This window comes from Chryseobacterium sp. 1B4, from assembly GCF_036631475.1.
In the GTDB taxonomy this organism is placed as follows: domain Bacteria; phylum Bacteroidota; class Bacteroidia; order Flavobacteriales; family Weeksellaceae; genus Chryseobacterium.
Genome location: NZ_JAPNUF010000008.1, coordinates 401,751 through 459,421 on the forward strand (window position 1 = coordinate 401,751; position 57,671 = coordinate 459,421).

The 57,671-nt window shown below is 37.7% G+C and carries 55 protein-coding genes and 9 pseudogenes (1 of these 64 only partly in view); 32 read left to right on the forward strand and 32 right to left on the reverse strand.

Going from position 1 to position 57,671, the window contains the following annotated elements; translation table 11 throughout:
• Positions 1-75: the final stretch of a hypothetical protein gene (locus OWR28_RS18145; RefSeq protein WP_332387892.1), read on the forward strand. It extends 93 nt beyond the left edge of the window; 75 of the gene's 168 nt are visible here — the last part of the coding sequence; its start codon lies beyond the left edge, outside the window; it ends in the stop codon at positions 73-75.
• Positions 72-956, forward strand: coding sequence for a thioredoxin fold domain-containing protein (locus tag OWR28_RS18150; protein WP_494168486.1), 885 nt, complete (start codon positions 72-74; stop codon positions 954-956). The genes OWR28_RS18145 and OWR28_RS18150 overlap by 4 nt, the downstream gene beginning before the upstream one ends.
• 300 nt (positions 957-1,256) lie before the next feature.
• Here the strand turns inward: OWR28_RS18150 and OWR28_RS18155 are convergent, their stop codons facing one another.
• Entirely contained in the window at positions 1,257-2,279 is a 1,023-nt protein-coding gene (locus OWR28_RS18155; RefSeq protein WP_332387894.1) for a beta-ketoacyl-ACP synthase III, read from the reverse strand.
• A gap of 73 nt (positions 2,280-2,352) precedes the next feature.
• Here OWR28_RS18155 and OWR28_RS18160 point away from each other — a divergent pair, with 73 nt between their 5' ends.
• From OWR28_RS18160 to OWR28_RS18170, 3 genes are all read left to right on the forward strand, one after another.
• Complete coding sequence (locus tag OWR28_RS18160) at positions 2,353-3,252, forward strand: magnesium transporter CorA family protein (RefSeq protein WP_332387896.1); 900 nt, start codon at positions 2,353-2,355, stop codon at positions 3,250-3,252.
• Between the two features lie 95 nt (positions 3,253-3,347).
• Entirely contained in the window at positions 3,348-3,761 is a 414-nt protein-coding gene (locus OWR28_RS18165; protein WP_332387897.1) for a patatin-like phospholipase family protein, read from the forward strand.
• Positions 3,762-3,852: 91 nt separating this feature from the next.
• On the forward strand, positions 3,853-4,932 hold the full coding sequence (locus tag OWR28_RS18170) for a hypothetical protein (RefSeq protein ID WP_332387899.1): 1,080 nt from the start codon (positions 3,853-3,855) through the stop codon (positions 4,930-4,932).
• Positions 4,933-5,023: 91 nt separating this feature from the next.
• Here OWR28_RS18170 and OWR28_RS18175 read toward each other — a convergent pair whose 3' ends face one another.
• Entirely contained in the window at positions 5,024-5,554 is a 531-nt protein-coding gene (locus OWR28_RS18175) for an NAD(P)H-dependent oxidoreductase (RefSeq protein WP_332387901.1), read from the reverse strand.
• A gap of 91 nt (positions 5,555-5,645) precedes the next feature.
• Between OWR28_RS18175 and OWR28_RS18180 the strand changes: the two are divergent.
• From OWR28_RS18180 to OWR28_RS18190, 3 genes and pseudogenes are all read left to right on the forward strand, one after another.
• Positions 5,646-6,010: pseudogene (locus OWR28_RS18180) on the forward strand (winged helix-turn-helix transcriptional regulator).
• 76 nt (positions 6,011-6,086) lie between these two features.
• Positions 6,087-6,335 carry a hypothetical protein gene (locus OWR28_RS18185; protein WP_332387902.1) on the forward strand — a complete coding sequence of 83 codons (249 nt, stop codon included), beginning with the start codon at positions 6,087-6,089 and terminating at the stop codon, positions 6,333-6,335.
• Positions 6,336-6,412: 77 nt separating this feature from the next.
• Complete coding sequence (locus OWR28_RS18190) at positions 6,413-6,595, forward strand: hypothetical protein (protein WP_332387903.1); 183 nt, start codon at positions 6,413-6,415, stop codon at positions 6,593-6,595.
• A gap of 158 nt (positions 6,596-6,753) precedes the next feature.
• Here the strand turns inward: OWR28_RS18190 and OWR28_RS18195 are convergent.
• Positions 6,754-7,313, reverse strand: a pseudogene (locus OWR28_RS18195) (DNA-3-methyladenine glycosylase I).
• Between the two features lie 169 nt (positions 7,314-7,482).
• Here OWR28_RS18195 and OWR28_RS18200 point away from each other — a divergent pair.
• From OWR28_RS18200 to OWR28_RS18215, 4 genes and pseudogenes are all read left to right on the forward strand, one after another.
• Positions 7,483-8,244: an alpha/beta fold hydrolase gene (locus tag OWR28_RS18200; protein WP_332387904.1), complete on the forward strand. Its 762-nt coding sequence runs from the start codon at positions 7,483-7,485 to the stop codon at positions 8,242-8,244.
• A complete protein-coding gene (locus OWR28_RS18205) occupies positions 8,234-8,395 on the forward strand; it encodes a hypothetical protein (RefSeq protein ID WP_332387906.1) in 162 nt (53 codons plus the stop codon). The genes OWR28_RS18200 and OWR28_RS18205 overlap by 11 nt, the downstream gene beginning before the upstream one ends.
• 38 nt (positions 8,396-8,433) lie before the next feature.
• Positions 8,434-8,790 (forward strand): hypothetical protein, encoded by a 357-nt coding sequence (locus OWR28_RS18210; RefSeq protein ID WP_332387907.1) that lies wholly within the window; start codon positions 8,434-8,436, stop codon positions 8,788-8,790.
• 53 nt (positions 8,791-8,843) lie between these two features.
• Positions 8,844-9,854: pseudogene (locus OWR28_RS18215) on the forward strand (TQO small subunit DoxD).
• A gap of 137 nt (positions 9,855-9,991) precedes the next feature.
• Here the strand turns inward: OWR28_RS18215 and OWR28_RS18220 are convergent.
• The 7 genes and pseudogenes from OWR28_RS18220 to OWR28_RS18250 form a co-directional block, all read right to left on the reverse strand.
• Positions 9,992-10,588 (reverse strand): hypothetical protein, encoded by a 597-nt coding sequence (locus OWR28_RS18220; protein ID WP_332387908.1) that lies wholly within the window; start codon positions 10,586-10,588, stop codon positions 9,992-9,994.
• A gap of 202 nt (positions 10,589-10,790) precedes the next feature.
• A complete protein-coding gene (locus OWR28_RS18225; RefSeq protein WP_332387909.1) occupies positions 10,791-12,368 on the reverse strand; it encodes a DHA2 family efflux MFS transporter permease subunit in 1,578 nt (525 codons plus the stop codon).
• 93 nt (positions 12,369-12,461) lie between these two features.
• Positions 12,462-13,313, reverse strand: coding sequence for an HlyD family secretion protein (locus tag OWR28_RS18230; RefSeq protein ID WP_332388064.1), 852 nt, complete (start codon positions 13,311-13,313; stop codon positions 12,462-12,464).
• A 266-nt stretch (positions 13,314-13,579) separates the two neighbouring features.
• Positions 13,580-13,708 carry a hypothetical protein gene (locus OWR28_RS18235; protein WP_332387910.1) on the reverse strand — a complete coding sequence of 43 codons (129 nt, stop codon included), beginning with the start codon at positions 13,706-13,708 and terminating at the stop codon, positions 13,580-13,582.
• Positions 13,709-13,730: 22 nt separating this feature from the next.
• The gene (locus tag OWR28_RS18240) at positions 13,731-14,891 is read right to left on the reverse strand and encodes a TolC family protein (RefSeq protein WP_332387911.1); all 1,161 of its coding nucleotides are present in this window, start codon (positions 14,889-14,891) and stop codon (positions 13,731-13,733) included.
• On the reverse strand, positions 14,875-15,471 hold the full coding sequence (locus tag OWR28_RS18245) for a TetR/AcrR family transcriptional regulator (protein WP_332387912.1): 597 nt from the start codon (positions 15,469-15,471) through the stop codon (positions 14,875-14,877). The genes OWR28_RS18240 and OWR28_RS18245 overlap by 17 nt, the downstream gene beginning before the upstream one ends.
• Positions 15,472-15,827: 356 nt before the next feature.
• Positions 15,828-16,944, reverse strand: a pseudogene (locus OWR28_RS18250) (DNA polymerase III subunit).
• Between the two features lie 246 nt (positions 16,945-17,190).
• Here OWR28_RS18250 and bamG point away from each other — a divergent pair.
• The 5 genes and pseudogenes from bamG (at position 17,191) to OWR28_RS18275 (ending at position 20,152) form a co-directional block, all read left to right on the forward strand.
• Positions 17,191-18,507, forward strand: a complete 1,317-nt coding sequence (gene bamG, locus OWR28_RS18255) for a BamG family beta-barrel-assembly machinery protein (protein ID WP_332387913.1) — start codon at positions 17,191-17,193, stop codon at positions 18,505-18,507.
• A gap of 1 nt (position 18,508) precedes the next feature.
• Positions 18,509-19,098: pseudogene (gene lptC, locus OWR28_RS18260) on the forward strand (LPS export ABC transporter periplasmic protein LptC).
• Positions 19,099-19,109: 11 nt separating this feature from the next.
• Positions 19,110-19,238, forward strand: a complete 129-nt coding sequence (locus OWR28_RS18265) for an anhydro-N-acetylmuramic acid kinase (protein WP_332387915.1) — start codon at positions 19,110-19,112, stop codon at positions 19,236-19,238.
• A complete protein-coding gene (locus tag OWR28_RS18270; RefSeq protein WP_332387916.1) occupies positions 19,180-19,905 on the forward strand; it encodes an anhydro-N-acetylmuramic acid kinase in 726 nt (241 codons plus the stop codon). The genes OWR28_RS18265 and OWR28_RS18270 overlap by 59 nt, the downstream gene beginning before the upstream one ends.
• Entirely contained in the window at positions 19,859-20,152 is a 294-nt protein-coding gene (locus OWR28_RS18275) for an anhydro-N-acetylmuramic acid kinase (RefSeq protein WP_332387917.1), read from the forward strand. Before OWR28_RS18270 ends, OWR28_RS18275 begins: the two co-directional genes overlap by 47 nt.
• A gap of 42 nt (positions 20,153-20,194) precedes the next feature.
• Here the strand turns inward: OWR28_RS18275 and OWR28_RS18280 are convergent, their stop codons facing one another.
• The gene (locus OWR28_RS18280; protein WP_002977623.1) at positions 20,195-20,584 is read right to left on the reverse strand and encodes a hypothetical protein; all 390 of its coding nucleotides are present in this window, start codon (positions 20,582-20,584) and stop codon (positions 20,195-20,197) included.
• A gap of 139 nt (positions 20,585-20,723) precedes the next feature.
• On the opposite strand from OWR28_RS18280, the gene OWR28_RS18285 reads away from it, so the two are divergent.
• Positions 20,724-21,230, forward strand: a complete 507-nt coding sequence (locus OWR28_RS18285; protein WP_332387918.1) for an NUDIX domain-containing protein — start codon at positions 20,724-20,726, stop codon at positions 21,228-21,230.
• 162 nt (positions 21,231-21,392) lie between these two features.
• On the opposite strand, the pseudogene OWR28_RS18290 reads toward OWR28_RS18285, so the two are convergent.
• Together OWR28_RS18290 and gldJ are read right to left on the reverse strand one after the other, a co-directional pair.
• Positions 21,393-22,663: pseudogene (locus OWR28_RS18290) on the reverse strand (UDP-N-acetylmuramoyl-tripeptide--D-alanyl-D-alanine ligase).
• A 152-nt stretch (positions 22,664-22,815) separates the two neighbouring features.
• Positions 22,816-24,417, reverse strand: a complete 1,602-nt coding sequence (gene gldJ, locus OWR28_RS18295; protein WP_332387919.1) for a gliding motility lipoprotein GldJ — start codon at positions 24,415-24,417, stop codon at positions 22,816-22,818.
• Positions 24,418-24,581: 164 nt separating this feature from the next.
• Here gldJ and porU (OWR28_RS18300) point away from each other — a divergent pair, with 164 nt between their 5' ends.
• From porU (OWR28_RS18300) to porV, 3 genes are read left to right on the forward strand one after another with little or no spacing between them, the layout of a single operon-like run.
• Positions 24,582-26,720 (forward strand): type IX secretion system sortase PorU, encoded by a 2,139-nt coding sequence (porU, locus tag OWR28_RS18300; protein ID WP_332387920.1) that lies wholly within the window; start codon positions 24,582-24,584, stop codon positions 26,718-26,720.
• The gene (gene porU / locus OWR28_RS18305) at positions 26,702-28,480 is read left to right on the forward strand and encodes a type IX secretion system sortase PorU (RefSeq protein ID WP_332387921.1); all 1,779 of its coding nucleotides are present in this window, start codon (positions 26,702-26,704) and stop codon (positions 28,478-28,480) included. The genes porU (OWR28_RS18300) and porU (OWR28_RS18305) overlap by 19 nt, the downstream gene beginning before the upstream one ends.
• A 59-nt stretch (positions 28,481-28,539) precedes the next feature.
• Positions 28,540-29,703 carry a type IX secretion system outer membrane channel protein PorV gene (gene porV / locus OWR28_RS18310; RefSeq protein ID WP_002977617.1) on the forward strand — a complete coding sequence of 388 codons (1,164 nt, stop codon included), beginning with the start codon at positions 28,540-28,542 and terminating at the stop codon, positions 29,701-29,703.
• 117 nt (positions 29,704-29,820) lie between these two features.
• On the opposite strand, the gene blaCHM is transcribed toward porV, so the two are convergent.
• Positions 29,821-30,582, reverse strand: a complete 762-nt coding sequence (blaCHM, locus tag OWR28_RS18315; RefSeq protein ID WP_332387922.1) for a CHM family subclass B1 metallo-beta-lactamase — start codon at positions 30,580-30,582, stop codon at positions 29,821-29,823.
• Positions 30,583-30,810: 228 nt separating this feature from the next.
• Here blaCHM and OWR28_RS27115 point away from each other — a divergent pair.
• Positions 30,811-33,079 (forward strand): annotated as a pseudogene (locus tag OWR28_RS27115) (FUSC family protein).
• Here OWR28_RS27115 and OWR28_RS18335 read toward each other — a convergent pair.
• The 3 genes from OWR28_RS18335 to OWR28_RS18345 all read right to left on the reverse strand — a co-directional run bounded on the left by OWR28_RS18335 (position 33,060) and on the right by OWR28_RS18345 (position 34,819).
• Entirely contained in the window at positions 33,060-33,674 is a 615-nt protein-coding gene (locus OWR28_RS18335; RefSeq protein ID WP_332387927.1) for a 4'-phosphopantetheinyl transferase superfamily protein, read from the reverse strand. The pseudogene OWR28_RS27115 and the gene OWR28_RS18335 overlap by 20 nt on opposite strands.
• 160 nt (positions 33,675-33,834) lie before the next feature.
• The gene (locus OWR28_RS18340) at positions 33,835-34,461 is read right to left on the reverse strand and encodes a hypothetical protein (RefSeq protein WP_332387928.1); all 627 of its coding nucleotides are present in this window, start codon (positions 34,459-34,461) and stop codon (positions 33,835-33,837) included.
• A 1-nt stretch (position 34,462) separates the two neighbouring features.
• The gene (locus OWR28_RS18345) at positions 34,463-34,819 is read right to left on the reverse strand and encodes a PadR family transcriptional regulator (protein ID WP_332387929.1); all 357 of its coding nucleotides are present in this window, start codon (positions 34,817-34,819) and stop codon (positions 34,463-34,465) included.
• Positions 34,820-35,075: 256 nt separating this feature from the next.
• Here OWR28_RS18345 and ahcY point away from each other — a divergent pair, with 256 nt between their 5' ends.
• From ahcY to OWR28_RS18365, 4 genes are all read left to right on the forward strand, one after another.
• Entirely contained in the window at positions 35,076-36,389 is a 1,314-nt protein-coding gene (gene ahcY, locus OWR28_RS18350; RefSeq protein WP_332387930.1) for an adenosylhomocysteinase, read from the forward strand.
• A 101-nt stretch (positions 36,390-36,490) separates the two neighbouring features.
• Positions 36,491-37,300, forward strand: coding sequence for a hypothetical protein (locus OWR28_RS18355; RefSeq protein WP_332387931.1), 810 nt, complete (start codon positions 36,491-36,493; stop codon positions 37,298-37,300).
• 352 nt (positions 37,301-37,652) lie between these two features.
• Positions 37,653-38,045, forward strand: coding sequence for an inner membrane protein YiaA (gene yiaA, locus OWR28_RS18360; RefSeq protein WP_332387932.1), 393 nt, complete (start codon positions 37,653-37,655; stop codon positions 38,043-38,045).
• A 367-nt stretch (positions 38,046-38,412) separates the two neighbouring features.
• Positions 38,413-40,038: a BspA family leucine-rich repeat surface protein gene (locus OWR28_RS18365; RefSeq protein WP_332387933.1), complete on the forward strand. Its 1,626-nt coding sequence runs from the start codon at positions 38,413-38,415 to the stop codon at positions 40,036-40,038.
• Between the two features lie 50 nt (positions 40,039-40,088).
• Here the strand turns inward: OWR28_RS18365 and purE are convergent, their stop codons facing one another.
• Complete coding sequence (gene purE / locus OWR28_RS18370; protein WP_332387934.1) at positions 40,089-40,592, reverse strand: 5-(carboxyamino)imidazole ribonucleotide mutase; 504 nt, start codon at positions 40,590-40,592, stop codon at positions 40,089-40,091.
• Positions 40,593-40,820: 228 nt separating this feature from the next.
• Between purE and OWR28_RS18375 the strand changes: the two genes are divergently transcribed.
• The 3 genes from OWR28_RS18375 to OWR28_RS18385 all read left to right on the forward strand — a co-directional run bounded on the left by OWR28_RS18375 (position 40,821) and on the right by OWR28_RS18385 (position 44,561).
• A complete protein-coding gene (locus OWR28_RS18375) occupies positions 40,821-41,729 on the forward strand; it encodes a DMT family transporter (protein WP_332387935.1) in 909 nt (302 codons plus the stop codon).
• Positions 41,730-41,912: 183 nt separating this feature from the next.
• A complete protein-coding gene (locus OWR28_RS18380) occupies positions 41,913-42,431 on the forward strand; it encodes a hypothetical protein (RefSeq protein ID WP_332387936.1) in 519 nt (172 codons plus the stop codon).
• A 6-nt stretch (positions 42,432-42,437) separates the two neighbouring features.
• On the forward strand, positions 42,438-44,561 hold the full coding sequence (locus tag OWR28_RS18385; RefSeq protein WP_332387937.1) for a cation:proton antiporter: 2,124 nt from the start codon (positions 42,438-42,440) through the stop codon (positions 44,559-44,561).
• A 295-nt stretch (positions 44,562-44,856) separates the two neighbouring features.
• Here OWR28_RS18385 and OWR28_RS18390 read toward each other — a convergent pair whose 3' ends face one another.
• Genes OWR28_RS18390 through OWR28_RS18400 form a run of 3 tightly spaced genes read right to left on the reverse strand, consistent with a single transcriptional unit; the run spans position 44,857 to position 46,544 of the window.
• Positions 44,857-45,969 (reverse strand): 5-(carboxyamino)imidazole ribonucleotide synthase, encoded by a 1,113-nt coding sequence (locus tag OWR28_RS18390; protein ID WP_332387938.1) that lies wholly within the window; start codon positions 45,967-45,969, stop codon positions 44,857-44,859.
• 24 nt (positions 45,970-45,993) lie between these two features.
• Positions 45,994-46,248: a hypothetical protein gene (locus OWR28_RS18395; RefSeq protein ID WP_332387939.1), complete on the reverse strand. Its 255-nt coding sequence runs from the start codon at positions 46,246-46,248 to the stop codon at positions 45,994-45,996.
• 47 nt (positions 46,249-46,295) lie between these two features.
• Positions 46,296-46,544, reverse strand: a complete 249-nt coding sequence (locus OWR28_RS18400) for a DUF1543 domain-containing protein (protein ID WP_332387940.1) — start codon at positions 46,542-46,544, stop codon at positions 46,296-46,298.
• A 97-nt stretch (positions 46,545-46,641) separates the two neighbouring features.
• Here OWR28_RS18400 and OWR28_RS18405 point away from each other — a divergent pair, with 97 nt between their 5' ends.
• Both OWR28_RS18405 and OWR28_RS18410 read left to right on the forward strand, forming a co-directional pair.
• On the forward strand, positions 46,642-47,472 hold the full coding sequence (locus tag OWR28_RS18405) for a sulfite exporter TauE/SafE family protein (RefSeq protein WP_131435226.1): 831 nt from the start codon (positions 46,642-46,644) through the stop codon (positions 47,470-47,472).
• Positions 47,472-47,855 (forward strand): DUF1634 domain-containing protein, encoded by a 384-nt coding sequence (locus OWR28_RS18410; RefSeq protein WP_002977601.1) that lies wholly within the window; start codon positions 47,472-47,474, stop codon positions 47,853-47,855. The genes OWR28_RS18405 and OWR28_RS18410 overlap by 1 nt, the downstream gene beginning before the upstream one ends.
• Before the next feature lie 2 nt (positions 47,856-47,857).
• On the opposite strand, the gene gloA2 is transcribed toward OWR28_RS18410, so the two are convergent.
• Together gloA2 and OWR28_RS18420 are read right to left on the reverse strand one after the other, a co-directional pair.
• On the reverse strand, positions 47,858-48,235 hold the full coding sequence (gene gloA2 / locus OWR28_RS18415) for an SMU1112c/YaeR family gloxylase I-like metalloprotein (RefSeq protein ID WP_332387942.1): 378 nt from the start codon (positions 48,233-48,235) through the stop codon (positions 47,858-47,860).
• A gap of 35 nt (positions 48,236-48,270) precedes the next feature.
• The gene (locus tag OWR28_RS18420; protein WP_332387944.1) at positions 48,271-48,612 is read right to left on the reverse strand and encodes a hypothetical protein; all 342 of its coding nucleotides are present in this window, start codon (positions 48,610-48,612) and stop codon (positions 48,271-48,273) included.
• 220 nt (positions 48,613-48,832) lie between these two features.
• Here OWR28_RS18420 and OWR28_RS18425 point away from each other — a divergent pair, with 220 nt between their 5' ends.
• The gene (locus OWR28_RS18425; protein WP_332387946.1) at positions 48,833-49,900 is read left to right on the forward strand and encodes an endonuclease/exonuclease/phosphatase family protein; all 1,068 of its coding nucleotides are present in this window, start codon (positions 48,833-48,835) and stop codon (positions 49,898-49,900) included.
• Between the two features lie 29 nt (positions 49,901-49,929).
• Here OWR28_RS18425 and OWR28_RS18430 read toward each other — a convergent pair whose 3' ends face one another.
• The 9 genes and pseudogenes from OWR28_RS18430 to OWR28_RS18470 all read right to left on the reverse strand — a co-directional run bounded on the left by OWR28_RS18430 (position 49,930) and on the right by OWR28_RS18470 (position 57,631).
• A complete protein-coding gene (locus OWR28_RS18430) occupies positions 49,930-50,085 on the reverse strand; it encodes a hypothetical protein (RefSeq protein ID WP_332387947.1) in 156 nt (51 codons plus the stop codon).
• A 1-nt stretch (position 50,086) separates the two neighbouring features.
• Positions 50,087-51,145, reverse strand: a complete 1,059-nt coding sequence (locus OWR28_RS18435) for a diphosphomevalonate decarboxylase (protein ID WP_332387949.1) — start codon at positions 51,143-51,145, stop codon at positions 50,087-50,089.
• A gap of 21 nt (positions 51,146-51,166) precedes the next feature.
• A pseudogene (locus OWR28_RS18440) lies at positions 51,167-52,934 on the reverse strand (AMP-dependent synthetase/ligase).
• Positions 52,931-53,942: pseudogene (locus tag OWR28_RS18445) on the reverse strand (NAD-dependent epimerase/dehydratase family protein). Before OWR28_RS18445 ends, OWR28_RS18440 begins: the two co-directional pseudogenes overlap by 4 nt.
• Before the next feature lie 258 nt (positions 53,943-54,200).
• On the reverse strand, positions 54,201-55,205 hold the full coding sequence (locus OWR28_RS18450) for an MvdD family ATP-grasp ribosomal peptide maturase (protein WP_332387950.1): 1,005 nt from the start codon (positions 55,203-55,205) through the stop codon (positions 54,201-54,203).
• Positions 55,198-56,154 (reverse strand): MvdC family ATP-grasp ribosomal peptide maturase, encoded by a 957-nt coding sequence (locus OWR28_RS18455; RefSeq protein ID WP_332387951.1) that lies wholly within the window; start codon positions 56,152-56,154, stop codon positions 55,198-55,200. The genes OWR28_RS18450 and OWR28_RS18455 overlap by 8 nt, the downstream gene beginning before the upstream one ends.
• A 72-nt stretch (positions 56,155-56,226) precedes the next feature.
• Complete coding sequence (locus OWR28_RS18460) at positions 56,227-56,451, reverse strand: microviridin/marinostatin family tricyclic proteinase inhibitor (RefSeq protein ID WP_332387952.1); 225 nt, start codon at positions 56,449-56,451, stop codon at positions 56,227-56,229.
• Between the two features lie 51 nt (positions 56,452-56,502).
• Positions 56,503-56,769 carry a microviridin/marinostatin family tricyclic proteinase inhibitor gene (locus tag OWR28_RS18465; protein ID WP_332387953.1) on the reverse strand — a complete coding sequence of 89 codons (267 nt, stop codon included), beginning with the start codon at positions 56,767-56,769 and terminating at the stop codon, positions 56,503-56,505.
• 82 nt (positions 56,770-56,851) lie between these two features.
• Complete coding sequence (locus OWR28_RS18470) at positions 56,852-57,631, reverse strand: alpha/beta fold hydrolase (RefSeq protein ID WP_332387954.1); 780 nt, start codon at positions 57,629-57,631, stop codon at positions 56,852-56,854.
• Positions 57,632-57,671: the final 40 nt, after the last annotated feature.

Genomic DNA, 57,671 nt, shown 5'->3' on the forward strand with positions numbered 1-57,671 from the left:
CTTGCCAAAGCGAAAAAGGAAAAAAACTGGTCTTTATTGATGCATATGCCTCATGGTGCGGGCCATGTAAACTGATGGTTAAAAATATTTTCCCGCTTCAGTCTGTGGGTGATTATTATAATTCTCATTTTATCAATGCTAAAATTGATATGGAAAAAGGGGAAGGAATCGAACTTGCCAAAAAATACAACGTAAAAGCATTCCCGACTTACCTTTTTATTGACGGAAACGGTGAAGCTGTACACAGAACTTTGGGATATGTAGAAGAAAAAGACTTTATCCAGTTTGCAAAAGATGCTGAAGATCCTAACAAAAGACTGACTTCTCTGAAGCAGCAATTTGAAAACGGAGAAAAAGATCCTGAATTTTTAAAGAATCTTGCAGGGCTTACCATGTATAATGATGCTGAGTTCGCCGGTAAAGTGATGAACCGTTATTTTCAGCAGAAAACCAGTTTAGATCAGCAGGATATTCAGATGCTTCTTTCCGGAGTTCAGACTACAGACAGTCCTTTGTACAAAATTTTCCAGGATAAAAAAGCCGATATCGTTAAATTCTTCCCGGAAGATAAGTATGAAAAGTTTGATAAAAATATCAAGCTGAATACGATTTCTAAAAAAGCGTACAATGCAGATGCCAAAACATGGAATGACAGCTATTTTATGTCAGAAGCCCAGAAATTCCTGAGCAAAGAAGAGGCTGACAAAATCTTAAAAAGAATGAAAGCCAACAGAGCTTTAAAGAATAAAAATATTCCTGAATATGAAAAATTAATCCTTGACCTTTACAAAGATTATTCTGTAGCAGGTTCCGAAGAGCTGAATTCCCTTGCATGGAACTTCTTTGAAAATGTAAGCAATAAGGAGTCCCTTGAAAAAGCAATTGCATGGGCGCAGGAATCTGTAAAAAGATCAGAACTTTGCCAATACAGATACTTTAGCCAACCTTTACAATAAGGTGGGTGATAAGAAAAATGCAAAAATATGGGCTGAAAAGTCTATTGAACTTGCCAAAAGCACCGGACAGGATTCTTCTGACACGGAAAAATTACTGAAAAGTCTTTAATTATGTAAAGTCTAAAATAAAAAAACGCAGAACTCCGTTCTGCGTTTTTTATGATGTATAAACCACCCCGTCAAAAATTCTTTGAATTTCCGTCACCCCTCCAAAGGATGGGATTTTCACGTCTTCAGTTGTGGTATAAGTGAAAGTTTCCCTTCTGTTTTTTATGAGATACTAAGCAATAATTGCTTCTATTAGTATTCAAACAGGACACTTCCCCACGTAAATCCGCTTCCGAAAGCAGAAAGAAGGACAAGGTTTCCTCTTTTGATTTTTCCCTGCTCAATCGCTTCGCTTAAAGCAATCGGAATAGAAGCCGCTGTCGTGTTTCCGTATCTCTGGATATTGTTGAACACTTTATCGTCTGGTAATCCGAATTTTTCCTGTACAAACTGGGCAATTCTCAGGTTCGCCTGGTGAGGGATAAACATATCGAGGTCTTCAATGGTTTTTCCTGCTTTGTTCAATGCTTCCATCATTGTTTCAGGGAATCTTGTTACGGCATGCTTGAACACGAAGTTACCGTTCATAATCGGGTATACTTCTTTATTTGTTACATTTTCAGGGTCTTTTCTCATCCTGTCACTCCATCCGAACTTTGAACCCGGGAACTGAGTACAAAGATCATCTGCATATTTTCCTTCAGAATGCATATTCATGGCTAAAATATCACCTGCATTTTCATCTTCTGTAGCTGAAAGAACAATAGCTCCTGCCCCATCTCCAAAAATGACAGAAACTCCTCTTCCTTCATCAGAAAAATCCAGTCCGAAAGAGTGAACCTCAGCTCCTACCACAAGAATATTTTTATAAGTCCCTGATTTGATAAATGCATTGGCAACACTCATTGAATATACAAATCCTGAACATTGATTTCTTACGTCCAAAGCTCCTATCGTATCACATCCCAGCATGTCCTGAAGCAATACACCACATCCTGGAAAATAATAATCCGGAGAAAGCGTGGCAAAGATAATATAATCGATATCTTTTGAGGTAAGACCCGCATTCTGGATGGCTTTTTCTGCCGCTTTAAACCCCAGATAAGCGCTGGTTTCCTGAGAGTCGTATCTGTTTTTTCTGTGTCTCCTTTCCTTGATGCCTGTCCTTTCCGTAATCCATTCATCATTGGTAGTCATCAGTTTTGCTAAATCATCATTTGTTACAACGTTATCTGGAACATAAAATCCCACACCTTTTATTGTACTTTTAATCATATAGTTTTTTAATTTTGGCAAAGATAAAACTTATTTAACACATAGTTTTTCAAAATATTAGTATTTTTACTTTATGCCAATTGACACGATATACAGAACCTCCCAGTGCGAATGGGTAGATGTAGAGGCTCCTACTGTAGAAGACCTGAAATTTCTTCATGAAAGATATGAAATCAACAATCTTCTTCTTGAAGATACAATGGATCCTAACCACCTCCCGAAATATGAAGAAGACGGGAACGTAAAATTCTTCCTACTTCGTGAAAGTACGGAGCTGGAAAGAAAAAATCTGAATACCATCAGCGATATCAGCACCAAGATTGGAATTTTTCTGGTTGAAAATACCATTATTACCATCCACAGGATGAAGACCAGAAGTATCACCGAGACCAAGAAAAAGGTTTCTTTAATCCAGGAAGATGTCACTCCCCAGCAAATCACCCTGATGATTGCTATCCTGATTATGAAAAGTTTTGATGATGAATCTTTAAGCCTATTTGAAACGATGGATAATATTGAGAATGAGATTTTCCTTAAAAACACCAATCATACCAGCCAGATCCGCCGTCTTTATAAACTGAAACGCAAATCAGGATTGAATTCACGGGTACTGGTCATCTCTACGGATGCTATTGATAAATTTAAACTCTTGAATTTACAGGACTCCGAATTTGTTGATTTAAAGGACAAGCATAAAGATGTTGTGGCGGATTTTGATCACCTGAATATCCAGATTACCAACCTTATTTCCATGTTCCTGGCACTTTCGGATCAGAAGGCCAACCAGGTGATGAAGGTTTTAGCCATTTATTCTGTTTACTTCTTACCAATCACCTTTATTGCCGGGGTTTACGGGATGAATTTCGATAATATGCCTGAACTTCATCATAAGTATGGCTATTTTATAACTTTGGGAGCAATGGCTGCGGTTGTGATCAGTACATTTATTTATGTAAGGCGAAAGCAATGGTGATTAGTTTTATATGGGCACAAAGGTGTACTCCTATAAAATATGATCCGTTGATTACTTGTTGTCTCTAACCATCATACCAACAAAACAAAAATACCATGACCGCTGAAAACCTCAACAAAATCCTGGAAGATCCGTCCCTTTCGCAGGCATCCAAAGAAAAGCTGATGGCTTTACATCAGAATATCTCCGGCAAAGAATTTTCTGACCTTCTGGATCAATCAGGTAATCAGTATGTGGAATTTGTTCAGGAAGGTGGTGGTGTCTGGGGAAGTGCATTGGTAGGTTATCTTTACGGGCTGGAGATATTCGGCATCCGTTTTCTGAAAGTAGCAGGAACAAGTGCCGGCGCCATTAATACGATGCTTATTGCAGCCTGTAAGACCAAAGAGGAATCTAAAAGTGAGCTGATCAAGGATATCCTTTTCAGCTGGGATTTTTCAGATTTCATGGATGGGAAGACGTACGTAAAAACCACCCTTCATGCGATGCTGAACAACAAAGATTTTTAAAATCAATGCTGTTATTGCCGCTATCCTTTTTATTATTCTGATCAGCATTCCTTTTCTGGCACCTTCAACAACGATTCTGAATGCGAAACTGATGTTCCTGATTCCGCTGATACCAGCCGTCATTTTATTTTTCTGTATCAGGAAGCTTTACAACAATTTCAGAAAAGAAAACAGCGGACTGAATCCCGGAAATACTTTTCAGAACACAATGCAGTATGCGCTGGATCAGTTCGGGATCAAAACGGTTGCTCATCTCAATAAAAAATTTATTCAGAAAGAAAGAGAACTCAACCTCAATTACCGGTATGGAAACGGACAGGAATATTATCAGATGGCTTTACAAAGCATCGAAAAGATTAAAACCAAAAATCAGGAACATATTGACCAGACACGATACCGGATTTTCTACGAGAGCTCTGTGAATAATGATTATTATAAAAATAACCCGTTTTACCTTCTCAAATCCGAATATGTTGTCATCACCACCGATATCAATGCAAAAATTAAGGTAGAACTTCCCACGATGGCTAATCTTTACTGGTCTGAAGAGGAACTGAAGCACATCAGTCCGGCAGAATTTGTACGGGCTTCTATGGCTGTTCCTTTTTTCTTTGAGCCTTTTCAGAAACCAATCAATAAAAATGATGATTCTGTAAAATATGCCTGGAGATACTGGATGAATACCAAGCCTGAAGATATCAACCCTGCAGGAGTTTTTATTGATGGGGGCAGTATTTCCAACTTCCCTATTGATCTGTTTCATGCGGATGAAGTTTTTTATCCGAGAATGCCCCTTTTTGGAGTGCAGCTCACAAGTGATTCTGCTATCCTTTCGGAAAAAGGGAAAACCAGTGAAGAAATCCTTAAAACACCATTCAGCTACGCCGGAAATATCATCAGCACCTTGAAAGGATTTAATGATAAAACATTTCTTACCAAACACACCTTTTATAAACTGTACAGCATACAGACCGTTAACTGTGGGACCAGCAGCTGGCTGAATTTCTTTATGAAAAGAGAGGAAAAGGAAGAACTGTTCAACAGAGGATTTCAGGCTGCCCTCGATTTTCTCAACAGCTTTGATTGGGAAAAGTACAAATATGAAAGAATGATGCTCACCATGAAGGATAAAAAAATACTGAAAGAAGAGGATACTCCTACGGTAGGATAAGGGTTTTAAGTATTATTCTCTGTATTTTTTGAATACATACAAAAGTAAGCTGAACTCATTTTAATTCAAGTTCAGCTTACTTTCCATATTATTATAAATTATCCAGAAATTCCAGATACATCGGAACACTTCTGTTGATCCATTCATCGGAAGAATTTCTTTCAATTCCATAATAAACGAATGGTTCTCTGTAATCTGCCTTTATATAATCAAAAGTCAGTTCATAAGGCCGGAAAAGCTCTTTCATCGTATATTTATATTCTCCGGATGCGCTGTACCCTTCTTCATCTATTCCTGCGGTAACAGCCAGTGACATTTTCTTTCCGGCCAGCCTGAAACCGCTGTTGCTTCCATAGGCCCAGCCATACAAAACCACTTCATCCAGCCATTGTTTTAAAAGCGGCGGGCTGCTGAACCAGTAAAAAGGGAACTGAAATACGATTTTATCATAAGATTCCATCAGCTTCTGTTCCTGAGCTACATCAATTTTCCCGTCAGGATAAACCTCATACAGCTGATGAACCGTATATTTTTCAGGGTATTTCTTCAATTCATCAATCCATTTTTTATTGATCACTGATTTTTCAATATCAGGATGCGTCACAATTACTAAGGTCTTCATTATGTTTAAATTTCTGTTGCAAAATTACAACACGTTCCTTACATTTCGTACATTAGCAACCTATTGTATGGTACTATAAAAAATGTAAGTAATGACTAAAATAAAGGAAACCTCAACCAATTATGCCAATAAAAAAGCGCTTGCTGATGAGTGCCCGGAAATTTATGCTTCCAATATTATCGGAGGACAATGGGCTTTGGCAATCTGCTGTTATCTGATCAATGGGAAAATGAGATTCGGGGAACTTAGAAAAAGCTCCGGAACATTACCGAGCGGATGCTTACGCTTCAGCTCCGCAGACTGGAAGAGGATAAAATCATTACAAGAACAGTGTATGCCGAAGTTCCGCCACGGGTAGAATATGAGCTTACAGAAATCGGTTATAAACTGAAGCCCATCATTCTTGAGTTTGAGAAATGGGGTAACGAACATAAACAGATTATGGAAAACAAATAAAAAGGTTTTGGTTAAAGGATTTTCATCGTATTATTTTTCGTAAATTTAATTCACATTAAATTTCAAAATTATATTTATGAAAAACATTGCTTTTTTTCTCTCTTTTACAGCATTCACTTTTTTAGGAAACCTTCTGAATGCACAAAAAATTTCTGATGGCCAAACAATTGAAATCAATGGTATGGCTGTTACCTTTAATATTCTCAATAAAGAAAGTGTAGAATCCGGTGGAAAATCCTATGACCGCTATAAAGTTTCAGCATCGGTTAAAAATACTTCGGATACGGCATATAACATAAGATTATCTGCTTTCCCCAAATTGTAAGCAACCTTGGCCTTGTAGAACTGGACTGCATTAATGCAACCGGAGCCAGGCTGACTTCTAAAAAAATAGAATTAAAAATGAAGGCTCAAATGATTAATGTTACCTATTCTGCTTATGATAAATCCGGGAAATTCATTACAAGTACTATTCCTGTAACGGGAAGTTATTATTTTGATCCTGGCGATACCATCAGCGATAATGCTATTTTCATTGTGCCGCAAGGTGAAAAACCGGATGTTTCGGTAAGAGGGATGAAATAAATTTCATCACTTTAAATAATCTCCTTTATTTTGAGTCTTTCTGTCAGAATAAAGAATTGAGATTCCTACAGAATGACATCGTTTGTGCATAATGTCAAACAGTTCTATTTGTCATTCCGTAGGAGTCCGGGCCTGTTAATTGAAGAATAATCCGTATTCTACTTTCCCTCAGTCTTCTTCCACAAAGGTTTTTGCGCCAATACTTTTGAGTGAACGGGACAGCTTTCATGATGCGCTCCTTTCAGATATCCGGTGCTCATCAGAAATTCATTTACAATTTCCCCGCCTGTAAACTTAAATGTTTTTTGAACAGTTTCATCCATTCCTGCAATGTTCTGGGATGATGATGCTCCAGCCATTTTTCGAAAGAACCGAATTCCTTTTGTAATTCAATGATTGTTTTTGCATTTTCAATCGCAGCATTTACTTTTAGCTTATTCCTGATAATTCCCGGATCGCTCAGCAGTCTTTCCCGGTCTTCTTCCGTATAAGCCGCTATTTTCTGAATATCAAAATTGTCATAGGCTTTTCTGAAGCTTTCTTCTTTTTTCAGAACAGTTTCCCAGCTTAATCCAGCCTGATTGATTTCAAGGATCAGTCTTCCGAACAATTCATTATCATTATGAATAGGAAACCCGTAATAGTTGTCATGATAATTCTTGTGCAGCTCTTTTCTGCTTTCGGGCTGCATCCCTTCTATTGCCAAACAATAACTCATTTCAATATATTTTCTATTTTGTAAAATTTTCAGACTGTAAAGATAAAGCGGGATTGTGACAACTGTCCGTCAGTAGTGTTTTACTTTTTAAATTTAACAGTTATTAAAACAGTTTTATAAATTTCCGTCCGGAGAAATTTAGTAGTTTAGAAGAGTCAAAATATCCAATATGAAAGTACTGTTTTCCCTTCTTTTTATGATAGGCTCAATGTTCTTTAAAGCACAGAATTTATATTCTAAGGCTTATGGGGAACCTAAAAACCCTCCTGTCATTTTTATCCATGGCGGACCGGGTGGAAATGCCACTTTATTTGAAGGTACTACAGCGCAAAAACTTGCCGACAAAGGATTTTATGTCATTGTCTATGACAGGCGTGGTGAAGGACGTTCAAAAGATAAAAGTGCAACCATGACATTTAAAGAAAGTTTTGAGGATTTAAAAGGTATTTATTCCGCATACAATATCACAAAAGCCAATATTATTGCCCACAGTTTCGGCGGTATTATCGGAACCTTGTTTACGGCACAATTTCCTGAAAAGGTAAAGTCGCTGACCCTTGCAGGAGCTTTATTTACCCAGCAGGAAACCTATGACCATATTCTTAAAAAGGCAAAAGAACATTTCAAAAATGATTCCGTGCAGCTAAAAGAGATTTCAGCAATAGAAAATCTGGATAAAAATTCCGCAGTTTACAGAAAAAGATGCTATGAAATGGCTGGAAAACTTGGCTTTTTTGACATGCCCAACCCTACTCCTGAAAGTGAAATGCTGAGAAAGGAATACCAGGCAGGAGAATTTTATAAAAACAATATAAGAAACCCCAACTCTCCTCTGACATTTTATCAGAATGAACCTTTGAATAATCTTGATAATACCACAGTTTTAAAAAATATCCAAAAAAAGGAATTCCTCTTTTGCAGTGTATGGTAAGAATGACGGTATATTTTCAGAAAAACAACTTGATGATCTTAAAAATATTGTCGGAAAGAAAAACTTTAAACTGATTGATAACTGCTCCCATTATTTATTTGTAGATCAGCAGGATCATTTTCTGGAATTTATTAAGCTTACATTGAAATAAAGTGTAGTTTTGTAATCATGCACCATTCAGGATTCCATATGAAAACTTACAAAGCTGTCGTTACGATGCTTATATTGGTGTTTTCATTGTCTCCGTGCTCTGTTAAAAGGAATGTTCTTGATATTTTTGATATTGAATTTATCAGTGGGTTGAATAAGGTAAAAACCACCTCCTCTTTTTCTTTCAGCTGCGATGTGGCATCTGCTTCTTCAGGCATATCAGTTTCAAAAATCAAAATTCAAAACCAGTATAATAAATTCTTATCTGGCTTTACTCCTGCTGCAGTCAGTTCCGTTGAAGAGAAGATCTTTCTCAATAACTATTCCGGGCATTCAACAGGAAACAGCCCTCCGAAATATATTCTGTTTAAAAGACTGAAACTTAATCTGATTTAAAACCTTTTAAGTCAATTTAAAAATCAGTTTTTTATAATACAATATTAATTTCAATGAAACATACCGTAAACAGCCAGTCTTCGGACCTGGCCGGCTTATATACTTTATCCTCCGCATGGTTATCGGATGGACTTATTTTTCAGCGTTCTGGCGCAGACTTATCCTGGAAAACAAACTTATTCCTGATGACAAGGGATATATCGGGGAAAAATTCAATCATTTTTTACCTAATGCACTTGGAATAAAACCTGTTATTGAGTACCTGGTTACCCATCCCGACGCATTACAGCGCTCTATGATGATCTTCACCATCATTGAAGCTATTGCCGGATTATTCATTATCCTCGGATTATTTACCCGCCTGATGAGTATCGGTATCTTCAGCCTTGCTTTTGGAATTTTACTGGGTTCCGGCTGGCTGGGAACGACCTGTCTTGATGAATGGCAGATAGGTGTTCTGGGAATCGCAGGAGGATTTGTTCTTTTTCTCGGGAAGCGGTGCTTATTCACTGGATTATTATTTTATGAAGAATAATAAAAATTTCACTCAAAAGAAATGGTTTCAATGGCTGGGATCCGGAAGTTTCCCCCTTTCAAAACCTAAAGTTTTCGTATTGGCAGGATCGTTAATCATATTCGGGCTAACCCTTTTTACCAATCAGTATTTCCATGGTGGTGTATGGGGAACCCTCCATAATAAATCAGTAAAGCCCAAACTGGAAATTTCAAATATCTCCCATAATCAATCACACCTGAAATTTGAGGTATACAGAACTGAAGGTGCCGATGTATACGGCTCTTTCTTGATAGGCATCCATATTCTGGACAAAAACGGAAATATTCTAAAGGAGCTTGATCACAGAGAACTCGGCGGAATTCCTGAAGAGAATATTCAAAATCATTATGTTGCCAAAGTGAAACCGGGGAAATACAGTCTTGTAGTTCCATTGGGGGCAAAGGCCGATGTGGCTCTGAATATTGATGATGTTCTTCAGAAAAATGAAATTCATTCCTTAAAATTGATTGATATCAGCGGGATTGAATGGACAGGAAGGATCGATTAGGAGTTCGGGGCACGGGATGCGGGTACAGTTTTAGGTTTTGGCTGAAGCTGATTCTCGATTTATAATAGTAAAAGCGGACTAAAGTCCGCTTCTGTTATATTCCATGAATGCATTGTTAATTTCCCGGCATTCTCATTCTATTTTTCAGAAACAATGACATGGTAACTGCACCTGCTGTCCGTATCCAGTCTGAGTACTTTTATTTCAAGTAAAACATCCAGTCCCATAGTGTCGCAAATGCCCTGTATAAAAGGTTTGATGACTGGCCATTTCAACAGACCTGCAATTTGCAGGCTATGGGTGATTTTGTGGTAACGGTCTACTCCTTTAATGAGCAATTCGCATTTGTAGTCATTTAATTCTTTAAATTCAAAATTATATTCAGGACTGGATGTAAAAACTGCTCCCATCAATATTTTTGCAACAGCTGGAATTCCGGGCTGCAGATTGGGTTTTGCTTCAAGATTCTTCAGGGTCATTCTTGATCCCAGATCGTACATAAAAGTGCTGGAAAGCTGTTCAATAGCTTCAGCCCCATAAAGTTTTCCAATCTGTTTGAGCATTCCTCCGTAAAAAGCCCCTGTAATATCAGAGAGGCGCTGGGTAAGCTCTGTAAAAGTTCCGGGAAAGAAATCTGCAATAAGCTGAGCCTGATTCATTTCAGGGAGATAGACATCATTTTTTCTGAAATCTGATAATGCCAGGTAAGTCTCCGGCAGCTGGATTTGATTCATATAATAAGTTATTAGTATTCTGGGGATGCCATTTTAAGTTGTAAAACGATGTAAAGCTAGAAAAAATAAATAAACTCTCCAATAAGTGATATTATTTTTTATTTAACAAAATAAAAACAGAAAGTTATTGTTTCCTACTATTTTACGCGAAAAAATAACATAAAAAAACCTTCGGAAATTCCGAAGGTTTTGATTTAAAAATTTAGTGCATGGCTTCACTCAAATCTATTTTTTCTTTGCTCTTTCTTTCTTTTATGAACAAGATAAACGGAATACATATCAGGAATATGACCCCGAGATAAAGAAATACGTCCATATAGGAAAGAACGGTTGCCTGTTTGGTTACGGAAAGATCCAGCATTTTGTAAGCAGCATTCATTGCGGCATCAGGAGTCATTCCTTTTGCAATAAAGTTTGCTTTCAGGACAGCCAGCCTTTGTTGAACATCAAAACTGTTTTCGTCCAGATGGGAAATTAAGCTATTCCTGTATTTCTGGCCTGCATTGGCAATAAAGGTTGTAATTGCTGCAATCCCGAAAGATCCTCCCAGCTGTCTCATCATCCCTGTAAAAGCTGCACCCTGACCAATCTCCTGGCCTTTCAGTGTACTTAATGACAGTGATGTAATAGGAATGAACAGCAGTCCCAGACCTGCTCCCCTCACAATCAGCATCCAGAAGAAAGCATCTTTACTGGTGTCTGGTGTCAGGATTTTATATCCCCAGAAACTGTAGATAAAGAAGATGAACAATCCCAGGGAAACTAAAATCTGCTGTTTTGCTCCTTTTGTCAGTAATCTTCCGATGATAGGCATCATGAAAGCAGTCGTTAAGGCCGCCGGAATCATTAAGGCTCCTGACTGAAGCGCCGTCCAGCCCAGGATACTCTGAGTATAAAGCGGAACGATGAATGTAGACCCATACAGCCCAAATCCTAATACAAACGACATCACCGTTCCGATTCTTAAGTTTCCATTTTTCAATACCCGGAGCTCTACAATCGGATATTTGAAGGTAAGTTCCCTCCAGAGGAATAATATAAATCCTAATATTGCAGCTACTGTAAAGGCTACGATCATTCCGCTTTCAAACCAATCTTCTTCATGCCCTCTTTCCAGAATGAACTGTAATGAACCAACCGTTACGGCCAGTAAACCAATACCGATCCAGTCGACATCTGAAACTTTACGCTTTTCAGCATATTTCGGACTTCTCACGAACTGCAGTGTCATTAAAGTGGCTGCAATCCCGATTGGTATATTGATATAAAATATATACGGCCAGCTGTAATTATCAACGATGTATCCTCCAAGCGGCGGACCTAATGTAGGACCGATAATTACTCCCAGACCATAAATAGCCTGAGCCATACTTCTCTTTTCAATCGGATAAGATTCCGTAATGATCGTCTGTGAGGTTACCAGTAAGGCTCCTCCTCCGATACCCTGCATCAATCTGAAGAAAACAAGTTCCCAGATATTGGTGGCATTTCCACATAAAAATGAAAATACCGTAAATATGATGATGGATGCCGCAAAGTAATTTCTACGTCCGAACTGCTGTGAAAGCCAGCTTGTCATGGGAACAATAATAACGTTCCCGATAGCATAAGCCGTAATCACCCAACCCACTTCTGAAAGCGTAGCTCCAAGATTCCCCTTCATTTCATTCAAGGCAACATTAACAATCGTGGAGTCTACAATTTCAAGAAGGGCACAAAGGATGGCAGTAATCGTAATGATCACTCTCCGCGCTCCATATTCTACTAATGAATCTTGCATAATTTTTATTCGAATAATTGTATTAATGTAAAATGTAGGATGTATTAATGATTTTCAATTCATCATGAATACATTTTACGTCAGTACATAATACTATTTCAAAGCCACTTCTGCTTTCACGTTCATTCCTGTTCTTAATCTTTTTGCAATATTCTTGTCAAGATTCACAAAATCAATTTTTACAGGAAGTCTCTGAACTACTTTTACGAAGTTACCACTTGCATTATCCGGAGGAAGAATAGAGAAAGTAGCTCCTGTAGCCGGAGAGAATGAGCTTACCACCCCTTCAAATTCCTGGTCAGGAAAAGCATCAATCTCAATTTTTACTTTCTGACCTTCTACCATTTTGTCTACCTGTGTTTCCTTAAAGTTGGCCACTACCCATTTCTGGTCGTTTTTCACCAAAGCAAACAACTGTGACCCTGCCTGCAGATACTGTCCTGCCTGTGTAGGTACTTTTCCTACATATCCGTCTTCAGGTGCCAGGATTACCGTATATGACAAGTTCAGTCTTGCATTTTCCACATCTACTTCTCTCTGTTTAGCCACTGATCCTGCAACACTGATCTGTTGAGAGCTTGCCGCCGTCTGAGAAGAAGCAATATGAGTTTGCTGAGCGATTTGATTTCTCTGATCAACCAATACCTGTAGCTGTTTATCTGCAGATTGTTTTGCAGCCAGTGCCTGCTCATACTGCTGTTCTGTAATAGAATGGTCTTTTACAAGATTGGCATATCTTTTCAGGTCCTGTGATGTTTTCCATACATTTACTTTTGCAGCTTCTATCTGAGCGTTAGCAGTGATTACTGCCGCTTCTGAAGAACCAATATTTTTCGAAGTTGCTGTTGTAGCTGCTTCTGCATTGGAAATATTACTTTTAGCTGTAGATAATGCTGCCTGAGCCTGTTCAAGAGCCATTTTCTGATCTCTGTTATCCAAAATCACCAACGTATCTCCTTTTTTACAAACTGGTTGTCTTTTACTTTTACTTCCGCTACATAGCCGGAGATTTTAGAAATTACCGGTGCCATATTGGAAGCAATCTGGGCATCGTCAGTTTCTTCATGATACTGTCCGTAAGTATAAGCTCTGTAACCGTAGATTCCTCCTCCGATTACTACTGCCGCTAAAATGATAGGAAAAACTAAACTTTTTTTCTTTTAGGTTCAGCTGCCTGTGTATTATTATTTTCCATTTTGGTTTCGATCTGATTATTTAATTGTTAAAGTTCCTGTTGTCTGTAATAGTTTTCTGTATGCCAGTGCAGCATCTGCCTTAGCATTGATTACGCCAACGTTGGCAGCAATCTGAGCGGCGTCTGCATCCAGCAATTCAGTCATGGTTGCAAGACCGTTGTCGTATTTATTTTTGTAATTCTGTAATTTTCATTGGCCTGCTCAGCAGATTTTTCGAAAACAGCAATTCTCTTTTGGAATAGTCTGTGTTCTGGTATTCTCTGTTGACGTCAAGCTTAATGTTATCGTTCAGTAATTCATCGGTAGCGGCAAGCTGTTTTTCTCTGGCCTGTGACTGTCTTAAAGAAGAATTTTCTTTCCAAAGGTTGGATAAGTTGTAGGATACTCCGATTCCTACGTTGATTGCATTATATACGGTAAGAAACTTAGGAATATCAGCAGCTACATAACCTCCGGTGAATGCTATAGAAGGAAGATTTTCTGCTTTTGCAGCCCTGGTCCCAAATTCTGCTGCTTTTCTCTGTTGTGCCAAAGCCTGCAAATCCTTACGGTTTTCTCTGGCTTCATTAACATAAAAATCAACAGGCTTCACATCCGATCCTTCTTCAATATAATTTTCATCCACTTCAAGTATTGTTGTTTCAGGAAGACCTAGCAGAAGATCCATATTGATATTGGCAATATTGTAATTATTTTTTGCCTCCAATAGCTGAAGCTCAATATTTGAAGTCTGAAGGTTGGCTTTTAATCTGTCATTTCTCGCGATCAAACCGTTATTTTCCATTTTCAGGAACGTTTCATCTCTTTTCTGGGAAGCAGCAAGATTTTCTTCAAAAACCTTAATAGACTGGTTTGCCTTAAATAAGTTGTTATAAGCCTGAGCTACATTATAAGCAATAGCAATCTTATCATTCTCAGTGCTCAGCTTGGAAGCTTCCACCAGATATTTAGCCGACTGAATACCATATTTGATTCTTCCACCACTGTAGATCGGAACGCTCAGATTGGCAGTTCCGTAAAGCACCTGATGTACTTCCGGACCTCCTGCACCTGAAACACCGGGAAGCTTGATATCAATATTCGGTTTTATCGGAAGATACATATAGCTTCCTGACACTTTCAGCTCCGGTAGCTGTCTGTTTTTAGCTTCCAGAAGATCAGCTGTAGCCTCTTCAATTTTGGCTGCATCAATCTTAAGATTCTTGCTGTTCTGGATTCCCAGCTGCACGGCTTCGTCAAGAGAAAGTGTTTTTTTCTCCTGAGCATTTGCATGGGCTATTCCTACGAATAGTGATAATGCAATCACTGAGTTATTTATTCTCTTCATAACCTAAAAGGTCTTTTAGTAAATATTTAATATGTTTATTAAGTTCTGTATAGTATTTTTCGTCAAAACCTTCCTCATCTTCTGTTTCATTCAGGAATTCTTTATACATTTCTTTTGCATTGAATGCATAAAATAAAGTTCCGCTTACGGTGGAATGAAGCAGATAAATAGGTGGTTTTTTGGTGAAAATCCCATTTTTAAGACCGCTTTCCAATATCTGTGAATACATGGAAAGGAATCCCATTTTGGTCTGCTTCAAAAATTCTACAATCTGTGGATTTTTGGTATGCAGCTGCTCTCTCTGCATAATCCTGTAAAAGCATTTTTGAGTCCGGATTTTGTTGGAAAACTGATCTATTACTCTTTCAATTTTCTGCCATTCGTTGATATCAGTTCTTCCCAAAAGATCTTTCGAAAAAAACTGACCTTCATTCATTCTGTATTCTACTAATTTCTCATAAAGTTTTTCCTTAGAGCCAAAATAATATGAGATCATAGAGATATTTACATTAGCAGCCTTAGCAATTTCCGGTAGAGGTTCCTTCGAACCCTTTTTCAGCAAAGAGCTCCTCGGCGGCAAATAATATATTCTCTTCTTTTGAAATCATGTTGGTATTCATTTTTCAGGGCGCAAATTTACATAAGTTTTTATTCAAATCAAACGATTGATTGATTTTTTAATATAGATTTAATTTATTGCAAAGAAAAGACTGTTTCTATAATAGATGTTAAAACCGAAGAAAAGGCTGTTTTTGATGGAAAGCAACTTAAAAAGAGTTCATATTTATTTAATACTAATGAAAAATTCTCATGACAGTATTTGAATTTTCTGAATACTTTTACATTAAATAATAGATAAAAAAAGAAGAAAACTACAAGCAATATGATAACCGGTTGTAGTTGAAAACAAAAACTCCGGCTGACACCGGAGTTTATTTATGAGCTTTTATGTATATATCTTGATAATTTTATTCCCAGATCCGTCCAGACAATTTTAGGGTTCCCGTTCCTTGTCAGATGCAGGTCGGCTGCATTGATTTCTTCCAGGATGCTTTCAATATTGGCACCACTTATAAATTTTGAAAATCCTGCCCAATTGAAACCATTTGCATTGATCTTTTTATACACAAGATCTTCGGACTGGTAATTCTGAAGCAATGCCAGCCTGAATATTTCAGAACAATAATTCAGGAAGTTTTTCTGTTTTTCCCTGTTCCATCCGGCAATTTCTCTTGCCCAGAAAATAATGCTCCTGAGATATTCGGGTTTCTTTTTTACCATAAATGCATCTCTTACCCATTGCACAAAGAGCTTTTCAAACTCATTGGATTTGTCACCCGAATTCAGCAATTTTATGGCCCCGTTGAGATCTCCCTGCGCTTCATGAACAATCTCTCTTATTTTTTCTTCTGAAACCGAAAAGTTCTGTCTGAGATACATTTCAATATCTTCATCATGAATTCTCGGGATCTCTACAATCTGTGTTCTGGAAAGGATGGTAGGAAGGATGTCATTGGTACTTTCAGCAGTAAGAAGGATCACAGTTTTTGCCGGCGGCTCTTCCAAGAATTTTAAAAATTTATTTGAAGCGGCAACATTCATCTTATCTGCTCGCCAGACAATAAGAATTTTGGTTCCTCCTTCAAAACTTTTCAGAGAAAATTTCTGGTTCTGATCATCTATTTCATCTGCAGAAATAAATAACTGCTTATTTTCTGACTCCAAAAAGCAGTCCAGTCATCATAACTTGCATATGGGGAAGCCAGGATCATTTCCCTGAATTCATCAAATTTATTCTTACTTAAAGAGTTTTTATTATCCGTAAAAACCGGAAAGCTGAAGTGCAGATCCAGATGATTGAGATGCTCTACCTTTGCAGCAGCATGTTCATTTTCCTTGCTGAAGATTTCCCTTGCATAAGCCAGCACCATCGGAAGCGTTCCGTATCCCTCCTTTCCTACAAAAGTTGGGCATGGCTCACTCTGTTTTCAGCAATGCTTTCTCTAAGAAGTTTTTTCAGATTCGTCTGTCCGGCGATATTCTCCCAATTCATGTTTCAAAGATAAAAAATCTTATTTCAATTCATAAAATTAAGTCTGCTTAAAATATAAAATACAGAATAAGCCTGATAAAGTAAGCCGTTCTTGCCGGGTAATCTTTTTTATAAAGAATTGTTATTTATATCTGTGAAAATTTGCATTTTTCTTCTGAAGAAAGGCCCTTAACAAACTTTAACCACATATAATTTTTACAATTCATTAATATTTAAGATATTTGCGCATTGTTTTAAAAATAAAGAATGAAAAAAATCTTTGTAGTATCATTCATATCAGTTGGATATTTTCTGAATGCACAGAGTCTAAGCAACTCTCCTTATGCAGCTTATGGAATTGGAGATGTGAAATATGATAATACGATCGAAACTACTTCTATGGGAGGTATATCTACTGCTTTTATAAGTGATTTTACCAGTAGTTTCAATTTTGCCAACCCGGCAAATAACGCCAATTTTGAACTTACAAGTATCAGACTGGAAGCTACCAACGAAAACAATTATTTCAAATCGAACTATAACGATATGAAATCTACAAAGCATTCTACGTATCTTTCCAATATTTCGATTGCTTTTCCATTATCTTCAAAAGTGAAAATGGGAATTTCTTACCAGCCATACAGTTCCAAAAGCTACGACATCGTAACGGAGCAGTTTGCTAGTGATAACACGACTCCTCTTTACAAAAACAGCTTCAAAGGCAGCGGAACATTGAATACTGCACAGCTTGCTGTTTCTTATAAGATCAATCAGGAATTATCCGTAGGAGCAAAAGCTAATCTTTATTTCGGAGATCTTAATGACCTTAACGAATTCCGTGCCTACAACAGTAACCTTGGTACATATGTAGGGGAGTATGTTAATGGTTATGAGACTAAAAACAGAATCAGAAACTTTAATTTTACGCTTGGTACAAGCTACCAGACTTTAAATACACGTACTGACAAGAAGTTTACCGTAGGAGCCACTGCTACTTTTGGGAATACAAGTAATATGACGACACAGTACATCAACAGTACCTACAGATATTCTGATGCTCAGGAAACTACAAAGATGACCGGTTCAGAAACAATTATCGAACAAAAAGAAACAAAATCCAAAAATCTTCTTCCGTTACAGGCTTCCCTTGGAGTTGGGTATGGAAGTGAGAACCATTGGTTTGTATCTGGTCAGATAGATTATAAAAAGGGAGAAGATATCAATTATTTCGGTAAAACTTTTGATTTCCAGGATACTTACAGAATTTCTGCAGGAGGATGGTATCTTCCTAACTATAATAACTTCAGAAGCTACTTCTCAAGGGTGATCTACAGATATGGAGCATTCTACGAAAGAGGAAGCCTTAAGCTGGAAGGAAACAGCATTAACAAGTTCGGTATTTCTGCCGGTGTGATGCTACCATTCAAAAACAGCAGTATCACAAGAATGAGCGGTCTTGAAATCGGGCTGGAAGTTGGTAAGAGAGGAACTCTTCAAAACAACCTGATCAACCAGAATTTCATCAACCTGAGAATCGGCTTTAATTTTGCTGACAAATGGTTCAGAAAGACTCTTTATAACTAAAATGAATTTTTCAGAAAAAATATCATATAAAAATATAGCATGCCTTTTTAGTTGTGCTATATTTTTTATACTGACATCCTGTGAAGAGGACCTTACCAAAGCTAATGGCAGCCAAAGCAAGAATTTCCCTTCACAAATTATCAATAATGCCAATATTATACAGCGCGACTCCGGTTTTGTTACTTTAAAAGCCAAAGCACCCATTATTGAAAAGTATGAGCTGATCGACAGCCCGTATGTAGTAGCCAGAAAAGGAATTGATATTGAGTTTTTCGATAAAAAGAAACCTAAAGTTCCGGGAAGAATTACAGCGAAGTACGCCCGTATTTTTGAATACAAAAAATTCTATGAAGCCAAAGGCGATGTAAGAATAAGAACCAACGAAGGACAGAGATTTGCCATGCAGAGTATTTACTGGGATCAGAAAAAAACAGAATTTATACCAGAGACACAGTATATGTTACCATGGAGGACGGCTCTACATTGGTAGGAGCCAATGGAATGACTGCCAAAGATGATTTTTCCGAGTACACGTTCTATAACAATTCAGGAGATTTCAGTTCGAAAAGAATTTCTGAAAGTAAAAAATAAACCTGAAAATAATGAAAGCGCTGGCTATTGGGCTGATGTCCGGGACAAGTCTGGACGGTTTGGATATCTGTCTTGCTGAATTTGAAAAAAGACCAATGGACCTTTCAAATCCTGAAAGCCGAAACATTCCCTTATTCTGAAGATTGGGAGAACAAACTTAGAAATTCAATTCATCTTGCTGCTGAAGACCTTCTGGAACTGCATTCAGCATATGGCTTTTACCTTGGACAAAAGGTTAAAGAATTTATCCATCAGCATCAGCTTGAAAATATCGATCTTATCGCATCTCATGGGCACACTGTTTTTCATCAGCCACAGAAAAGATTTACCCTTCAGATTGGCGACGGCAGAGCTATAAAACTGCAAACCGGATTACCCGTTATCTATGATTTCAGAAGTCAGGATGTCCTGATGAAAGGAAACGGAGCACCTCTGGTTCCTATAGGTGATGAATTACTTTTCTCAGGATACAGCGCCTGTCTGAATCTTGGCGGATTTTCCAATATTTCCCTGCGGTCAGAAGGAAAGAGAATTGCTTTTGATATCGCTCCGGTGAATATTGTTTTAAATCATTTGGCTCAGAAGCTCCATAAGAGTTTTGATGAAAACGGAACATTGGCGGAAAAAGGCACAATAAATGAAGATCTGCTTACTCAGCTTAACGCATTAGATTTCTACCAGCATTCTCACCCGAAATCATTAGGAGTTGAATGGTGCAGCCAGCATATATTTCCGGCTCTTGAACATATTGAAATCACAGATGCGCTGGCTACTTTTACAGAACACAATTGCTCAGCAGATCTCTAACGTCATCAATGCAAACAATATAAAAGATATTCTGATCACAGGAGGAGGAGCATACAACACGTTTCTGATTGAAAAAATAAGAGCCAAAACAAAAGCCGAAGTAATCATCCCTGAAAAAGAGATTATCGACTATAAGGAAGCTCTGATATTTGCCTTGATGGGAGTTTTAAAAATGAATAATGAAATCAACGTTTTGTCTTCCGCAACGGGAAGCAGTGCTGACCATTGTTCAGGAGTTATAGCATAGAAATACATAAAACAAAAAACCTCCAACGTTGGAGGTTTTTTATTATTTATAAGCTTCGATTTTATCAGTAAGTGTATTGATAAAGTTTTGTAACGGCTTTTCTACCATCATTTTGATGAATGGATTAAATTTCCCTTCGAATAACATCTGAACCTCTGTCTGGTTATCGCTGATCGGGTTCAATGTTGCTGTTAATGAGAAATCAAGGCTGGAGCTTGCGGATCTTAAAACAGCTTTATGGTCATCCACTTCGTCAATTTTTAACGCAATCTCCGGCATTCCCTGTAATCCGAATTTAAATCCGTTATCTCTTGTTTCAAATTTCTGAAGACCATCCGGCATAAAATCTTTATAATTTTCAGGAGATTTCAGCAACTCGGTAAGTTCTTTAGATGATTTATTGACAATAATCTTTCGTCCTTCTAAATTCATTTTTTATTTTTGTATTAAATTCTTAACTATTACAAATGTATAAAGTTTTTGTCAACGAAAAAAAATTATTGATATCTAAGCATCCTGAAGAACTTGAAAAAAACTTAGGTATGAAAATTATACAACTTTAGAGATCGCATTGGATCTTCTGGAGAATACTTCTGCGCAGGAACTGAATGTGTATGGGGAGAATTTGGACGAAATCTGGCTGGAATTCCAGAAGCTTTTCAGAATTATAGAGGCTGCAGGAGGTCTTGTTAATAATCCTGAGGGTAAGATTCTTTTCATCAGAAGACTGGGAAAATGGGATCTTCCCAAAGGGAAGATGGAAAAGGGTGAATCCAGGGAAGAATCGGCCGTTCGGGAAATAGAAGAAGAAACAGGTCTGAGTGATGTAGAGGTTGTAAAATTCATCAATACGACTTATCACATCTATGTGGAAAGAAACGGTGAAAAAATCCTGAAGTGTACCCACTGGTTTGAAATGAACTTCGACGGAGAAGATACTTCCAAACCACAGATAGAAGAAGGCATTACTGAAGTAGCCTGGAAAACGACATCAGAAATTGAGAATGAAGTTTTTCCAAGTACTTTTAAAAATATTAAACTGATTGTAAAAGAATTCTGGGACTTGAAGAAATCTTAAAAGCCAGAAGCTGAAAGAAGGAGGCTGAAAGTTATGATCCGGCCACTTACTTTTCTGGATGATATTTATTGAACAATGAAATTTATAAAGTTGAATAATAAAAGAGAACACTCTCCGATTGTCTTCAGGAACTTCCCTCTTCCAGCTTCCAGCTTCTTTACTCTAAATAAAGTCGATCAGCTTCTCCAGTGCAATTCCTCTGGAACCTTTCAACAGTATATTTTCAGTTTGAATTTTATTCGGTTTCAAATATTCTATTAGTTCCGTTGTGTTTTCAAAAGCAAGATCTGAAGAATTGACAGCCTTGAAATGTTTTCCGACAGTAATAATCTCATCGAAATGAAGATCCTGAGCCAGTTTTAAGATATTCTGATGTTCTTTCTCGCTCTCATCACCCAATTCCAGCATATCTCCGATAATAATGGTTTTACTGCCTTCAAAACTGATAAAGTTATTTAAAGAGGCGGTCATAGAACTCGGATTGGCATTATATGTATCCAGAACCAGAGTTCTCCCTCTTTTTTCACAACCTGAGATCTCATATTGGTAGGTGTATAAAGCTCCAGCGCATGTTTTATTTTTTCAAAACCAATTCCAAAATGAAGCCCTAAGCTTGCCGCTGCACAAAGATTGGTAAAATTATATTCTCCTGTCAGTTTTGAAACGGCTTTTACTCCCTGATAAGTCAATCCTACAAAATGTTCCTCTGAGAATGATTCAAAATTGTAATTGGAAGTTTCTTTTCCAAAAGTAATTTTAGAAGGATAATTTTCAGTTTTCTCCAGCTGGATTGGATCGTTTTCATTCACAACAATCGTTCTGTTGTTATTTTTAAGATAATCATACAGTTCAGACTTACCTTTTATCACCCCTTCAAAGCCCCCGAATCCCTCCAGATGCGCTTTTCCAAAATTAGTAATGTATCCGAAATCAGGTTGTGAGATGGTACACAGAAATTCAATTTCTTTCTGGTGGTTGGCTCCCATTTCAATTACAGCTATCTCATGCTCAGGCTTTACAGAAAGAATGGTGAGCGGAACTCCGATATGGTTATTCAGATTTCCTGATGTATACTGCACATTAAATTTTTCTGAAAGAACAGCATGAATCAGCTCTTTTGTGGTCGTCTTTCCATTGCTTCCCGTAAGACCAATAAAAGGAATGGAAAGCTTTCTTCTGTGATAAATTGCCAGCTGCTGTAAAAACTCAAGCGTTGATGGAACATAGAAAATATTTTTATCTCTGTTTTCAAATTCCGGAAGTTCAACAATTACGGCCAAAGCTCCGTCATCGATGGCTTTTTCCGCCAGGGCCGCTGCATTGAAATTCTCACCGGAAAAGGCAAAGAAAATATCATTCTCTGCTATTTTTCTGCTGTCAATGGTTACTTTTGCTGCCTGCAGAAATAAAGGATAAAACTGTTCTATATTCATGTGGAAATATATATATATTTTTTGAAGTCAGATAGAATCGCAAATCTATACAAGTGTTTCAGACTTTTTAGCCAAAGCGATTTCATGATTCAAAAATAAAAAAACCTTCCGGAAATCCGGAAGGTTTTTTTAAAGTATTTTTTTGATAAATATTATCTTCTAGTTCTACTCTTATCGTTAGTTCTGGCATCCTGTGCAACACGGAAACCTATCCAACCATAAGCTTTGTTTTGATTTTTATATCTTCTTTGTCCCGGATCCAGCCAGTAAGCTGTGTCCTGCCAGGAACCTCCTTTTACCACTCTAACATCGTTAGAAATACCTGAAGTTCTTTCTTTAGTGTCCTTCTGCAGCTTCACTCTACCGTTTGCATCTACAACGAAGCTTTTCTTAGGAGAGTTGTACATGTCATATGAATCAGTAGAATCAGATGCTCTGTAATATTCTAAAGAAGATTGTCTGTCCCCATCTCTGTAGTTTCTGTAGTCAGCGATAGTTTGTCTTTCGAATTGTCCCGGAAGTCCTCTGTAAACTAATCTTCCGTCAGCTAATGTATCATATTTGATACTACCTTCGTCGATCATTTTATAAGTTCCGTCTCCGTTTCTTACGATGGCCTGAGGCATGTTTCCTCTGTAGTAATTGAAGTCGTTATAATCTTCGTCAATGATAGGTCTGTAAACGTCAGCTGTCCATTCAGACACGTTACCGTACATCCCGTAAATTCCTAAGTCGTTAGATGGGTATTGTCTTACGTCAGAAGTCTGAGCTGATCCGTCGTTTTTCCATCCTGCGATACCGGAATAGTCACCTTTACCCATTTTGAAGTTTTCAAGGAACATTCCTCTGTCTCTTCCTTTAGTACCTCTTAATCTTTCGATTTCAGGCTTTTTACCAAGGTATTGGTTATATTCTCTGTTTTTAGCCATACCAAGGGCAGCATATTCCCATTCTACTTCGGTAGGAAGTCTGAACTTCTGTACCATTGCAGCATTAGGAGCTCTGTTAGCAGCAAGCAATCTTTGGTTTGTGGTTTTCATACCGGTTTTCTGCTGCATTCTTTTCTCATTGATGTACCCCTGCATTTCAGGATCATTCGATTTGAATTTATCCATATTGAATGCGGTTCCACCCTGGTTGTTAGATTCGTTGATATATAAATCTTTAGCAATAATACCAGCCTGCATCAAAGCTTTTTCGTTCGCTCTGTCTGACAGCCATTCACAGTATCTGTTTGCCTGAGTCCAGGAAACTCCTACTACCGGGTAGTAATCGAATTCCGGAGAACGCAGATACGTTTCATTATAATCGTTTCTAGCTAATTTGTTGTCCCATAATAAGGTATCCGGCAAAGCACCGTTATAGATCTCCTTAAAACTCGGGTCACTTGGTGGGAATACATACTTCAACCATGTAAGGTATTCGCGGTATTCGTAGTTAGTAATTTCTGTTTCTCCGATGAAGAATGAACTTACCTGCATTCTGCGAGGTGTGTTATTCCAATCGTGCATAACATCATCTTTCACTAATCCCATTGTAAAAGTTCCACCTTCTACATATACCATCCCAGGCCAACCCTTCTGCTTCTGTTGCTTTCCTGCAAAAAACCAACCCTGTTTTTCGTTTGGTTTCCAACCTGTTTTGCTGACAAATTTTTTGGTACCGCCACCTTTGCTGGTTCCTGATCCGCCACAGCTGGTTAATGCAAGTGTAGAACTTAATGCTATTAATGAAAACAACTTTAGTTTTTTCATAGTCGATATAAATATTTTCAAAGTACAAAGAAAAAATAAATTATTCAATAAATCAAGTAAACATTTGATTTTTTTGAAAAACGTTAACAAATTAATTTTATTGTATCACAATTTAATTCTAAAATTTTCATTTATTTTGTAATTTAGCAATTTCAATAGTAAACATGAAACGAAAAATCACGCTTTTATCTTTAATCGCTTTTGCATCAACACTTTACGCCCAAAGAAATACCATTGAATGGAATGGCTCTAAAATCCAGGATTTTGGTGACACAAAATTAATTCTTCCTAATTTTAAAAATGAAGGTTTTTCTTTCAGCCAAAATAATGTTTTTATAGTAACCAAGCAAAAAATCGGAGAAAAGCAGTTAAAAATCTCAGACCTTGTCTGGGAGAACGTTTCTAACCAGGATTTATTTGAGCTGGATAAAGGCAGGCTTCCTGATCACGATGTGGCAGACGTTTCTTACTATTCATTAGATGGAGACAGCTATGCCAGTATCAGCATTGCTTTATTTAAAAATGTAAAAGGCCGTGTTCAGAGATTATCTTCGTTCAATGTTTCAGAAGCTTCTGCATTTGTTAATACCACGGGCACCGTTAATAAAATAGGGACTACAGCCAATCCGCTATCCAGCGGCAATTTTTATAAAATAAAAGTAGACAAGTCCGGGATATTCAAAATCACATCACAGTTTTTGAAAGACAACGGAATTAATCCTGCTTCTGTAAACCCAAAGAATTTCAGAATTTACGGAAACGGCGGCGTAATGCTTCCTGAGTACAACCAGGATCCTAGATACGGGGCATTACAGGAAAATGCCATTCAGGTGGTAGGTGAAGATGACGGTGTATGGAATGACAATGATTATGCTCTTTTCTATGCGCAGGGCCCGGACGGATATAATCTTTATGACACTTCCAACGGAAACGGTTTTAAAAGACACGAAACCCGTATCAATCCAAGCAACAACGTTAAAAATATATATGAGGATTTCTCGTATTACTATATTAACTTTGACAAAGGTGCGGGAAAGAGAGTTCCGACTGTTGACGGAAATCTCCCTGCACAGCTGATCACAAGGTATGACAGTTACCAGGTGATCAACAAAGATCAGAAAAATCTGTTAAAGGTAGGAAGAACCTGGGTGGAAGATACTCCTTTCACCAATGAAAAAACAGTAACGCTTACTACCAATTCACCAATACAGGCTAATGATGTGATACGATACAGAACTCAGGTAGTGGCATATAATTCCCAGCAGAATACCATTGATTTTAAGATCAACAATTTAAATCCCCAGCCGATACAGACGATTCCTTCGGATACTTCGAGTTACCAGTATACCTTCTACCCTGTCACCTATTCCGGAACATTAACGAATCTTACCGGAAACCAGTTTACATTGGTGTATAACCCTGATATTTCCAAGAATCCCAACGGAACCTTTTATTTTGATTATGTAGAAGTTCAGTATAAAGAAAACCTTGCTTTCAATGGTTCACAGATGAACTTCAGAGATTATTCCATTGTAAGCGGAAGTAATACTAACTATGGTTTCAGCATCAGCAATGCGGCTGCTATAGAGCAGGTGTGGGATGTAACGGATATTACCAATGCCAACAGAAGGGTGAATAAGGCCGGAGCAGGTTCTTTCAACTTTGCCTATACTGCTTCTGATCAGAATTTCAATAATGAATTTGTGGCTTTCCGTGCTGATGCGGCTTTCAGTCCGCAGTTCGTAGGAAGAATTTCCAACCAGAATCTTTCTGCTATACAAAACGTAGATTATCTTATCCTTACCGTTCCGGAAATGATGGGCCAGGCACAAAGACTTGCCAGCTACCATCAGACCAATCATAACTATAAGGTAGAAATTGTTGACATCAACAAGATCTATGAGGAATATGGCAGCGGAAGCAGAGATCTTACTGCAATAAGAGATTTCGTTACCAAACTTAACACTCCTCTGGGCAGACTTCAGTATGTATTCATTCTCGGGGATGCTTCATACGATTATAAAAACAGAGTTCCAAACAATACAAATGTTGTTGCCAGCTACCAGAGTGAACAGTCTTCAGATTATGTATCATCATTTGTGACGGATGATTATATCGTAATGACCAAGCCACAAAATACATTATTAATTGAAAACAACCTGCCGGATCTTCCGGTTGGCAGAATTCCGGCAGCCAATGCAAGTGAAGCCGGAGATATGATGAATAAAACACTGGCTTATTACAATTCCCTTCAGGGACAGTCAACTCCTTTCGGGACTGGCGTATGCGGCTTGATTTTGTAGTGGATGACAACAATGAAGGGGGAAGCCCTTTCCACAATGTTATGGACAGCTCATTATCCAGTATATTTGAACAGCCGGGTCAGTCGGAACTTAAAGAATATAATGTTAAAAAAATATATATGGATGCTTTTACCGGTCAGAGTACTTCCGGCGGGCGAAGATATCCACAGGTCAATCAGGCGATCTCCAATGCTATCGGAAACAGTCTGTATCTGTTCTATTTCGGGCATGGAGGAATCAACGGATGGGCACAGGAAAGAGTCCTTACAAGTTCTGAGGTTCAGAATGCCAATAATTTCTCTAATGTATACAGCAGATTTCCTTTTGTTTCTACCATCACCTGTGAATTTACATTATGGGATGAGCCTGCCACCAACTCTGTGGGAGAACAGTTTATTAAAATGAAGCAGGGAGGAGCCTCTACAATGATTACTTCCAGCCGTGCTATCGGAGTAGATTATGGACGTGATTTTACCAATACGTTTACCCAGAATATTTTTAAACTGACCAATGACGATTTTAATTCGTTGGGAAATGCCCATTTACTTGCTAAAAAGCAAAAGGGGCCCAACAGTAACCATTTAAAAGTAAACTTCCTGGGGGATCCTGCTATGAAATTAAGCAGACCGCAAAGACTTCTGGTGATTGACAATATTGAAACTCCGGTTCCCGGACTCATCAGAGGTCTGGATTTCGTAAAAATAAAAGGACACGTCAATAATCCAAACGGAACATTGAACAATACTTTTAACGGAAAGGTAAGCATCAATATTTTTGATAAAAGGTTAAACAAAAAAACCTTAAATAACAGTGGCGTTTTATCCCCGGTTTTAGAGTATACCGAAGAAGGAAGTGCGATTGTAAAGTCTGCCGGAACTGCTGTAAATGGTGTATTTACTGCTGAGTTCTATGTACCTAAAGACATCAACTATGCTGTAGGTCAGGGAAGAATATTAGCCTATGCAGATAACAAGTCAACGGATGTTTTCAACAACCAGGCAGTACAGGTGGGTGATATCAATCCAAACGGAATCAATGACAACCAACCTCCGAAAGTAAAGCTGTATATGAACAACACCAACTTTGCAGACGGAGGAATTACCAACCAGAATCCTATGCTTCTTGCCTGTCTTACCGATGACACGGGGATTAACTCAACAGGATCCGGAGTAGGACACGATATTACAGTATATCTTGACGGGCAGATTATCAATACGGTTGTGTTGAATGATTTTTATGCTCCGGGAGAAGGAAACGGCTGTTTAAATCCAAGTCTTGCCGAGTACCAGAAAGGAAATGTGACCTACCCTTTCAGAAATCTGGCAGTCGGACAACATCAATTAACATTTAAAGTTTGGGATATAAACAATAATTCCACAACTGCTACGTTAAATTTTGAAGTTAAAGATGAATCTGACCAGCACCTGACGATCAACCGTCCGCTGAACTGGCCAAATCCATTTACAAACAAAACCTATATTCAGTTTGAGCACAATTGTGATGACATTCTGGATGTGAACGTACAGATTTATACAATAACCGGAAGACTGGTAAGAACTTTATCACAGCCGGTGGTTGCAGAACCGTTCCTGCAGGGCTTTAGAACCCCTCGTCAGGCAATAGAATGGGATGGAAGAGATGATTTTGGTTCTACAGTAGCAAAAGGTACGTATATTTTTAAGATATTTGCAAAAAGTCAAAATCAAGAAAAATGCAAAGGAAGTGCTACAGCTGTAGAAAAAATGGTACTTTTGAAATAATAAAATAAAACATAGACAATAATATTAATAAAAAACTGATAATATATAAAAGACAACATATGAATTTAACTACTAAACTGCTTTTAGGATTTGGTTTGAGTGCTGGTTTTTTAGGCTATTCGCAAGATTTAGGTAAAGTAAACCCAGTTCTTACCGGAGCTCCTTTCCTAAGAATCGCACCTGATGCAAGATCAGGAGGTATGGGAGATCAAGGGGTGGTAACCTCTCCGGATGCATTTTCACAATTCTGGAATGCGGCTAAATACCCTTTCAGCAGGTCAAGTTCTTCCGTAGGTCTTAACTATACGCCTTATATGGGAAAACTTACCAATGATGTATTCTTATTATATGCTTCGTTCCATAAGTTTCTTGGGCAGGAAGAAAGATCTACAATTTCCGCGAGTATCTATTATTTCAATATGGGACAGGTAGACCTGACTCAGCTGGTAGGTACAGAAATCGCATCAATGGGTACATCAAAACCAAATGAATTCTCAATTGACGTTGCCTACGCTTTGAAACTTTCTGATTCATTCTCAGGAGCTGTTACCGGTAGATTCATCCGTTCAGACTTAGCCGGAGGATTCAACACAGATACGACCCTTAAAGCGGCTAACAGTTTCGCAGTAGACGTTTCAGCATACTATAACTCTCCAAGATTCTCCAGTATTGGCGGCTATGATGGTAAAATAAATGCAGGTTTAGCTGTTCAGAACTTAGGTCCTAAACTGGATTATACAGGAAATGAAGAATCAAGATCTTATCTTCCTACCATGGCAAGATTAGGGGTTGGATATGACATGTATCTGGATGATATGAACAGAATTGGAATTTCTGTGGAAGGTTCAAAACTTTTGGTTCCCGGATCTGAATATGCCGGAATAGACCCGAATACCAGACAGCCTATTTATCAGATCCCGAATGTAGGACCAATGGCCGGTATCGGAAAATCTTTCAAAAATAAAAACAGTATCATGTACAGTGGTGCTTTAGAATATTCTTATGACAACGCATTTTCTGTAAGAGGAGGTTACTTCCATGAAAGCGAAGAGCAGGGGGCAAGACAGTTTGCAACAGCAGGTGTCGGGTTAAAATACCGTTCTTTCGGACTTGACCTTTCTTACCTGATCAATATGTCCAAAATCAACAGTGCATTGGATAACACGCTTCGTTTCGGGCTTACCTGGAACATCGGAGACGAAACATCCAACGTAGACCGTTAAAAAAGCAACAGCTATATAAAAAAGCCTCATACTATATTAGTTATGAGGCTTTTTTATAGGCAATGGTGAATCGTCAATCCTCTTCGCTTGTCAATTTACTTTTTACTCTGTAAAAATTCACTTTTGACCTTTAAATAATGTAACCGTATAATCAAGAAGTTTTCCATCTCCATAATCGCCATGACCGGGAACTACAATTTTGACATCCGGATATTCTTTTTTGACTTTTTCAACGGTATCTGACCATGCTGAAACATTGGCATCTCCCAAATATCCTTTACTTGCTTCCAGCTCTTTCAGTAAACAGCCTCCAAACAAAATATTTTCACTCGGAAAATATCCTGTAACATTATCCTTTGTATGCCCCTCTCCAAAAAATTTTGCAATCACATCTTTATCTCCTACCTTCAAAACAACAGCATCATCAAAACTGTTTTCAGGAATAACAAAATTATTTTCTTTGGCTAATTCTATCGTTTTAATATATGAATAAGACGGAATATTCTTTTTATGAAACGCCATCAGCCCTCCTAAACTATCATCATGAAAATGAGTAGGAATAACGGCATTAATTTTTGCACCTAATTTTTCATTAATCCATTGTATCAGCTCTTCTGAACTTTTATCATTAGTGGGAGTATCAAAAACAACAGCTTCGTGATGATCTTTCACAATCAATCCATTACAGGGTACATTCCCAAAGTCATTGGTCTGTTTAAAAGAAATATGGATAAAAGAATTTTCTGAAACCTGGGTAATAATCAGCGTTTTGGATTTATAAACTTCCTTTGCTTTGAAACTTTCTCTGTTCTGTGAACCACAACTCAGAAGGAAAAAAGAAAAGAATATGATGAGAATAGTTTTAAACGTATTTTTCATGAAACCATTATGTAAGAGTTGAGATAAGCTAAGGTAAGAATTCATGGAACAAGATTTGTTAGCTGTTGTGTTAAAAATGACCAGCATTGATCTATGAATTATCAATCTGCTTCATTTACCGGTTTATTTTAAATAACAAGACAGCACTTTAAAAAAATATAATATTTAAGTTGAGAAAAGTCTCTTTTTTATGGCGATTTTCTTAAATTCAATAGCTATTTTTGTAGTATGAACTATTCGGCGGAACTCAAAAAATTCGTAACCAGTCAGTATGTATATTCTGCAATCAGAATTACATTAGCTACTGTTCTGCCCTGTCTAGTCCTCGCTCACTTCGGAATCTTAAAAGAATATTTCCTTTTCCCCCTGGGAACCAGCTTTGTAGCGCTCACGGATCAGCCCGGACCTTTTATCCGGAGAAGAAATGCCCTTACTTTTGCGATCTGCTGTTTTGTGTTTGTTGCACTCATTGCAAGTCTTGTAATGAATATCAAAATACTGGTCCTCCTGGAAGTCATTGTTTTCGGGATGTTTTTCTCCCTGATCGGGGTTTATGGCCAGAGGCTGGCTGCAGTAGGTTCATTATCTCTTGTGGTGCTTGCGATCTTTATTGACGGACATCTTACAGGAAGTAATATCTTCAAAAGCCTGCTGATATTTGCTTCAGGATGTACATGGTTTTTACTCATCTTCCTTATCGTAACTACAATCCGTCCCTATAAGCTGGCAAGTCAGATGATTGGGGAAAATTATCTTCAGCTCGCCGAATTTTAAAGATTAAAGCCAATTATTATCAGAAGAATCCGGACTTTAATAAACTGACTACTCAGGTTATCGCCAAGCAGATTGAAATAAAAAATCTGCAGGAAGATACCAGGGAAACAGTGTTTAAAACAAGAACCATTGTCAATGAATCTACGACTACCAGCCGTTTATTGATGCTGATGTTCCTGAACTCCATGGACCTCCATGAAAAGCTGATGACCTCTGAAAGTGATTATCAAAAGCTGCAGCAGAGTTTTGAAGACAGCATGATTCTGGTGAATATTCATGATTACCTTAATCTTTTGGCGGAAGAGATCACCAATATCGGAATTGCCCTTCAAAGCGGCACAAGAGCCAAAGCGATGTTCAATCTGGAACTGGAATTAAAGAATTTAAATTATAATTATTTCGAACTCAGAAACAAACAGCTTTCTCCTGACAATCTCGAAAATTTCATGATCCTGCGCCAGATCCTGATGCGTATTTATGAGATCACTAAAGAAATCAACGAGATCTATAAGGTATTTTCACAGGATATAAAGCTGGCAAAAAGTTTATCTACAGGATTAGACTTAAGGAAATTTATGCCTAATGAGCCGAAGCTTAATGCTAAGGTATTAAGAAATAATATTTCCCTATCGTCCTCCCATTTCCGCCATGCGATCAGAATTACGACTGCATTGCTGTTAGGATATCTTTTCTCTATGTTTGATTTTCTGGGACTGGGACATACTTACTGGATATTAATTACGATTACAGCCATTTTAAAACCAGCCTATTCTATTACTAAACAAAGAAATCTCCTTCGTTTGTACGGAACTATTGCAGGGGCAACTATTGCTTATGCTATTTTGTATTTCATTCATATTAACGGGATTTTATTTGCCATTCTGCTTATCAGTATGATCATGTGTTTCAGTTTTCTGAAAGGAAGGTATTTCTGGGCGGTATTATTTATGACAATCTACGTTTTCCTCAGTTTTAATTTTTTAAATCCGGGGAAAGTCAATATCATTTTTAAAGACAGAATCGTAGATACAGCCATTGCCGGAATTATTGCTTTTGCAGTATCCTATATTGTGTTGCCCGTCTGGGAACATACCCAGAATCTGGATCTGATGAAAAAGTCTGCAGCAGACAACCTTATCTATTTCCAGAGTGTAATTTCCAAATTTTTACAGGGAAATTTTGACCTTGAAGATTATAAAGTAAAACGAAAAAATGCAATTATCTCTTTGGCTAACCTTTCTGATAATTTCCAGAGAATGATTTCTGACCCTAAAAATCAACAGAAAAACTGGAAGTTGTCCATCAGTTTGTGGCTACCTCCCATCTGATTACGGCCTACACAGCTTCTCTGTCCCAATATGCAAAAAGTAATGAGCAGTATCCGGAAATAGATGCCGAAAGCTGGAGCAGAAAAATTGAAGCAGAAATGCGGCAGACCTCTACCCTTCTCAACGGAAATGACATCAATGAAACATTAAAAATGGAAAGCCGCCTGGAGCCGGAAGATTCTTCCATTGAAGACATGTTGCTGAAAAGAAAAACAGAGATAGAAGAAAATGACATCGTGGACAGAAGAGATACCGACAAGGTTTCCCATCTGACCGAGCTTAAAAACATCCAGGATATTCTGGAGCTGATCTATGATGTGGCGAAAGAGCAGAGAAAAGTAATCGAAAAATACAGAAACGAAACAGATCCTACTCCTACTCCTCCACAATCGTAAAGCAGTAATCGTCAAAAAACTCTACCCTGGCCTTGAACTCATCTGAAAACTGATCGTCATAAACACGGCAGCTTATTTTGTGAAGATGCTTCAGCCCGAAGGGTTTCACTTCATAATTTTTCTTTAAAGACCAGTATTTTGAGTGATGGATTTTGTACATGCTTTCCTTCACGCTCCATATGATTGTATAAAAAGTATCCGCTTTGTCTTCAGGAATGAACCCCCGTTCATTTTCATACGTGAATTTGTCAATTACCCTTAAAATCTTGGGATTAAACTTTTCAATATCAATTCCTATTTTATTTTTAGAAACCGCTATTGCAGCAAACGGGAAAGAATGGGTAATGGAAATTTCCGCATCGTAAGGAGAAAGAAAAGGCTCTCTTTCTTTATATAAAATCTTGGAACCGGGCTTCAGGCCTTTCAGGAGCTTCCGCACCATCAGAACTTCCAGTAATTTTTTAGGATGATAATCTTTTACCTTTTCCGCATTTTCAGGTTCCAGAAGTTCATTGATGTCAAGTTCTTCACTTTCATCATATTTCCAAACCAGAATCGTGGCATTATCATCTGAAAAATCTCTGTAGAGGGGCATTCTTTTATTATTGGACAAAAATAGTGAAAAGAAACGATTTGGAAAAAGATGGGAAGCCCGGATAAATTTTCAATGGCTATAACCAGGCATTTTGCTTTTATCAGTACATAACTTTTCTGAAGAATGATACACCCTTTCAGGAAGTATCATTCTTTTTATTTTAGGCAAATCTAAAGTTTTCAACAGTATTTTTTGTTCTCAATGACCTTTTTAATTTCAATAAAAGTGTTATCAAAAAATAAAATAGGACTCCCATCAATATTGTAACTGGAATAAACCCATTTCCAAGTATTTCAAAGTTCTGCAATTTCTCATTTTCCATAAATCCTCCATATTGAAAGATTTCGCCTTTTTTATAATAAAAACCAACATTGTCAGGAAAGAAGAGCTTTCCAAAGATCAGAACCACAAATGAAAAAAGAAATAAATACAGAATGAAAAATATAAAATAGATTATTCCATGTGAAAAATTTAAAATCAATGCCTGAAAAATGTGAACAGGATTGAAGGTTTTCGTGGCCTGAATCAGTTTTTTATCTGCAAATAACGGTTTCAAAATTTCACCTGGAATACCAATCTCGTCAAGTGTATCAATGAGTTTTTTTAATTCATTGCTTTCATCACTCTTTTTAGACATACTTTCATAAATATGGCTATTAAACTCCATCAGGATATCCGTATGATCTTCGCGGCTAAGTTTCTTTGTCGCTGATTGTATTTGCTTTAAATAGTTCTCATAGATGTCTTGAGCATCAGCATTTTTGAATTGTATTTTTTCGAATTTCATTTTATATTAATTTATTCAGTACATTTTGTAAATCGCTCCATTGATTTTTCATTTCTTCAAGGGTTTTATTTCCGGTTTCAGACAGGTAATAATACTTTCTGGGAATTCCGGTTTCCTGCTCAACCCATTTCGATTCTAAAAGGTGATCAGTTTTTAATCTGTTCATGAGTGGATAAAGTGTTCCTTCCGCAATTTCAATATTCGTTAAAGTCTTTATTTTTTCAATGAGTTCGTACCCATAAAGTTCATTTTCTTTCAGCACAAGGAGAACAACAAATGATAAAGTTCCCTTTTTTACCTGTGATTGCCACTTATCAATAAAATCCTTATTCATATGGCAAACATAAACAAAATACATAGTATAACAAAGTATATAGTTAAAAAAAACACATAGAATATAAATTAATTTCATAAATTAAATCCTATATTCCTATTATACAGCATTATATATACTCAAAATTACCATTTTATTGTTATTTATTTCAAAAAAAACAATAACTATTCATACTATATCTCATCATTAGAGTGAACTTAGTCTACCGTTTTTATATCTTAATTATAAATCGTAATTTTGCCTTTCGTTATCAATTGAATTTAAAAACTATTCATTACATATGAGTACTACAACACAATACCTTCCTTATAAAGTTAAGGATATCTCCCTTGCAGAATGGGGTAGAAAAGAAATTACCCTTGCAGAAGCAGAAATGCCAGGTCTGATGGCTATCCGTGAAGAATACGGGCCATCTCAGCCACTGAAAGGAGCAAGAATCGCAGGATGTCTTCACATGACGATCCAGACGGCTGTGCTTATCGAGACTCTGGTAGCCTTAGGAGCTGAAGTTACCTGGTCATCTTGTAATATTTTCTCTACACAGGATCACGCTGCTGCTGCAATTGCTGCTGCAGGAATTCCGGTGTATGCGTGGAAAGGATTAAATGAGGAGGAATTTGACTGGTGTATTGAGCAGACTTTATTCTTTGGGGAAGACAGAAAGCCATTAAACATGATTCTGGATGATGGTGGAGATTTAACAAACATGGTTTTTGATAAATATCCTGAATTAACAAAAGATATCAAAGGGCTTTCTGAAGAAACCACTACAGGAGTACACAGACTATATGAAAGAATGAAGAACGGAACTTTAGTAATGCCAGCCATTAACGTAAATGATTCTGTAACTAAATCTAAATTCGACAACAAATACGGATGTAAGGAATCTGCTGTAGATGCAGTAAGAAGAGCTACAGACGTAATGCTAGCCGGAAAAAGAGTGGTAGTTTGCGGATACGGAGACGTAGGTAAAGGTACTGCAGCTTCGTTCAGAGGGGCAGGTTCTATCGTTACCGTTACGGAAATTGATCCGATCTGTGCACTTCAGGCTGCTATGGACGGTTATGAAGTAAAAAGATTAGACACTGTGGTAGACAATGCTGATATCATCATTACTACAACAGGTAACTTCAATATCGTAAGAGGAGAGCATTTCCTTAAAATGAAAGATAAAGCGATCGTTTGTAACATCGGTCACTTCGATAATGAAATCGATATGGCATGGTTAAACAAAAACTATGGTCATACCAAATCTGAAGTGAAACCTCAGGTTGACATCTATACTGTTGAAGGCAAAGAAGTGATCATTCTTGCAGAAGGCAGATTGGTAAACTTAGGTTGTGCTACAGGCCACCCAAGTTTTGTAATGTCTAATTCTTTCTCTAACCAGACTTTGGCTCAGATCGAGCTATGGAATAATTCTGCTGCTTATAAAAACGAAGTATATACACTTCCTAAGCATTTAGATGAAAAAGTAGCTGCTTTACACCTTAAGAAATTAAGCGTAGAGCTTGAAACTCTTTCTCCTGAGCAGGCTGCGTACATTGGAGTAGAAGTACAAGGGCCATTCAAACCTGAGTATTACAGATACTAAGAGAATCTAAACATGATATGATCCCGCTATTTTTAAGATAGTGGGATTTTTTTATAAAACATTATACAGTATTCCTTATTTTTGCCCACAAAAAAAATACCATGAGAAAATTATTATTTCTGGGAATGATGGGTGCTGCCGTATCCTTTAACAGCTGCAGCAGTAATGATGATAATGAGGAAGCTCATACACCTTCCGAACAGCCTCAGCTATTACTGAGTAAGGTAACCACCGTTTATTACGATAATCCTTCCGATCCTGAAACAACTGTTTCAACTTTGAGTTATAACAGTCAGAGACAATTAATCAAAACAATTTCAGAAGGAAGAACTTCAACCTTCGAATATGATAATGCCGGAAAACCTTCAAAAACAATCTATTATAAGCCTGATGGTACGATAGATTATTATTCAGTCTATACTTACAATGGTGATCAGCTGACAAATGTAAAAGCGATTTACACAAACTCTAATTATAACAGAACAGTCACCTATAATTATAACACTAACGGGCAGGTGATCTCTTCCACACTCTGTCAGAATCCTGAATGTTCCAACCCTGGAACTGATACGTATGTGTATAATGGAAATAATATTTCATCTGAAACGTCAACATGGGGAGGAACTATAACTTACAGCAACAAAAGTGATTTTTCTTATGATGACAAACTCAATCCTTACACCAATATCAATAAATATATTAAAATTATGATGGGAAGGGCTTATACTTTAAGCAAGAATAATTATCTCGTAGAAAAAATAAGCTTTAAAAATAACGGAGTATGGCAGCAAAGCCAGACTGTAACTTATACCATACAATACAACAGCTCCGGATTACCGGTTCAGGTTGTTGGAAAAGAAGCTGACGGAAGTCTTTCCGTTCAGTACAATTACGAATACATCACCCAATAACAGTAAGCTCTCCAATTCTGGAGCGTTTTTTGATAAGCTGACACGTTACTTATTCATACTCCTCACTTTAGACTTTCCATATCCAGCTCCCCTATTCTATCAGACGTTGGGAGATGAACATTGCTACTGAAGCAGGAAAATTTGAATTACGAAATTCGATTCATCGTAATATCCACTCAATAGGAACGGGCTTTAGCCCGTTTACTATGAATAAAATCCATTGGCTTCAGCCGAAACTTATTATAATAAGCAAATGGCACCGTACTTTACCCATATTTCCTTTTTCTAAAGGTTCTATTTATAAAAAATGAATATCTTAGCCCTCTTAAAATAAAAAATAAAACATTAAACTATGAAAAAACAAAGAGTGTCGAATGCATTTATTGCTGCGTCGTGGGTAGCATTGGGAGCAGGAATGATCGGTTTCATTGTCGGTCTTGCAAGAGCTGAAATGCAGCTGAATGAGAAAGGATATTATTTCACCATCCTGCTTTATGGTCTATTTGCTGTTGTTTCTTTGCAGAAAGCCGTAAGGGACAGATTAGAAAACATTCAGGTTACGGATATTTATTATGGAATCTGCTGGTTTGCCACATTATCATCTATTGTCTTACTGGCCATAGGGCTTTGGAATGCCACCATCCTTCCAAGTGAAAAAGGTTTTTATGCCTTTGCCTTTTTGCTCGCTCTTTTCGGAGCCATAGCCGTTCAGAAAAACACCCGGGACAATATGATTCAGGAATAAAACAAACTCTCCAATCCGGGGAGTTTTTTTCATTATACCACTTTACTAAATAATACAAAATTCTATAAAATTTACATTTAAATTAAAAATATATTGATTTTTTCGTATTTTAGCTTTGCTTATTTCACAAACTAATGACATGTACAAAACTTTTACTTTTCACTCAGCATATCATCTTATTATTTCATCTTACAAAAACTCAAAGCCGGATTGGAAAATGATGGACGCTCTTATCGCTTTATCCATGCTACCTGCAGGTTTTAAACAAGAATAAAATCCATTCATCCAATAACCATAAACTAATACCATAAAATAATAAACATGATTCCAAAAAATTCCTACACTCATTTTTCTTTTGCTGATATTCATGGCAAAGGCACAAAATGAATTTATCACCGTATGGAAGCCCAGCCTTCCTCCGCCATCCTATCCTTATATAGGAATTCCTGTTAACTCAAATAATAATCAGATCTGGTTTCCCGGAAGAGGAACCAATTACAAGATATATTGGGAAGAAATAGGATATCCGTCTCACAGCGCTACTCTAGAAAATGTAACTTCTGCCTATCAGATCCTGATAGATTTCGGAACCCCGCTCAATCCAAATCCATCTGATGCTACTTACCGTGTAAAAGTAAGTAACGGAAATGGAAATTTTCATCAGATAAGGTTTGCCGACTGGGACATTTTTGATGATAACGGAATTGTAGGAGATGTTCATAAGATACAATTGATTGAACAGTGGGGAAACATTCAATGGTCCTCTATGGAGCAGGCATTTCAGGCTTGTAAAATTTTAGACTTTACTGCAACAGACATTCCTGACTTGAAGCTGGTAGCCGATATGTCCTATATGTTTTTTGGATGCTATGGTTTAATAGGAAATCCTACTATCAACGACTGGAATACATCTAAAGTAACTACTCTGTTGGGAACTTTTGCAGGATGCTTTGTGTTCAATCAGCCGGTTGGTAACTGGAACACTTCCAATGTTACCATGATGGCCATTACCTTCAATGTGGCCAAACTTTTTAATCAGCCTCTCGCAAATTGGGATACTTCTAAAGTAACTTATACTACTGCCATGTTTAATGGGGCTGCCGAATTTAATCAGCCTATCGGCAATTGGGATATGTCAAGTAATTTTGAGACTGAGCTTATGTTTGCGGGTGCATTGAAATTCAATCAGCCCATAGGAAACTGGAATACCTCAAATGTTATAGAAATGAATGGTATGTTTTTTAACGCAAAAGCATTTGACCAGGACATCGGCGGCTGGGATACCCATAACGTAAAATTTATGCATAATATGTTTCAGGCTGCAGAGAACTTTAACCGCGATATTTCCAATTGGGATACCAAAAAAGTAGAATGGATGGCGGATATGTTTAATGGGGCTAAAAAATTCAACCAGGATATCGGTAAATGGGATGTAAGTTCCGTAAAAAATATGAATAACATGTTCAGCAATGCAATTGTTTTTAATCAAAATCTGGGAAGCTGGAATCTCAGTTCACTGCAAAATGCTTCCAATATGTTTAAAAATTCAGCATTAAGCTGCCAGAACTATGACAGCACTCTTTATGGCTGGAGCCTGAATCCATTAACCGCTGATAACATCAACCTTTCTTCGGTTTCCCCTCTTACTTATTCTCACAATGCAGCGGTAACCGCCAGAAATTATTTGATCAACAGTAAAGGCTGGACAATCAGCGGAGATGCATACAATGGGGAATGCCACTCATTTCTTGGAACTTCTGATGTAAAGATAAAAGGGGAAATCAATATTTATCCGAATCCTGCCACAGATATTATTTATGTAAAAAATTCCGATGCAAAAGATTTCAAAATTATTGATTTGAGCGGGAGAATTATTGCAGGCGGAAATCTGGTAAATGAACAGATTAATATCCGGTCTTTAACTCCCGGAAGTTATATTTTACAGCTTTCTTCAAAACAAGATATCCGAAATCTGAAATTCATTAAAAAGTAAAACAAAAGCCTCACTGTAAAGTGAGGCTTCTATCTTGAGTTTAAAATAAACTATTTATCAAAATGATTGGGATGCTGAGCTTTGATATCATCTACTGTTCCCAATACTTTATCTTTTAAAGAATCCTGATATTTCTGAAGTTTGGCTGCCACTTCTTCATTACCGCTTCCCATAATTTTTGCGGCTAGAATCCCTGCATTCAAAGCGCCGTTCAGAGCTACGGTAGCAACCGGTATTCCGCCGGGCATCTGAAGGATAGATAAAACAGAATCCCAACCGTCTATAGAATTACTGGAAAGGATCGGAACCCCGATTACCGGAAGTGTAGTGCAGCTGGCTACCATTCCCGGAAGATGAGCTGCGCCTCCTGCTCCCGCTACGATTACTTTCAAACCTCTCTCCTGGGCTGTTTTTGCATAATCGAACATTCTTTCCGGTGTTCTGTGTGCTGAAACTACAGTTAATTCATAAGGGATATCAAGGCTTTTAAGAAAATTTGCAGCCTGTTCCATGATCGGCAGATCACTCTGACTGCCCATAATAATTCCTACCATCTTCAATTTTATTAGATGTCCAAAGATAAAAAATTAAAATGTAAAGGTGAAAGGCAACAATTTTCCTAAACAATTTATTTTTTCAATAGATGTACATTTTTACTATTTAAATAATTAATAATGATCTTTTTGGCGTAAATTTTTCATCTGTACTCTTATAAATAACAGCATCTGTATCCATTACGATCCCTTTGAAAATGGATATATTTGCTGTAACACCACATTAAATTGAAAGATTATAAACTTACACTGGCTGTATGTACCGTTGCTATTGTCTGGGGTACTACGTTTTTATCGATAAGGGTTGCGGTAGAAACTATTCCCGCATGGTTTGTAGCAGGAATACGTCAGTCTCTCGCCGCTGTGATCATGTTTCTTATTCTCACCTATAAAAAAGAGTTTAAATGGATTGGATGGAACAACCTGAAATATCAGCTTATCTTTTCAACTTTAATGCTTGTGGTAGCCAACGGAATGACAACCGTTGCTGAAGAAGAAGTGACAAGCAGCCTGACCTCGCTGATAAGTGCATGCTCTCCTATTCTGGTATTTTTCGGTAGCATGGCTTTAGGACTTCAGAAATTCAGCTGGCGGGCTTTTGCAGGAGTTGTTTTATGCTTTAGCGGAATCCTGTTCATATTCTGGGACGGCATCAATGATCTTAAGAATCCGGATTATGCCCTTGGTATTCTGTTTTTATTTATTGCCATTGCCGGGTGGGCTTCAGGAACAATTTTCACGAAAAAGCTTAATATTCAAAGCGGAAATATTTCTCTGAACCTTTTTTACCAGTTTGCATTTGCAGGCATTATACAAATCATTTTTGCATTTCTTTTTACAGAAAATTATAATTTCGGAAACTGGAGCCTGAAAAGCATTTCTGCCATGCTGTATTTATCCTGTCTCGGTTCTGTAGCAGCGTTTTTTGCCTTTCACTATGCACTTACCAAAGTTTCTCCTGTTCAGGTATCCATACTGGCTTATATCAATACAGTCATCTCTATTTTTCTAAGCTGGCTGATTCTTGATGAAAAAATTTCTGCCAAATTCATCATTGCAGCAATACTGATCATTGTGGGGGTTTTTGTTATTAATTACAATCCGGCTATGTTTAAAAAACAAAGAATCGAGTCGTAAGAAAAAATAAACTCAGGCATATCAGGCTCTCTATTCTTCTGTTTTTGAGTTTATTAAATACATTTAAAATCAGAGCTTCGTGGGATAGGTTTCATATTTCCTTCATTTTTCCTATATTGTATACTCCAACCGATACAATATGCTGAAAAACACATTTTTTTATTTCTGGCAGCTTCTCTTCTATTGGTAAGCTGTGATTACAAAGAGAAGGAAAAGAACCTGACAGACAGGGAAAAACAATTATTAGAGAAAGAAAAGCTCTTTGCCAAGAAAGAATCCGAATACCAGTCGCTCCTGAAAATGAGAGACAGTATTTTTGCTAAAAAAGATTCTGTGGTAATTGCTGCATGGCCAGCTGAGATCTCCGGCCCATGGAACGGAAAAGTGATCTGTACAGAATCCAACTGCAGTGAATATGCTGTGGGTGACCAGCGTACCGATATCTGGGAATTTGATAATGATCCTACCCAGCCTGTCACCAAAATTATCAATAACAATAATCTGGTAAGGCTGTATACGGGTAAATTTGAGAATAATGAAATCAGATTGTCTTTCAAAACAGATTCTACAGCCAAAAAGAATGTAGAAATGAACGTTCTTCTTAATGATATTTCGGACAACAAGATCAAAGGAACAAGAACCATCACTTCTGATGGCTGTACCGCCAAGTTCTCTGTTGAATTAGTACGTTCCACAAAATAAACACTTATGATTTTACTGAGTATACACAATCTGAGTCTACCCATAGAAGATCCGGTGCTGAAATTCCTTTTGGTACTGGTCATCATTCTGGCAGCTCCCCTGCTGCTTAATAAAATTAAAGTTCCGCATCTTTTGGGACTTATTATTGCCGGTGCGATCATTGGCCCGAACGGATTCAATGTATTGTCCAGGGACAGCAGTATTGTAGTAACCGGAACTACCGGACTACTCTACATTATGTTTCTGGCCGGACTTGAGATTGATATGGGAGACTTCAAAAAGAACAAATGGAAAAGTCTCACTTTTGGTATTTATACCTTTACAGTTCCTTTTGTATTAGGATATCTGGGAGGATACTATATTCTTCATTTTTCAATGCTGACCTCTATCCTGTTTGCCAGCCTTTTCTCGTCACATACCCTTATTGCCTACCCGCTGGTGAGCAAGTTGGGAATTGCAAAAAACAAAGCAGTTAATATTACTGTCGGAGGTACCATGATCACAGATATTCTTGCTTTACTGGTACTTGCCGTGATTGTGGGAATGTCTCAGGGAGACGTCGGAACAGAATTCTGGGTCAAATTATCTGTGTCTTTTGTGGTTTTTGCATTAATTGTATTAATTGTATTCCCTATCATAGGACGCTGGTTCTTCAAACGGGTAGATGATAAAATCTCTCAGTATATTTTTGTACTGGTTATGATTTATCTGGCAGCCATGCTTGCTGAGCTGGCCGGTGTGGAAGCCATTATCGGGGCATTCTTTGCAGGCTTGGCGTTAAACAGACTTATTCCTCACACCTCTTCTTTAATGAACAGGGTTGAGTTTGTGGGAAATGCGATCTTTATTCCGTTCTTCCTGATCAGTGTAGGAATGCTGATTGATTTTAAAGTGTTCTTTAAAAGCTGGGAAACGCTGGAAGTAGCTGCTATTATGCTGGCAGCTTCCATCGGAGGGAAATATCTTTCTGCTGTTGCTACTCAAAAAACATTCAGACTCACCAAAGAGGAAGGAAAACTGATCTTCGGATTAAGTTCCGCTTCTGCAGCTGCCACCCTGGCTTCAGTAATGGTTGGATACAATATTATTCTTTCTGAAACGGAAACCGGAGAACCCGTAAGATTGTTGAATGAACATGTACTGAACGGAAGTATCCTCTTAATCCTTGTTTCATGTACCATTTCCTCTTTCATTTCGATGGCGAGTGCCCAGAAAATTGCTGAAAGCGATAATGAAGATACCGTTTCCGGAAATACACATGAGGAAGAAAATATCCTGTTAGCTATTAATCATGAAGCAACGGTTGAAAGAATGGTGAATCTGGGAATCCTGATCAAGGCCCATTCCAATACAGAAGACCTGTTTGCCCTGAATGTGATCAATGAAGATAAGAATGAATCTTCAGTGAAAAATGCTGAAAAACTTCTTCATCAGGCAGCTGATGCAGCTGCCGCGGCAGATGTTACACTACAGGCTTTAAAAAGATACGACAATGATGTGATCAATGGAGTCAATAATGTGATTAAAGAGCAGAAAATCACAGACCTCATCATCGGGTTAGAGGATGAAAAAGGATTCTCTCCCTCTTTCGTTTACAATCTCTACAACGGTTATCTGCAGAATGATGATGTGAATGTACTGGTATATCATGCAGCACAGCCTCTTTCCACCATTAAGAAATATGCCGTAATGATTCCGGAAAATGCCCATCAGGAAGCAGGATTCTTCCATGCACTGTTGAGAGTATGGAATATTGCCAGAAACTCCGGAGCTACCATTGTTTTTTATGCCCCGGAAAATATTATTGACATTCTTCAGAAAATTATCAAAAAAGCCAATATAGAAGCAGAATTTATCATCATGAACACATGGCAGGATGGGGAAAGGACCGCAGCCGGATTAAAGGATGATGAAGCTTTGATTATCCTGATGGCTAAACGGGGGATGAAATCCTATATTCCAAGAATGAGACTCATTCCGGAACTTCTGAACAGAAACCTCAGTGATAACAACTATCTGCTGATTTTCCCCTTCTCTGAATATGATAAAAACAGTCCCGAGGTACGTTCTGTAGGAAATCATGGGGATTTTGTGGAGATTGGGAATGTGATTCAGAAGATTTTTAAATAAAAGAAAAGGTGATAGGCTGGAAGCTGGAAGAAGGATGCTGGAAGTTACTCATCTGCGAATAACCATTTTTTATCAGATCATTAAAAAATTTCACTCATCAATAAGGTCGGGCTTTAGCCCGATATAAACAACATGAATGCGTTTGGTTTAGCCGAAACTTAATTTAGATTTCGGCTAAAGCCAATTGAATTATAATCATTCATAAACGGGCTTTAGCCCGTTTATGAATGATTACACAACAAAAAAGGAGCGGTTTTAAAGATAAAACCACTCCTTTTTATATTTGAAAAATGATTTACTCAGCAATCACTCTTACCATTCCCTTCACCATGACAAGCTTTTCCATAAGCTCTTCTCTGGAATCTGCAAGGACATTGATATGTCCCATTTTTCTTCCCGGTTTGGTTTCTGTTTTTCCGTATAAATGGATGTAGGTTTCAGGCAGTCTAAGGACATCTTCTATTCCTTCATAGACTACTTTTCCGGCATATCCTTCAGCTCCTACAAGATTCAGCATTCCGCTGTATGTAATGGCATCGGTATCAGCTAAGGGTAAATTTTTTACCACACGGTACATCTGCTCAAACTGCGAATTGGTATTACCTTCCTGGCTCTGGTGTCCTGAATTATGAAGTCTTGGTGCTGTTTCATTCACCCATACTTTTCCTTCCTTATCAAGGAATAATTCGATGGCAAATAATCCCGGAGAATTAACCGCATTTAAAAATTTCTCGGTAATGGAATCAATCTGGTTCTGAACATCCTCTGTTAAAAGTACCGGGCATACATTGAAGTCCAAAAGATTCAGTTTCGGGTCTGCCACCATTTCCGTTACAGGGAAAATATTGGTTTCTCCTTTTTCGTTTCTTGCAACAATAACAGAAAGTTCTTTATCAATATCCACAAGGCTTTCTATAACCGAAGCTTCTGTCCAGATGTGCTGGTAATCTTCTTCCGTCCTGATAACCTGAACTCCTTTCCCGTCATATCCGCCAGTATTCATTTTCTGAACGAATGGTAACGGCATGATAATCTTTTCATCACTGTTCCATACCACCTGGAATTCCGGGCTTGGAATATTGTGAGCTTTATAAAATTCTTTCTGAAGGATCTTTTGCTGGATGGTTTTGATAATATTGGCATTGGGAACCACTTTTATCCCCTGCTTTTCAAGTTCTGCCAATGCATCCGCATTTACGTGTTCTATTTCAATGGTTACAACATCTTTATCTTTTCCGAAGTTCAAAACCGTGTCATAGTCATTGAAATTTCCCTGCGTAAAATACGAGATATTGTGACATGGTGCATCAGATGCAGGATCCAGAGTATAAAACTCATCATCATACTTCAGTGCACTCTGTATCAGCATTCTTCCCAGCTGCCCGCCTCCCAGAATTCCTATTTTCATTTTTTATTTTTATTAGATTTATTCTTATTGGATCTTATCAATTTTTAAATAACCAAGTCCCATCGGGTTTTTCTGATTTTCTGCATCAGATTTTTTAAGAATGATGGAATATTTTTCTTTCATATGGGCAGGAAGAATATCGCTCACATTAAAAATATCGTCGATATCTACCCCATGCTTATCATCAATGTGGCTTACAGCTCCTTCAAAACCCATCGTCTGATAAAATTCAGTAGCTTTTGCTCTTTTTACGATTTCTCCCATGGATGGCCCTGCCATTAAGTGCTGCTCATGAAATTCTTCAAAGAAACCAGGCTTGTACCCTCCTAAATTGAGAAAAACAGCTGGTCTTCAGATGACTTTTCTCCCTTGTTTACAATCTCCACTTCATATCCGTCAGCAAATTGTACTTCCTGATAACAGTCTACATGGATTTTCCCATCCGCTTCCTTCCAAAAGTCTTTCATATCCGGAACCAGGTCTTTCAGGTTCTCTGCAATTCCGAAGAAAACATCGTGCTGCTCAATATTCCTTCCCTGAGGTGTTGCCCCCAGAATGACATAAAATAATTTCAATTGATTTTTCATGCATACAAAAATACGTTAAATTTATCTTTTTCAAATGTTTGGCAGACAAGCACAATAATTTTATATTTGTAACATTATTTGTAGTATGTCAGAAATTATCATACTCTTCCTTGGCGCAATTTCCGCTGGTCTTTTAGGTTCACTTACGGGTTTAGGAGGAGGAGTTATCATTATTCCTTTATTAACGCTGGGTTTCGGCGTTCCAATGCATTACGCTATCGGTGCTTCGCTCATTTCTGTGATCGGAACTTCTTCCGGTGCGGCTGTAGCTTTCGTGAAAGAGGGCTTTACCAATATGAGAATCGGGATGTTTCTCGAGATAGCCACTACAGCAGGAGCTATCATCGGTGCCCTTGTTTCGGGAATGCTTAATCCGAATACCATCGGAATTATTTTCGCAAGTATTCTTCTTTTAACGGTTATTTTAAATCTTAAAGGAAAACCGGATCATCAGGAGCCACTGGTCAAAGGAAGCCTGGAAGATAAACTGAAATTATATGGAACATTTCCGGATAAAGGCGTATTGAAAAGCTATTCTGCAAGAAATACCGTTCCCGGATTTTTAATGATGATGTTTGCTGGTGCCATGTCCGGGCTATTAGGAATAGGCTCCGGAGCATTGAAGGTATTGGCCATGGATAATATGATGAAACTGCCTTTCAAAGTATCTACAACAACCAGTAACTTCATGATCGGAGTAACGGCAGTAGCCAGTGCACTGATCTATTTCCAGCGGGGAGAAATTATTCCGGTAATTGTAGCTCCGGTACTGATTGGAGTGGTCATCGGAAGTTTCATCGGTTCAAAAACACTGATGGTATCAAAAACCAAAAAATTAAAAGTATTTTTTGCCATTGTGATTACCATCCTTTCGGTTTATATGATGTATAACGGTATCAACAAAAGTTTCAGATAATGAAAAAGAATTTTACAGATGTAGATCTGAACCGTTCCGTAGGAAATCTTCTGAGACTGGGTGTTATTCTATCTGTGGCTACATCACTGATCGGTTTTATCAAGCTGTTCTTCGAAGGTTTTAAAATGCCTGAAAACTACACCAGCCTTGTGGTAGGTACTTCTTCTGAAAAGATATGGGGATACTTCTGGGATTCTCTGTGCAAAGGAGAAGGTATGGCCATCATTCAGCTGGGTATTCTTTTATTGATCATTACTCCCCTGATGAGGATTGTTTTCGCTCTGATAGGCTATTTAAAAGAAAAAGACTACGTCTATGTAGTCATTTCCTCTATTGTTTTAGCTATTATGGCGGTGAGTTTCCTTACCGGTTACGCACACTAATTTTACATTTCATAAAACTCTAAAGGCAGCTGGTCCGGATCCTGGGTAAAGAAAAATTCTTTTCCGGTGAACTCGTCTATACGGATTTCTTCACAAACAAGCCCTTTTCTGATGAGCTCGTTACGTTTTTCTGTAACATTTTCTACGGAGAAAGCAAGATGCCTTAATCCGCATGCTTCCGGGCGTGAAGGGCGCTGTGGCGGATCAGGAAAAGAGAACAGCTCAATCACATAATGATCTCCGATGGCCAGGTCAAGCTTATAAGACTGTCTTTCTTCACGGTATACCTCCCGAATGATATTTAAATCTAAAACTTCTGTATAAAACTTCTTTGAAACAGCATAATCTGAACAGATAATGGCAATATGATGGATTTTCATTTTTTACTTTTAAATTATTTCTGAATTCAACTTTATTATTGTATTTCTTTACAGTTATCTTTCCTTCTTGTGTCAATAATATACTGAATTTTCCATTCATTATTCTGCTTTACCAGCTGAAAACTATTAGCTCCGCAATGTGATAACTTTCCCTTTAAATAAAAGGAATAAGGCGTAAAAACGCTCGCCAGGTTTCCGTCTGTATGAACAGCTTCTATGATAATTCTTTCATCCAGATCGCCTTTGGGAAATTTTGAGACTGAAGCAATGAAATCCTGTACACTGTCACTTTTTACAGTACCGTCTTTTGTTATGGTTTGAAGGACCGCATTTTCCGTAAAGGCAGATTTTACCAGCTCCGGATCTGCATTTTTCATGCCGAGAAATAAGTTACGGACAGGTTTTTCAATATCTTTATTCTGCTGACCGAAGCCTGAAATACCGATCAGAAGAAAAACACAACTATTTTATTCATGGAACAGATTTAGATCAATAAAAATAGATAAAATAAAATTTACATTGATCAATAAATTTTAAGATTCATTTTCCTTAAATTGTAACCAAATTATTTCAGAGTTTCTCATGTGGATTATTTATATGACCCTGGCCATACTTTTACTGGTCATGACTATACTGCCCAGAATTCAGCATTCCCACTGGATATTCCGGGTTCCTGAATTTGCTAAAATACAGGTTACATATCTTATATTTTTCACTTTTCTTTTTGGGCTTATCATCGATATGAAAGAACATCTATGGTATTATCAGGGTTTTTTACTGGCCTTGTTTGTCTATCACAGCCGGACTCTCGTAAGATATACTCCTCTGTATCCTGTAAAAAAACACAGACAGCTTCGCAAGTCTTCTGACAAGCTGCATTTTATTTCGGCTAATGTGTATCAGTTCAATAAGGAATATGAGAGATTCTCCAGCCTTGTTAAAAAGCATCATCCGGATTTTTTCATGACGATGGAAAGTAACGGCGATTGGGAAAAAGCAATGAGACCACTGGAAAAAGAATATCCTTACCAGCATAAAGTGACTCTTGAAAATACCTATGGTATGCATTTCTATTCAAGGGTTGAAATTAAAGAAGCCAAGACTCATTATTTTGTGGCTGATGATATTCCAAGCATTGAAATTCATATGAAAACAGCTGATGGGTTCTCTTTTGTTTTTTTCGGTGTACATCCTCCACCGCCGAGTCCTACAGAAGAAGAAACGTCAAAGGAAAGGGATGGCGATCTTCTCAGTGCTGCCAAACGTATAAAAGACATCAGAAAGCCAGTTATTGTGGCAGGTGATTTCAATAACGTCGCGTGGTCAAGATCATCTGTTCTTTTCAGGAAAACCAGTCATCTGATAGATCCGAGAGTAGGACATTCTTTCGTTTCTACCTTCCATGCAAAGTATCGTCTTTTAAGATTTCCTATTGATCTGATGTTTCACAGTGAAGATATTTTTATCAAACAGCTGAAGACCCTGGATAATTTCGGTTCGGATCACCTTCCGGTATACTGCGAATTTTTCATAGATCATCACAATGATGAACAGGAAGGACTGATTGAAACAGCGACCGCTGAAGAAAAAGCAGAAGCAGAAATCATGATTGAGGAAGGAAAGAAAGAAGATGGAGAACGCGAAGCTGTTGTTACTGAAGATTAATAAAAAAAGTGGGCTAAAGCCCACTCCTATTAAATATTTTTATCAGAATCCAAAATTCCAGCCCAATTGATTGTCCTGTTCCAGCCAAAAGCTACTTTTACCGGACCTTCCTCATATTCAGCAAAAAACATAAGTAATAAAGCAATGGCAACAGCAACAAGAATATAAAGTCTCTTCTTTTTCATATTAGAATTTCATCACATCCTTCACGACTCCATTCTTCTGGGTGTGCTGTAATAATTCTGCTTCTATGAACGCTTTGATCTGTTCCTCAGAACCATTGTTTGGAAACAGAAGATGAACATTGGCTCCTGCATCCAACGTAAAGAATAAAGGGGATCCGGTCTCTCTTCTGAAATCCCAGATCTTATTAATGACTTCCAAGGTACCTGTTTTCATCAGGATAAAAGCAGGATCGCTCATCATCATCATAGCATGCAGTGTAAGCGCTTCGTGTTCTACCAGCTTGATAAAACGCTCCATATCTCCGCTTTTCAGGATTTCTTTCATTGGAACAAAGTTTTCCCTGGCCTCCTGAAATCTTCGTTCCGCATAAGGATTCAGCTTCATCAAACCGTGTCCTACGGTTGAAGAAACACTTTTCTGCCCTTCATGAATCAACAGTACCCAATCATTAAAGTTTTTGAATACTTCGTGAATTTCAGCATCCGGATACTGCACCCCGAACAGATCGGAACTCCCTTTTACCTCATCCGTTTCTCCCCACACTACAAGCCCATTGTAAAGACTTCTGCATGCACTTCCACTTCCCAATCTTGCCAAAAAGGAAGCTTTTCTCAAAGATTCTTCCTCAGAAGTTTTTTCTGTAAATGAAGCATCCAAAGCCATAAGACATTTTGCTATCGCTCCAAATCCTGAAGCAGAGCTTGCAATCCCGGAACTGTGCGGAAATGTATTTTCTGTTCTGATGATATATTTACCTTTTAAAATCCATGGAAGGTATTGCGCTATATTTCTGAAATATTTTTCAATTTTTTCGGCAAACCTCACCTCTTCGTTTCCGGCAAGGAAAGTTTGTACTGAAAAAGGTTCATTAGCCACAAATTCCATTGAAGTATTGGTTTTACAATGATTTAAAGTATAACTGATACTTGGGTTGGCTGGCATCTGATCAGCATATTTCCCCCAGTATTTAATCAGGGCAATATTAGACGGGCAGCTCTCTGAAACCGTTTGTGTATGAATGGTGAAATTTTCTTTTCCTGTAAATTCTTGTGTCGTCATATTTCAATTTAAAGGTACTGTTTAGTACATCTTCTCTATAATATCTGCATATTTCTTAATTACCACATTTCTTTTGACCTTCAAAGTAGGGGTTATTTCTCCTGTATTGATATCAAATTCTGCCGGCATTAAGGTAAATTTCTTCACCTTTTCATAATCTGCCAGGTGGCTTTGTAATTCTTTAATTTTCTCCTTGTAAAAGTCTATTACCTTTTCATTTTTTACAGCCTCTTCCCAACTGGTAAAAGGGATATTATTCTTTTTGATATAATCCTGCAAAAACTCAAAGTTAGGAACAATCAACGCTGAAACAAACTGTCTCCCTTCTGCAATCAGCATAATCTGCTGAATAAAATTATTGTTTGTTAAAAGGTTTTCAATCTGTTGCGGAGCGATATATTTTCCGTTGGACGTTTTCATAAGATCTTTGATCCTGTCCGTAATGATCAGGTTTCCTTTATCATCAAACTTCCCTGCATCACCGGTTTTGAACCATCCGTCTTCGGTAAACACTTTCTGGTTTCTTCAGGCTTTTTGTAATATCCTTTCATAATTCCGTTCCCTCTTGCCTGGATCTCGTCATTTTCCCCGATACGCATTTCTACGCCCGGCAATGGTTTTCCGCTGGTACCATGTTCAAAATGAGTTAAAGGAATAGCGTTAATGTAGCGGTAGTTTCAGTTAACCCATAGCCCACAGTTACATGAATTCCCACTGATTCAAAGAAACGGGTAACTTCCGGAGAAAGGGATGCGCCACCGCATGGTAAAAACCAAAGTCTTCCGCCCATTTTTTCTTTAATTTTACTGAAGACCAGGATATCAGCAACAGATTCTTTCAGTTTTAATCCAAAAGGAACCGGTTTTTCATTTCTTCTCAGCTCGGCTGTTTCCCATCCGGTTTTAAGGGCCCAGTCAAAGATTTTCTTTTTCAAAGATGAACCTTCTTCTGCCTTTTCCAGAACTCCGGCATATACTTTCTGGAAAAATCTCGGTACAGCACACATCGCTGTAGGTTTTACTTCTTCCAGTGCTTTAGCTACATTTTTAGGATCTTCCAGGAAATAAACACGCGCCCCGCCATATAAGCAAAGTAAGCTCCAGCTTCTTTCAAACACATGGCTTAACGGTAAAAATGCCAGCGATAATTCTTCTTCAAAGTTTTTAAACTTAAAAAATTCAAAATGAGAATCGAACGCTTTGATAAAATTTCCGTGGGTAAGCATTACTCCTTTCGGAATTCCGGTGGTTCCGGAGGTATAGATTAATGTGGCTGTATCATCATATTCTCTCTTGCAGATCTCCAGCTTTGGTGAAGCTTTTGCGATGAAATCCTCAAGATAAAAGCTGTTGAATTCTTTCTTGATCCATACTGCTTTTTTGGAAATAATAATCGTTTCCAGATTGTTTTCCTCTTTATGTAAAAGTTCCAGGCAGGCGTCATACTGCATCTGGTTTCCTACTAAAACAACTTTAGCACCTGAGTCGTTGATGATATGTTCCGCCTGTTCTGCGTTATTGGTAGAATAAACAGGTACCGTAATAGCTCCGATAGCCATTGAAGCCAGATCCATAATCATCCATTCGGACGAATTATCTGAATAAATAGCGACTCTGTCATTTTCCTGAACACCGGCTTCTTTTAAAGCATTGGCTGTTTTAAAAATAATCTCACTGAATTTTTTCCAGCTCAGCTCTTTCCAGGCTGCATCTTTCTTTTTAAATCCGATAGCCGCTTTTATAGGATGTTTTTCTACATTTTTAAGGATAATTGCCTCTGCAAGATTCATTTCTTCAGCTTTTTGTCGTTAATATAATTATTCAGGTGAAAGTCTATACTTTCATTTACGGGAATAAACTGGTAGTTCAGCTTTTCTTTGACTTTATGATTGGAAATGGTGTTGAATGAAGATATGGCTTCGATATTGGATTTGGTCACCATTCTCAGTTTTGGAATCAGCCATCCGAAAAGGATGTTGGCTATTCTCCCAATGTTTAATTGAGTTGGGGTAAGAATTTTTGCTTCCTTAAGTCCAAGACGGGATCTGATCTGTTTTGCAAGGTCGGCATACCTGTTATTCTCTGCAACAATGATAAACCGCTCTCCAAAAAGATTATTGTCCATGAGCCCGATTGCAGTATTGGCTACATCTCTTACGTCAACATAAGCAGAGCCTCCAGAAAAGGTAAAGCCATTGTCTTCAAAGGTAGAGAAAAGTTCTCCGCTGCTTTGGTTCCAGTTTCCGCTACCTACAATCATTCCCGGATTAATAATAATGACATTCATACCTTCTGCCGAAGCTCTCCATGCTTCCATTTCAGATAAGTGTTTTGAAATAGCATATGCAGAGTGTTCCAGTTTTGGATTAAAGTCAGAATCTTCATCTAATTCTCCTTTTTCATTAAAATTATCAAGAACAGCAACGGAACTTACGTGAAGAAATTTTTTAACGTCAGATCCTTCACAGGCATACAGCAGGTTTTCTGTACCCTTGATGTTGGTATGGTACATCTCTTTTTCATCTTTCGGATGAAAGCTCACTTTGCGGCACAATGATACACCTCATCTACACCCTGCAATGCAGTTTTCAAAGAGTCGAGATCATCAAAATCTACGTTTACCCATTCGATCTTATTAAAAAAATCATCAGGATTCTCCGTATAAAAGCCGTATGAATGCCTTACTTCGTTTAAATTGCTTCCCGGCCTTTTGGAAGCCCGTACATTTTCCCCTTTTTAAGAAGTTCCAGTACAATTACTCTTCCCAGGATTCCGGTAGCACCCGTTACAAAAATCATTAATTATTTACTTGATTGCTGACTAAAATATAACAATATTTTCTATCCGGCAATTCTTCCGGATCTATAAAAACGCCTCAGAAAAACTGCTTCTGCAAATTTGCGATTTTTAAAGCATAATTCAATTTAATTTAACCAATATTATCATTCAGAAATCAATAAACAGAAAAAATTTGATCACAGCTGAGCATTAAAAATAAAAGTCCTGAAAGAATTGACAGCTTTCAGGACTTCTATGATTAAAAATTGCTTTGTTTTTTAAGCCATTACTTCATTATTTCTTCTTGGAGCCTTGTCGCACAAAACGTCTGCAATGCTTTTGGAAATAAGGTTTCCTTCTGTAAGATTATCCAGCCAGAAGAATTCTCCGGCAGCATTGATCTCGATGAAGTAATATTCGTCTTCAGGAGAAACAATCATATCTATGGCTCCGTAGTCTACATTGTAAACATCAAGAAGCTCAAGCAATTTTGCTTCTACATCTGCCGGAAGTTCTGTTCTGTTCCATTTATCAATGAGATTGATTCCATCTTTTCTCCAGTCTATTTTTGCATCTTCAGACTGCTGGGAATCTATTTCAAATGCATAGACATCTCTTCCCACAATGGTAATACGAAGTTCCTTTTTCTTTTGAATCATCTGCTGAAACTGCATAGGGCAATACAGCAGTGAATCCAGCTCTTCCAGTTTATCTTCGCTTACAACATTGGTAAACACAACGTTTTCTACACCGTCTTCATAGATGGCAAAACCGGTCTGCATTTTGGCTACTACATTCTGATGCTTCAGAATAAATTTTCTGGCTTCATCAGGGTTGTTGGTAAGGCAGGTTGCAGGAATTGTCAATCCTAATTTGTCTGCTATTTTCAACTGTTCTTCCTTGCTGTCCAGTCTTCGGTATACACTTGGCTTTCCTAAAGAATAAGCATCCACCGATTCGAAGAAGCCAAAAAGAGTGTTCCTGATCTCTCCCATTGCGGCCCCGTAAAATTTACTGTCCATTTCTTCTTTCAATCCTTTTCCGATATTGTAAGCTCTCCGGTACCAAATGGCAGAAATGTCATCCAAACGGTGCTTTGCTTCAGGAGTTTCAAGAAAACTTACCCATTCTCCATCCTGAAAAATAGTGGAAAGTTTATTTTGTAAGGGGTAAACATCAACATCAAACCGGATGACTTCACAGTTATTTTTTTCAATATATTCTGTTACTTTTTCAATGGAAAAATTATCTGCGGTATGTGTTATAATTAAAATTTTATTCATGGAAATTGATTCTTTTGATAAGATTGTCGGCAATTCTTTCTGCAATGGGAAATCCCAGCTCTTTCTGCAGCATTCCCCATTCTCCCTGCGGATTGACTTCCAGGAAATAGTAAGCTCCGTCTCTCCCTTTGATCATATCGATAGCTCCTATATAAAGCCCCATTTCTTTCATCATGGAACTAAGGTTGGCTTTTACAGTCTCAGGAAGTTCATAGGCTGACCAGAAATACCCTTCACGGGCTACTCTCCAGTCTGCATTTTCACTGTTATTGATCTTTCCTGTGAAGAAATCTCCGTCTACATAGACAATTCTCAGTTCATATTCTTTGTCAATATAAGGCTGGAAAATCATTGGGCAGTATGCAATATCAGAAAGGTGTTCAAGGGATTCTTCCTCAATAACCGTAGTCGAAATCATGTTTTCTCCTGACATTGTTTTCGCGGTTACCCCATGAAGTTTTGCGATGGCTTTTCCCCGACAGTACTGATGGAAAAATGTCGTTATTTTTTCTTCATCATTGGAGAAAATGGTTTTGGGAATGGTTAAGTTATTTCTTTGTGCAATTTTCAGCTGAAATATCTTGTTTCCATCCACTTTCTTTTCGTTTTCATAAGGGTTGATCCACGGAATATTTTCCAAAGCCGTTATCAGATTATACCTCAGGCTTCCATATTCGTTGAGGAAAATCCTTTCATAATCCTGATCCAGCTCTTCAGGAGCACTGATCCTCCATGCTTTTCTGTGCCATACTCCTCTGATATCATCAGAATGGATTGTATTTCCTGATTCATCTGTCAGTTCAAATGAGTTTTCATAGATGCTGATCTTCTGAAGATGGTTAAGGCGGTCGGAATTCAATCTGAAATAAGGAATATTTTTGGAGCTCAGATATTCGAAAAAAATATCAATATTATAAAAATCCTGTGAGTGGGTGATGCAGAGAATCATTTGCCGGTTTTATTAAAAGGGAAACTTAATGTTTAAGTTTCCCTACTATTTTATTTAATATTCTGTCTGATCTTACAGTGGAAGGTTGATAACATCATCATCACCGTCAGATGGATATTTCATGGTTTGCATCATATCATCTTTCGGAGATGTCACCGTGTCTACTGTCGGCTTTGTAATCAGATCTGTTTCAGCAAGTGTTATATCACTTCCTCCTTTTACTGTTTCAGGATCCTTCACCTGTTTTTCCAGGAATGATGCGAAAAACGGCTTCTTCTTTGAGTTGTTGCTTTTCATAATGTTTTAGTTTTGGTTTGAATATAATTTAGCTTATGCTTGTACACATGATCATACTTCTAAAACATCCTCATCACCGTCAGAAGGATATTTCATGGTTACATTATCATTATCAGGTGTAGTAACATTATCCTTAATAGGAGTAGTGATCTGATCCTGAAGGGATGTTGTAATCTGATCTGCAAGCACAGAAGTAATACCTCCTCCTTTTACTGTTTCAGGATCCTTCACCTGTTTTTCCAGGAATGTAGCAAAAAACGGCTTCTTTTTGAATTTTTGTTTTCCATAAGTTAATATTTTTTTGTTTTGAAAATCCAAAGTACAAAAAATTCAAATCATGGAGAAATAATAGCGCGTTTTAATAAAATTTTAACACAATATTTAAAATTAAAGTACAATATTAACTTAAACCAAGAAATTCCTTTACAACATTTGCAAAATCAACAGGATTTTCAGCCTGTACCCAGTGTCCGGCATTCTTTACCGTAACTATTTTAGCTTTAGGAAATTGCTGCCTGATTCCATATTCATCCTGCGGTAGAATATAATTGGATTTTGCCCCTGCTATAAACAGGGTATCTCCTTCAAAAACTCCGAATTTGACAGCGTTGGATACAAATTCATTATATTTTTCAGATAATGTTTTAAGATTAAATCTCCAGCCGAGTTTTTTATTGTCATCCCAATAGAGGTTTTTCGTTAGAAACTGAACGGTAGATCTTTCCGGAATGTATTGGTTCAGAACTGCTTCCACTTCATTTCTTGAAGTTACCGTATTGAAGTCTACGGTTTCCAATGCTTTGATAATCCCCTGATGATGCGGAGGATATGCTTTAGGTGAGATATCCACAACAATCAGTTTTTCAACACGTTCAGGATATTTTATAGCAAACTGCATCACTGCTTTCCCTCCTAATGAATGCCCCAGAACATGCGCTTTCTGAATTCCGTAATGATCCATATAACGGGCAATATCATCAGCCAGGTCATCATGAGACATACTGTCTGAGTGAAAGCTTCTGCCATGGTTTCTAAGGTCAATCAGATGTACCGGAAGATATTCTCCGAGATCTTTTCCAAAGCTTCCCCAGTTGTCAAGCATTCCGAATAATCCGTGAAATACCAGAAGCGGCGTGGTCGTTAAATTTTCGCCGAATATTTTTGAGTTTAAGATTTCCATATTTTTAGAAGTTAGAGGTGAAAAATCAGAAGTTAGATAA

Bases quoted from the DNA above. Each gene is read 5' to 3' on its own strand.
- OWR28_RS18155 (WP_332387894.1), bottom strand. From the start codon at position 2,279: ATGATTAAAAGTACAATAAAAGGTGTGGGATTTTATGTTCCAGATAAC.
- OWR28_RS18160 (WP_332387896.1), top strand. From the start codon at position 2,353: ATGCCAATTGACACGATATACAGAACCTCCCAGTGCGAATGGGTAGAT.
- OWR28_RS18165 (WP_332387897.1), top strand. From the start codon at position 3,348: ATGACCGCTGAAAACCTCAACAAAATCCTGGAAGATCCGTCCCTTTCG.
- OWR28_RS18170 (WP_332387899.1), top strand. From the start codon at position 3,853: ATGTTCCTGATTCCGCTGATACCAGCCGTCATTTTATTTTTCTGTATC.
- OWR28_RS18175 (WP_332387901.1), bottom strand. From the start codon at position 5,554: ATGAAGACCTTAGTAATTGTGACGCATCCTGATATTGAAAAATCAGTG.
- OWR28_RS18185 (WP_332387902.1), top strand. From the start codon at position 6,087: ATGAAAAACATTGCTTTTTTTCTCTCTTTTACAGCATTCACTTTTTTA.
- OWR28_RS18190 (WP_332387903.1), top strand. From the start codon at position 6,413: ATGAAGGCTCAAATGATTAATGTTACCTATTCTGCTTATGATAAATCC.
- OWR28_RS18200 (WP_332387904.1), top strand. From the start codon at position 7,483: ATGAAAGTACTGTTTTCCCTTCTTTTTATGATAGGCTCAATGTTCTTT.
- OWR28_RS18210 (WP_332387907.1), top strand. From the start codon at position 8,434: ATGAAAACTTACAAAGCTGTCGTTACGATGCTTATATTGGTGTTTTCA.
- OWR28_RS18220 (WP_332387908.1), bottom strand. From the start codon at position 10,588: ATGAATCAAATCCAGCTGCCGGAGACTTACCTGGCATTATCAGATTTC.
- OWR28_RS18225 (WP_332387909.1), bottom strand. From the start codon at position 12,368: ATGCAAGATTCATTAGTAGAATATGGAGCGCGGAGAGTGATCATTACG.
- OWR28_RS18235 (WP_332387910.1), bottom strand. From the start codon at position 13,708: ATGACTGAATTGCTGGATGCAGACGCCGCTCAGATTGCTGCCAACGTT.
- OWR28_RS18240 (WP_332387911.1), bottom strand. From the start codon at position 14,891: ATGAAGAGAATAAATAACTCAGTGATTGCATTATCACTATTCGTAGGA.
- bamG (WP_332387913.1), top strand. From the start codon at position 17,191: ATGAAAAAAATCTTTGTAGTATCATTCATATCAGTTGGATATTTTCTG.
- OWR28_RS18265 (WP_332387915.1), top strand. From the start codon at position 19,110: ATGAAAGCGCTGGCTATTGGGCTGATGTCCGGGACAAGTCTGGACGGT.
- OWR28_RS18275 (WP_332387917.1), top strand. From the start codon at position 19,859: ATGCGCTGGCTACTTTTACAGAACACAATTGCTCAGCAGATCTCTAAC.
- OWR28_RS18280 (WP_002977623.1), bottom strand. From the start codon at position 20,584: ATGAATTTAGAAGGACGAAAGATTATTGTCAATAAATCATCTAAAGAA.
- gldJ (WP_332387919.1), bottom strand. From the start codon at position 24,417: ATGAAAAAACTAAAGTTGTTTTCATTAATAGCATTAAGTTCTACACTT.
- porU (WP_332387920.1), top strand. From the start codon at position 24,582: ATGAAACGAAAAATCACGCTTTTATCTTTAATCGCTTTTGCATCAACA.
- porU (WP_332387921.1), top strand. From the start codon at position 26,702: ATGCGGCTTGATTTTGTAGTGGATGACAACAATGAAGGGGGAAGCCCT.
- porV (WP_002977617.1), top strand. From the start codon at position 28,540: ATGAATTTAACTACTAAACTGCTTTTAGGATTTGGTTTGAGTGCTGGT.
- blaCHM (WP_332387922.1), bottom strand. From the start codon at position 30,582: ATGAAAAATACGTTTAAAACTATTCTCATCATATTCTTTTCTTTTTTC.
- OWR28_RS18335 (WP_332387927.1), bottom strand. From the start codon at position 33,674: ATGCCCCTCTACAGAGATTTTTCAGATGATAATGCCACGATTCTGGTT.
- OWR28_RS18340 (WP_332387928.1), bottom strand. From the start codon at position 34,461: ATGAAATTCGAAAAAATACAATTCAAAAATGCTGATGCTCAAGACATC.
- OWR28_RS18345 (WP_332387929.1), bottom strand. From the start codon at position 34,819: ATGTATTTTGTTTATGTTTGCCATATGAATAAGGATTTTATTGATAAG.
- ahcY (WP_332387930.1), top strand. From the start codon at position 35,076: ATGAGTACTACAACACAATACCTTCCTTATAAAGTTAAGGATATCTCC.
- OWR28_RS18355 (WP_332387931.1), top strand. From the start codon at position 36,491: ATGAGAAAATTATTATTTCTGGGAATGATGGGTGCTGCCGTATCCTTT.
- yiaA (WP_332387932.1), top strand. From the start codon at position 37,653: ATGAAAAAACAAAGAGTGTCGAATGCATTTATTGCTGCGTCGTGGGTA.
- OWR28_RS18365 (WP_332387933.1), top strand. From the start codon at position 38,413: ATGGCAAAGGCACAAAATGAATTTATCACCGTATGGAAGCCCAGCCTT.
- purE (WP_332387934.1), bottom strand. From the start codon at position 40,592: ATGGTAGGAATTATTATGGGCAGTCAGAGTGATCTGCCGATCATGGAA.
- OWR28_RS18385 (WP_332387937.1), top strand. From the start codon at position 42,438: ATGATTTTACTGAGTATACACAATCTGAGTCTACCCATAGAAGATCCG.
- OWR28_RS18390 (WP_332387938.1), bottom strand. From the start codon at position 45,969: ATGAAAATAGGAATTCTGGGAGGCGGGCAGCTGGGAAGAATGCTGATA.
- OWR28_RS18395 (WP_332387939.1), bottom strand. From the start codon at position 46,248: ATGGCAGGGCCATCCATGGGAGAAATCGTAAAAAGAGCAAAAGCTACT.
- OWR28_RS18405 (WP_131435226.1), top strand. From the start codon at position 46,642: ATGTCAGAAATTATCATACTCTTCCTTGGCGCAATTTCCGCTGGTCTT.
- OWR28_RS18410 (WP_002977601.1), top strand. From the start codon at position 47,472: ATGAAAAAGAATTTTACAGATGTAGATCTGAACCGTTCCGTAGGAAAT.
- gloA2 (WP_332387942.1), bottom strand. From the start codon at position 48,235: ATGAAAATCCATCATATTGCCATTATCTGTTCAGATTATGCTGTTTCA.
- OWR28_RS18420 (WP_332387944.1), bottom strand. From the start codon at position 48,612: ATGAAAAATGCAGATCCGGAGCTGGTAAAATCTGCCTTTACGGAAAAT.
- OWR28_RS18425 (WP_332387946.1), top strand. From the start codon at position 48,833: ATGACCCTGGCCATACTTTTACTGGTCATGACTATACTGCCCAGAATT.
- OWR28_RS18430 (WP_332387947.1), bottom strand. From the start codon at position 50,085: ATGAAAAAGAAGAGACTTTATATTCTTGTTGCTGTTGCCATTGCTTTA.
- OWR28_RS18435 (WP_332387949.1), bottom strand. From the start codon at position 51,145: ATGACGACACAAGAATTTACAGGAAAAGAAAATTTCACCATTCATACA.
- OWR28_RS18450 (WP_332387950.1), bottom strand. From the start codon at position 55,205: ATGAATAAAATTTTAATTATAACACATACCGCAGATAATTTTTCCATT.
- OWR28_RS18455 (WP_332387951.1), bottom strand. From the start codon at position 56,154: ATGATTCTCTGCATCACCCACTCACAGGATTTTTATAATATTGATATT.
- OWR28_RS18460 (WP_332387952.1), bottom strand. From the start codon at position 56,451: ATGAAAAGCAACAACTCAAAGAAGAAGCCGTTTTTCGCATCATTCCTG.
- OWR28_RS18470 (WP_332387954.1), bottom strand. From the start codon at position 57,631: ATGGAAATCTTAAACTCAAAAATATTCGGCGAAAATTTAACGACCACG.